The 55,953-nt window shown below is 71.3% G+C and carries 51 protein-coding genes, 5 tRNA genes and 1 pseudogene (1 of these 57 only partly in view); 23 read left to right on the forward strand and 34 right to left on the reverse strand.

All coding sequences use genetic code 11. From position 1 onward, the window contains the following. Positions 1-220 precede the first annotated feature (220 nt). On the forward strand, positions 221-631 hold the full coding sequence (locus tag ACYVMZ_RS24175; protein ID WP_461083013.1) for a winged helix-turn-helix transcriptional regulator: 411 nt from the start codon (positions 221-223) through the stop codon (positions 629-631). Here the strand turns inward: ACYVMZ_RS24175 and mutM are convergent. The 8 genes from mutM to recG all read right to left on the reverse strand — a co-directional run bounded on the left by mutM (position 621) and on the right by recG (position 8,069). Continuing rightward, positions 621-1,481: a bifunctional DNA-formamidopyrimidine glycosylase/DNA-(apurinic or apyrimidinic site) lyase gene (gene mutM / locus ACYVMZ_RS24180; protein ID WP_461083015.1), complete on the reverse strand. Its 861-nt coding sequence runs from the start codon at positions 1,479-1,481 to the stop codon at positions 621-623. The two genes, ACYVMZ_RS24175 and mutM, sit on opposite strands and share 11 nt — an antisense overlap. A 117-nt stretch (positions 1,482-1,598) precedes the next feature. Then, a complete protein-coding gene (gene rnc / locus ACYVMZ_RS24185) occupies positions 1,599-2,426 on the reverse strand; it encodes a ribonuclease III (RefSeq protein WP_461083017.1) in 828 nt (275 codons plus the stop codon). 19 nt (positions 2,427-2,445) lie between these two features. Beyond that, complete coding sequence (gene rpmF, locus ACYVMZ_RS24190) at positions 2,446-2,619, reverse strand: 50S ribosomal protein L32 (RefSeq protein WP_007493396.1); 174 nt, start codon at positions 2,617-2,619, stop codon at positions 2,446-2,448. 2 nt (positions 2,620-2,621) lie between these two features. Next, positions 2,622-3,266 (reverse strand): YceD family protein, encoded by a 645-nt coding sequence (locus tag ACYVMZ_RS24195; RefSeq protein ID WP_461083020.1) that lies wholly within the window; start codon positions 3,264-3,266, stop codon positions 2,622-2,624. Positions 3,267-3,398: 132 nt separating this feature from the next. After that, entirely contained in the window at positions 3,399-4,484 is a 1,086-nt protein-coding gene (locus ACYVMZ_RS24200; RefSeq protein WP_461083022.1) for an ATP synthase F0 subunit B, read from the reverse strand. Positions 4,485-4,604: 120 nt separating this feature from the next. Continuing rightward, complete coding sequence (gene coaD / locus ACYVMZ_RS24205; RefSeq protein WP_461083024.1) at positions 4,605-5,084, reverse strand: pantetheine-phosphate adenylyltransferase; 480 nt, start codon at positions 5,082-5,084, stop codon at positions 4,605-4,607. 26 nt (positions 5,085-5,110) lie between these two features. Beyond that, positions 5,111-5,698 (reverse strand): 16S rRNA (guanine(966)-N(2))-methyltransferase RsmD, encoded by a 588-nt coding sequence (gene rsmD / locus ACYVMZ_RS24210; protein ID WP_461083026.1) that lies wholly within the window; start codon positions 5,696-5,698, stop codon positions 5,111-5,113. A 163-nt stretch (positions 5,699-5,861) separates the two neighbouring features. Beyond that, the gene (gene recG / locus ACYVMZ_RS24215; RefSeq protein WP_461083028.1) at positions 5,862-8,069 is read right to left on the reverse strand and encodes an ATP-dependent DNA helicase RecG; all 2,208 of its coding nucleotides are present in this window, start codon (positions 8,067-8,069) and stop codon (positions 5,862-5,864) included. A 189-nt stretch (positions 8,070-8,258) separates the two neighbouring features. Here recG and ACYVMZ_RS24220 point away from each other — a divergent pair, with 189 nt between their 5' ends. Next, on the forward strand, positions 8,259-10,142 hold the full coding sequence (locus ACYVMZ_RS24220; RefSeq protein ID WP_461083292.1) for an HSP90 family protein: 1,884 nt from the start codon (positions 8,259-8,261) through the stop codon (positions 10,140-10,142). Beyond that, positions 10,142-13,117, forward strand: a complete 2,976-nt coding sequence (locus tag ACYVMZ_RS24225) for a tetratricopeptide repeat protein (protein WP_461083030.1) — start codon at positions 10,142-10,144, stop codon at positions 13,115-13,117. Before ACYVMZ_RS24220 ends, ACYVMZ_RS24225 begins: the two co-directional genes overlap by 1 nt. A gap of 42 nt (positions 13,118-13,159) precedes the next feature. Here ACYVMZ_RS24225 and ACYVMZ_RS24230 read toward each other — a convergent pair whose 3' ends face one another. Continuing rightward, positions 13,160-15,523, reverse strand: a complete 2,364-nt coding sequence (locus ACYVMZ_RS24230; protein ID WP_461083032.1) for a DAK2 domain-containing protein — start codon at positions 15,521-15,523, stop codon at positions 13,160-13,162. A 270-nt stretch (positions 15,524-15,793) separates the two neighbouring features. On the opposite strand from ACYVMZ_RS24230, the gene rpmB reads away from it, so the two are divergent. Beyond that, the gene (rpmB, locus tag ACYVMZ_RS24235; RefSeq protein WP_003993230.1) at positions 15,794-15,979 is read left to right on the forward strand and encodes a 50S ribosomal protein L28; all 186 of its coding nucleotides are present in this window, start codon (positions 15,794-15,796) and stop codon (positions 15,977-15,979) included. A 161-nt stretch (positions 15,980-16,140) separates the two neighbouring features. On the opposite strand, the gene thiD is transcribed toward rpmB, so the two are convergent. Continuing rightward, a complete protein-coding gene (thiD, locus tag ACYVMZ_RS24240) occupies positions 16,141-16,947 on the reverse strand; it encodes a bifunctional hydroxymethylpyrimidine kinase/phosphomethylpyrimidine kinase (protein WP_461083034.1) in 807 nt (268 codons plus the stop codon). After that, positions 16,944-17,909: a thiamine-phosphate kinase gene (locus ACYVMZ_RS24245; RefSeq protein WP_461083036.1), complete on the reverse strand. Its 966-nt coding sequence runs from the start codon at positions 17,907-17,909 to the stop codon at positions 16,944-16,946. Before ACYVMZ_RS24245 ends, thiD begins: the two co-directional genes overlap by 4 nt. Before the next feature lie 206 nt (positions 17,910-18,115). On the opposite strand from ACYVMZ_RS24245, the gene ACYVMZ_RS24250 reads away from it, so the two are divergent. Together ACYVMZ_RS24250 and ACYVMZ_RS24255 are read left to right on the forward strand one after the other, a co-directional pair. Next, positions 18,116-18,349: an Lrp/AsnC family transcriptional regulator gene (locus ACYVMZ_RS24250; protein ID WP_003997603.1), complete on the forward strand. Its 234-nt coding sequence runs from the start codon at positions 18,116-18,118 to the stop codon at positions 18,347-18,349. Positions 18,350-18,369: 20 nt separating this feature from the next. Then, on the forward strand, positions 18,370-18,879 hold the full coding sequence (locus ACYVMZ_RS24255; protein WP_461083038.1) for a DUF3515 domain-containing protein: 510 nt from the start codon (positions 18,370-18,372) through the stop codon (positions 18,877-18,879). A gap of 12 nt (positions 18,880-18,891) precedes the next feature. Here the strand turns inward: ACYVMZ_RS24255 and ACYVMZ_RS24260 are convergent, their stop codons facing one another. From ACYVMZ_RS24260 to ACYVMZ_RS24270, 3 genes are read right to left on the reverse strand one after another with little or no spacing between them, the layout of a single operon-like run. Further along, entirely contained in the window at positions 18,892-20,049 is a 1,158-nt protein-coding gene (locus ACYVMZ_RS24260; RefSeq protein ID WP_461083040.1) for a D-alanine--D-alanine ligase family protein, read from the reverse strand. Positions 20,050-20,108: 59 nt separating this feature from the next. Next, complete coding sequence (locus ACYVMZ_RS24265) at positions 20,109-21,119, reverse strand: NAD(P)H-dependent glycerol-3-phosphate dehydrogenase (protein WP_461083042.1); 1,011 nt, start codon at positions 21,117-21,119, stop codon at positions 20,109-20,111. Next, a complete protein-coding gene (locus tag ACYVMZ_RS24270) occupies positions 21,116-21,892 on the reverse strand; it encodes a lysophospholipid acyltransferase family protein (protein ID WP_461083044.1) in 777 nt (258 codons plus the stop codon). The genes ACYVMZ_RS24265 and ACYVMZ_RS24270 overlap by 4 nt, the downstream gene beginning before the upstream one ends. Positions 21,893-22,061: 169 nt before the next feature. Between ACYVMZ_RS24270 and cofC the strand changes: the two genes are divergently transcribed. Both cofC and ACYVMZ_RS24280 read left to right on the forward strand, forming a co-directional pair. Continuing rightward, a complete protein-coding gene (gene cofC, locus ACYVMZ_RS24275) occupies positions 22,062-22,700 on the forward strand; it encodes a 2-phospho-L-lactate guanylyltransferase (protein WP_461083046.1) in 639 nt (212 codons plus the stop codon). Between the two features lie 9 nt (positions 22,701-22,709). Then, positions 22,710-22,913, forward strand: a complete 204-nt coding sequence (locus tag ACYVMZ_RS24280; protein WP_461083048.1) for a hypothetical protein — start codon at positions 22,710-22,712, stop codon at positions 22,911-22,913. Between the two features lie 90 nt (positions 22,914-23,003). Here ACYVMZ_RS24280 and ACYVMZ_RS24285 read toward each other — a convergent pair whose 3' ends face one another. The 4 genes from ACYVMZ_RS24285 to leuC form a co-directional block, all read right to left on the reverse strand. After that, on the reverse strand, positions 23,004-23,627 hold the full coding sequence (locus ACYVMZ_RS24285; RefSeq protein ID WP_461083050.1) for an HU family DNA-binding protein: 624 nt from the start codon (positions 23,625-23,627) through the stop codon (positions 23,004-23,006). Between the two features lie 136 nt (positions 23,628-23,763). Next, complete coding sequence (locus tag ACYVMZ_RS24290) at positions 23,764-23,994, reverse strand: SCO5555 family protein (protein WP_461083052.1); 231 nt, start codon at positions 23,992-23,994, stop codon at positions 23,764-23,766. Between the two features lie 266 nt (positions 23,995-24,260). Then, a complete protein-coding gene (leuD, locus tag ACYVMZ_RS24295; protein WP_461083054.1) occupies positions 24,261-24,854 on the reverse strand; it encodes a 3-isopropylmalate dehydratase small subunit in 594 nt (197 codons plus the stop codon). Between the two features lie 6 nt (positions 24,855-24,860). Then, a complete protein-coding gene (gene leuC, locus ACYVMZ_RS24300) occupies positions 24,861-26,291 on the reverse strand; it encodes a 3-isopropylmalate dehydratase large subunit (protein ID WP_461083056.1) in 1,431 nt (476 codons plus the stop codon). Between the two features lie 198 nt (positions 26,292-26,489). On the opposite strand from leuC, the gene ndgR reads away from it, so the two are divergent. Continuing rightward, positions 26,490-27,206, forward strand: a complete 717-nt coding sequence (gene ndgR, locus ACYVMZ_RS24305; RefSeq protein ID WP_023546516.1) for an IclR family transcriptional regulator NdgR — start codon at positions 26,490-26,492, stop codon at positions 27,204-27,206. 89 nt (positions 27,207-27,295) lie between these two features. Here the strand turns inward: ndgR and ACYVMZ_RS24310 are convergent, their stop codons facing one another. Continuing rightward, on the reverse strand, positions 27,296-27,781 hold the full coding sequence (locus ACYVMZ_RS24310; RefSeq protein ID WP_461083058.1) for a DUF4188 domain-containing protein: 486 nt from the start codon (positions 27,779-27,781) through the stop codon (positions 27,296-27,298). A 109-nt stretch (positions 27,782-27,890) separates the two neighbouring features. Between ACYVMZ_RS24310 and ACYVMZ_RS24315 the strand changes: the two genes are divergently transcribed. Beyond that, positions 27,891-28,538: a MerR family transcriptional regulator gene (locus ACYVMZ_RS24315; RefSeq protein WP_461083060.1), complete on the forward strand. Its 648-nt coding sequence runs from the start codon at positions 27,891-27,893 to the stop codon at positions 28,536-28,538. A gap of 70 nt (positions 28,539-28,608) precedes the next feature. Here the strand turns inward: ACYVMZ_RS24315 and ACYVMZ_RS24320 are convergent. From ACYVMZ_RS24320 to ACYVMZ_RS24345, 6 genes are all read right to left on the reverse strand, one after another. Continuing rightward, a tRNA-Glu gene (locus ACYVMZ_RS24320) sits at positions 28,609-28,681 on the reverse strand. Positions 28,682-28,709: 28 nt separating this feature from the next. Further along, a tRNA-Gln gene (locus tag ACYVMZ_RS24325) sits at positions 28,710-28,781 on the reverse strand. Between the two features lie 21 nt (positions 28,782-28,802). Further along, positions 28,803-28,875: transfer RNA gene (locus ACYVMZ_RS24330), tRNA-Glu, on the reverse strand. Between the two features lie 29 nt (positions 28,876-28,904). After that, positions 28,905-28,977 (reverse strand) — tRNA-Glu (locus ACYVMZ_RS24335). Positions 28,978-29,017: 40 nt separating this feature from the next. Then, positions 29,018-29,089, reverse strand: a tRNA-Gln gene (locus ACYVMZ_RS24340). 93 nt (positions 29,090-29,182) lie between these two features. Further along, positions 29,183-29,914, reverse strand: a complete 732-nt coding sequence (locus ACYVMZ_RS24345; protein WP_461083062.1) for an HAD family hydrolase — start codon at positions 29,912-29,914, stop codon at positions 29,183-29,185. A gap of 73 nt (positions 29,915-29,987) precedes the next feature. On the opposite strand from ACYVMZ_RS24345, the gene ACYVMZ_RS24350 reads away from it, so the two are divergent. Further along, positions 29,988-30,128, forward strand: a complete 141-nt coding sequence (locus ACYVMZ_RS24350; protein ID WP_461083064.1) for a hypothetical protein — start codon at positions 29,988-29,990, stop codon at positions 30,126-30,128. 69 nt (positions 30,129-30,197) lie between these two features. Here the strand turns inward: ACYVMZ_RS24350 and gltX are convergent, their stop codons facing one another. The 3 genes from gltX to ACYVMZ_RS24365 form a co-directional block, all read right to left on the reverse strand. Then, positions 30,198-31,721: a glutamate--tRNA ligase gene (gltX, locus tag ACYVMZ_RS24355; protein ID WP_461083066.1), complete on the reverse strand. Its 1,524-nt coding sequence runs from the start codon at positions 31,719-31,721 to the stop codon at positions 30,198-30,200. Beyond that, the gene (locus tag ACYVMZ_RS24360) at positions 31,714-32,490 is read right to left on the reverse strand and encodes a fumarylacetoacetate hydrolase family protein (protein WP_461083068.1); all 777 of its coding nucleotides are present in this window, start codon (positions 32,488-32,490) and stop codon (positions 31,714-31,716) included. The genes gltX and ACYVMZ_RS24360 overlap by 8 nt, the downstream gene beginning before the upstream one ends. Before the next feature lie 173 nt (positions 32,491-32,663). Then, positions 32,664-32,852: a hypothetical protein gene (locus ACYVMZ_RS24365; protein ID WP_461083307.1), complete on the reverse strand. Its 189-nt coding sequence runs from the start codon at positions 32,850-32,852 to the stop codon at positions 32,664-32,666. 602 nt (positions 32,853-33,454) lie between these two features. Between ACYVMZ_RS24365 and ACYVMZ_RS24370 the strand changes: the two genes are divergently transcribed. The 8 genes from ACYVMZ_RS24370 to ACYVMZ_RS24405 all read left to right on the forward strand — a co-directional run bounded on the left by ACYVMZ_RS24370 (position 33,455) and on the right by ACYVMZ_RS24405 (position 43,983). Beyond that, entirely contained in the window at positions 33,455-37,210 is a 3,756-nt protein-coding gene (locus ACYVMZ_RS24370) for a sensor histidine kinase (protein WP_461083070.1), read from the forward strand. Positions 37,211-37,219: 9 nt separating this feature from the next. Then, a complete protein-coding gene (locus ACYVMZ_RS24375; RefSeq protein ID WP_365671366.1) occupies positions 37,220-37,633 on the forward strand; it encodes a roadblock/LC7 domain-containing protein in 414 nt (137 codons plus the stop codon). Between the two features lie 112 nt (positions 37,634-37,745). Continuing rightward, positions 37,746-38,141 (forward strand): DUF742 domain-containing protein, encoded by a 396-nt coding sequence (locus ACYVMZ_RS24380; protein ID WP_461083072.1) that lies wholly within the window; start codon positions 37,746-37,748, stop codon positions 38,139-38,141. Further along, entirely contained in the window at positions 38,122-38,697 is a 576-nt protein-coding gene (locus ACYVMZ_RS24385) for a GTP-binding protein (protein WP_461083074.1), read from the forward strand. The genes ACYVMZ_RS24380 and ACYVMZ_RS24385 overlap by 20 nt, the downstream gene beginning before the upstream one ends. 387 nt (positions 38,698-39,084) lie before the next feature. Then, complete coding sequence (locus ACYVMZ_RS24390) at positions 39,085-42,330, forward strand: sensor histidine kinase (protein WP_461083076.1); 3,246 nt, start codon at positions 39,085-39,087, stop codon at positions 42,328-42,330. Positions 42,331-42,340: 10 nt separating this feature from the next. After that, positions 42,341-42,754, forward strand: a complete 414-nt coding sequence (locus ACYVMZ_RS24395; RefSeq protein ID WP_004983065.1) for a roadblock/LC7 domain-containing protein — start codon at positions 42,341-42,343, stop codon at positions 42,752-42,754. A 94-nt stretch (positions 42,755-42,848) separates the two neighbouring features. Continuing rightward, the gene (locus ACYVMZ_RS24400; RefSeq protein WP_461083078.1) at positions 42,849-43,421 is read left to right on the forward strand and encodes a DUF742 domain-containing protein; all 573 of its coding nucleotides are present in this window, start codon (positions 42,849-42,851) and stop codon (positions 43,419-43,421) included. Next, positions 43,402-43,983: a GTP-binding protein gene (locus ACYVMZ_RS24405; protein ID WP_114255509.1), complete on the forward strand. Its 582-nt coding sequence runs from the start codon at positions 43,402-43,404 to the stop codon at positions 43,981-43,983. The genes ACYVMZ_RS24400 and ACYVMZ_RS24405 overlap by 20 nt, the downstream gene beginning before the upstream one ends. A gap of 122 nt (positions 43,984-44,105) precedes the next feature. On the opposite strand, the gene ACYVMZ_RS24410 is transcribed toward ACYVMZ_RS24405, so the two are convergent. From ACYVMZ_RS24410 to ACYVMZ_RS24425, 4 genes and pseudogenes are all read right to left on the reverse strand, one after another. After that, positions 44,106-44,300 (reverse strand): acyl-CoA carboxylase subunit epsilon, encoded by a 195-nt coding sequence (locus tag ACYVMZ_RS24410; RefSeq protein ID WP_461083081.1) that lies wholly within the window; start codon positions 44,298-44,300, stop codon positions 44,106-44,108. A 57-nt stretch (positions 44,301-44,357) separates the two neighbouring features. Continuing rightward, on the reverse strand, positions 44,358-45,977 hold the full coding sequence (locus ACYVMZ_RS24415) for an acyl-CoA carboxylase subunit beta (RefSeq protein WP_461083083.1): 1,620 nt from the start codon (positions 45,975-45,977) through the stop codon (positions 44,358-44,360). Positions 45,978-46,134: 157 nt separating this feature from the next. Further along, positions 46,135-46,362: pseudogene (locus tag ACYVMZ_RS24420) on the reverse strand (hypothetical protein); the annotation flags it as partial. A gap of 82 nt (positions 46,363-46,444) precedes the next feature. Then, positions 46,445-47,299 carry an SDR family NAD(P)-dependent oxidoreductase gene (locus tag ACYVMZ_RS24425; protein WP_461083085.1) on the reverse strand — a complete coding sequence of 285 codons (855 nt, stop codon included), beginning with the start codon at positions 47,297-47,299 and terminating at the stop codon, positions 46,445-46,447. 521 nt (positions 47,300-47,820) lie between these two features. On the opposite strand from ACYVMZ_RS24425, the gene hpnR reads away from it, so the two are divergent. Further along, positions 47,821-49,320, forward strand: coding sequence for a hopanoid C-3 methylase HpnR (gene hpnR / locus ACYVMZ_RS24430; protein ID WP_461083087.1), 1,500 nt, complete (start codon positions 47,821-47,823; stop codon positions 49,318-49,320). A 15-nt stretch (positions 49,321-49,335) separates the two neighbouring features. Beyond that, complete coding sequence (locus ACYVMZ_RS24435) at positions 49,336-50,232, forward strand: DMT family transporter (RefSeq protein ID WP_461083089.1); 897 nt, start codon at positions 49,336-49,338, stop codon at positions 50,230-50,232. A 36-nt stretch (positions 50,233-50,268) separates the two neighbouring features. On the opposite strand, the gene ACYVMZ_RS24440 is transcribed toward ACYVMZ_RS24435, so the two are convergent. After that, complete coding sequence (locus ACYVMZ_RS24440; protein WP_461083091.1) at positions 50,269-51,558, reverse strand: glycosyltransferase; 1,290 nt, start codon at positions 51,556-51,558, stop codon at positions 50,269-50,271. Positions 51,559-51,695: 137 nt separating this feature from the next. Between ACYVMZ_RS24440 and ACYVMZ_RS24445 the strand changes: the two genes are divergently transcribed. Then, the gene (locus tag ACYVMZ_RS24445) at positions 51,696-52,253 is read left to right on the forward strand and encodes a YceI family protein (protein WP_461083093.1); all 558 of its coding nucleotides are present in this window, start codon (positions 51,696-51,698) and stop codon (positions 52,251-52,253) included. Positions 52,254-52,349: 96 nt separating this feature from the next. Here ACYVMZ_RS24445 and ACYVMZ_RS24450 read toward each other — a convergent pair whose 3' ends face one another. Continuing rightward, complete coding sequence (locus tag ACYVMZ_RS24450) at positions 52,350-52,940, reverse strand: YdeI/OmpD-associated family protein (protein WP_461083095.1); 591 nt, start codon at positions 52,938-52,940, stop codon at positions 52,350-52,352. 285 nt (positions 52,941-53,225) lie between these two features. Between ACYVMZ_RS24450 and ACYVMZ_RS24455 the strand changes: the two genes are divergently transcribed. Next, positions 53,226-55,953 carry the 5' portion of a YfhO family protein gene (locus ACYVMZ_RS24455; protein WP_461083097.1) on the forward strand. Its footprint extends 95 nt past the window's final position, so the window shows 2,728 of its 2,823 coding nt (coding positions 1-2,728); it begins with the start codon at positions 53,226-53,228; its stop codon lies off the right edge, out of view.

Raw genomic sequence — 55,953 nt, forward strand, 5'->3', positions numbered from 1 at the left:
AACTGAAGACCGCGCTCGAGGACTGGATCAAGACCTGGAACGAGCAGGCCAGACCCTTCAAGTGGACCAAAACCGCAGACCAGATCATCGACCGCATATGCCGCTACTGCGACAGGATCTCCGGACCGGGACACTAGCGGGCCCTCGGCGGCCCGGGCGGGCGCTAACTTGCAGTTAGTGCAATCTGTCGGTTAGCGCTGCGCTGGCGTACGCTTGAGGTATGACGACCACGCAGGAGCGCACGGCGGAGCAGGACCTTCCGTACAACGTGTTCGCCAAGGCCTGCCCCTCGCGCGGCACGCTGGAGCACGTCACGGGCCGCTGGGGCGGACTCACGCTCGGCGCCCTGTACGAGGGCTCGCTGCGGTTCAACGAGCTGCGCCGCCGGGTCGACGGCGTGAGCGAGAAGATGCTGTCCCAGACGCTGCACGCGCTGGAGCGCGACGGTCTGGTGCACCGTGAGGCGCAGCCGACCAACCCGCCGCGCGTGGACTACGAGCTGACCCCGCTGGGGCGCGGGGTGGCGGAGCGGCTGCTCGGGCTCATCCACTTCGTGGAGGGCAGCATGGACGAGGTCCTGGCGGCACGCGAGCGCTACGACGCCCGGCGGGCGCAGGAGCTCAGGGGCTGATGCGCGGCGGGCGCTGGCACTTCGGGCAGAAGTAGCTGGACCGGTTCATCCAGGGCCGCCGCCGCATGGGCGTGCCGCAGCGCCGGCACGGCAGCCCCTCCCGGCCGTACGCGTCGAGCGACCGGTCGAAGTAGCCCGACTCGCCGTTGACGTTGACGTACAGGCTGTCGAAGCTGGTGCCGCCGACGGCGAGGGCGGCGTTCATCACGTCCCGTATGTGGCCGAGGAGTTGGGTGGTGCGCGGGCGCGTGAAGGTGGAGGTGGGGCGTTCGTAGTGGAGGCGGGCGCGCCACAGCGCCTCGTCCGCGTAGATGTTGCCGACGCCGCTGATCAGCGACTGGTCGAGCAGGGCCCGTTTGATGGTGCTGCGCCGGCGGCGCAGGGCCTGGTGGAAGGCCTCGTCGTCGAAGAGCGGGTCCAGCGGGTCGCGGGCGATGTGCGCGATGACGTCGGGCAGGCCCTCGGGGCTGGTGTCGTGCAGCGACAGGCCGCCGAAGGTGCGCTGGTCGACGAAACGGAGCTCGGTACCGAGGTCGTCCGTGAACCGCACGCGGATCCTGAGGTGCTTCTCGTCGGGCGCCTCGTGCGGCTGCACGAGCAGCTGGCCGCTCATGCCGAGGTGGGCCAGGATCGCCTGCCCGGAGTCCTCCAGGGGCAGCCACAGGTACTTGCCGCGCCGGACGGGCGGGCCGATGCGGTGGCCCTTGAGGCGGTGCGCGAAGTCGTCGGCACCGGCGAGATGCCGGCGCACCGCACGCGGGTGCAGTACCTCGGCCTCGGCGACGGTCCGGTGGGCGACCCACCGTTCCAGGCCGCGCCGTACGACCTCGACCTCGGGCAACTCGGGCATGGGCTCCCCCGGAGACGGACCGGTGAGGACCGGTGTACGAGCCGAGCGCCCGCCCCCGGGCAGGGGCGGGCGCTCGGGTGCGCTGTTCTTCGTCAGTGCGGCTCAGTGCGCTGTTCGTCAGGCGGAGGCCGACGGAGCGTCCGTGCTCCCGTCGACGGGCTCGACGGCCACGGCTTCCACGGCCGCGGCCTTGGCGCGCTCGTCCGCCGCGGCCCGGATGGACCGCCAGGCGGACTCGGCGGCCTGCTGCTCCGCCTCCTTCTTGCTGCGGCCGGTGCCGGTGCCGTACGAGACGCCTCCGACGCGGGCGGCAGCAGTGAAGGTCTTCTCGTGGTCGGGACCGGTCTCCGTGACCAGGTACTCGGGGACGCCGAGCCCTTCGGTCGCGGTGAGCTCCTGGAGGGACGTCTTCCAGTCCAGGCCGGCCCCGAGGTTGGAGGACTTCTCGATCAACGGGTCGAACAGGCGGTGCACCAGCTCCGCCGCCGAGTCCAGGCCCTGGTCGAGATAGACCGCGCCGATCACCGCTTCCAGGGTGTCGGCGAGGATGGACGCCTTGTCCCGCCCGCCCGTGCCCTCTTCACCGCGGCCGAGCCGGATGAAGGAGCCCAGGTCGAGACTGCGGCCCACCTCCGCGAGCGCACGCGAGTTCACCACCGCGGCCCGCAGCTTGGCCAGCTGGCCCTCGGGCAGGTCGGGGTGGGTGCGGTACAGCGTGTCCGTGACGACGAGGCCGAGGACGGAGTCCCCGAGGAACTCCAGGCGCTCGTTGGTCGGCAGACCGCCGTTCTCGTATGCGTACGACCGGTGGGTCAGTGCTCGCACCAGAAGGGCGGACTCGACCTTATAGCCGAGCCGCCCTTCCAGAAGCGTGTGGGACGAGGCCTGGTTGTCCGCCGGTCCACCCCCGTTTGTGCGGGAGGTTTGCTTCTTTGGCGTGGACACAGTGCCTCTCACCAGCCGCTCAGACCTCGAGGACCTGGCGCTTGTTGTAGGTGCCGCACGACGGGCACGCGATGTGCTGCAGCTTGGGCTCGTGGCAGCGCTCGCACGCAACCAGGGTGGGGACCGCAGCCTTCCACTGCGACCGGCGGTGGCGCGTGTTGCTGCGCGACATCTTCCGCTTCGGAACAGCCACGGCTACTTCTCCTGCTTCTCGTCGACGCCCGCTTCGGCGCCGCTCGTGTCGTCCTTGTCGCCGGCCTTCATGGTGTCGGCGAGTCCCTGCAAAGCCGCCCAACGGATGTCGACGGCATCGTGGTGGTGGTCCGGGTCGTCCGCCAGCCGTGCTCCGCACTCGGTGCACAGACCTGGGCAGTCTTCCTGGCACACCGGCTGCATCGGCAGTGCGAGCACCACCGCATCGCGCAGCACGGGTTCGAGGTCGAACAGGCCGTCCTCGATGAAGAGCCTGTCCTCGTCTTCCTCGGCGTCGTCGGCCGGCTCCGCCTTGGGGCGGCCCCGGTCGTCGGCGTCAGGGTACGAGAACATCTCCTGGAAGTCCGCTTCGAGTTGCTGCTCGAGCGGCTCCAGACACCTTACGCACTCCCCCTCGGCCGTGGCACGGGCGGTGCCTGTGACGAGCACCCCTTCCATGACCGACTCGAGGCGGAGTTCGAGCTCCACCGGGGCGCCTTCCGGCACTCCGATGACGTCCTTGAGACCGAAGTCCTTGGGAGCGTCGACCGTGCGGGTCAGGCGCTGCAGCGCACCAGGCCGCCGACCCAGCTCGTGCGTGTCGAACACGAGGGGGTTGCGGTGGTCGAGGCGGGCGTTCAGAGCCATTCCTGCTTTCGATCTTCTGAGCTGAGGGACGCCGCCCTTCGGTGTTCCCGGGCAGCGTTGATCGCGGACGTACGCGCGACCGAAGAGCCAGGATACTGGACCTTTCGCCGACGGCCCAATCCGGCCCGTGGGCTACTGGCCCCGGCCCTGTTCGTAGGCCCGCAGCTGCTCGGCACTGATCATGCTGGTGTCGAAGAGGCTGGTCTCGTCCAGCGTCTGGGGCTGGGTGTAGCCCTGCTGGGGCTGAGGGGGCTCCTGGGCCTGGTTCGGGTCGTACGGGGCCTGCTGGCCGTCGTAGCCCTGGTAGGGGGCACCTCCCGCCGGAGCGAAGCCGGAGGTGGGGGAGTACGGGTCGGCCTGATAGCCGTAGGGGTCCTGCCGACCGCCGTACTGCTGCTGGTAGCCGCCGTACGGGTCGGGCTGCTGCTGGTAGCCGTAGGAGGCGTGCGCCGGCTGCTGGTCGTACTGCGGCTGCGGGGGCTGCTGCTCGGCGGGCTGTTCGGCCATGGCCGCGAGGTCGGCGAGGTAGTCGGCGTCGCTGGAGTGCTGGACGGTGGAGGTGTCGGCGGCCAGGGCGCCGAGGTCGTCGGTGGCGATGCGGCCGTGCAGCTTCTGGCGGCCCCGGCCGACGGCGTCCAGGGTCTTGGCGAGGACCGCCTCGAAGGCGCCGAGCTTGGCGTCGACGTACTCGTCGGCGGTGCGGCGCAGGGTCTGCGGGTCGTGGCTGCGCTCGGGGGCGTCCTCGTCCTCGTAGCCGTTCTCGTCGGTACCGGGGCCGGTGCCGAGGAGCTTCTCGCGGCCGCGGCCCACCGAGCCGAGGGTTTTGGTGAGGACGACCTCGAAGTTGGCGAGCTTCGAGTCGACGTAGTCGTCGGCCTCGGCGCGGATCTCCTCGGCCTCCTTGCGGGCCTCGGCGAGGATCCGGTCGGCCTCGGCCTGGGAGCGGCGGGCGACCTCGGTGTCGGAGATCAGGGAGCCGCGCTCGGCGTGCGCGTTCTTGATGATCCGCTCGGCCTCCTGGCGGGCCTGCTCGACCAGCTGCTCGCGGTCGCCGATGAGTTCCTGGGCCTGGGCGAGGGAGTCGGGCAGCGCGGCCCGCAGCTCCTCGAGCATCGAGAGCAGTTCGGCGCGGTTGACCACGCACGAGGCCGACATCGGCATCGACCGGGCGCCGGAGACCATCGTGACGATCTCGTCGAGCTTCTTCTGCACGTCCACCTGTGCTCGCCACTCTCTACAGCTGGGTTGGAGACGGACGGGACGACTGTACGGCCCTGGAGTGTCCGCCGGACACCGGGTGAGGGATTGTCAGACCAGCGTGGCTCGGCGCGGGCGGTGTCAGTCCCTCTTCAGCTTCCTGGCGAGGGCGTCCAGCACCGCCGACGGCACCAGGTGGGAGATGTCCCCGCCCCAGTTGGCGACCTCCTTGACGAGGGAGGACGACAGGAAGCTGTAGGTGGGGTTGGTGGGGATGAAGAGGGTCTCGACGCCCGAGAGGCCGTTGTTCATCTGGGCCATCTGCAGCTCGTAGTCGAAGTCGCTGACCGCGCGCAGGCCCTTGACGATGGCCGGGATGTCGCGCTGCTTGCAGAAGTCGACGAGGAGGCCGTGGAAGGACTCGACGCGCACGTTCTCGTACTCGGCGGTGACCTCGCGGATCAGGTCCATCCGCTCGTCGATCTCGAACAGGCCTTTCTTGGACTGGTTGATCATCACCGCGACGTAGACCTCGTCGTACAGCCTGGAGGCGCGGGCGATGATGTCGAGGTGTCCGTTGGTGATCGGGTCGAACGACCCGGGACAGACGGCGCGGCGCACTTGTGATCCCTCGCTCTCCGGTCCGGTCATCGTGCGTCTTCGCACGTAGAGGCGGCGCGACCGTACCAAAACGTTCCCTCGCCGTAGCGACGGGCCCGAATCGCCTCGAAACCCTCCGGCCACCGGAATTCGCCGCCTCTGGTGCTGCGCTCCACGGTGACGAGGGCTTCCTCCGCTAGCCACCCCTCCGAGAGGAGTGTGAGCAGAATCTCGCGAAGATCGTCGTCCGAGACGGCGTACGGGGGGTCGAGGAAGACGAGGTCGTACGGCTCTGCCGGCGGCGCTGTACGGATGATCTGTTCCGTTTTGCCCGACCTGACCTCGGCGCCGGGCAGGCCGAGGGCCTTCACGTTCTCCCGGACGGTGCGGACGGCTCGGGCGTCGGCCTCCACGAGCAGGGTGTGGCCCGCGCCGCGGGACAGGGCCTCCAGGCCGACGGCGCCGGAGCCGGCGTACAGGTCGAGGACGCGCTCGCCGTCCAGGGGGCCGCCGAGCAGGGACTGCCAGGTGGAGAACAGGCCCTCGCGGGCGCGGTCGGAGGTGGGTCGGGTCCCGTGCCCGGGCGGGACGGCCAGGCGGCGTCCGCCGGCTTCGCCGGCGATCACGCGGGTCATTTTGGGTCCTTGTTCGTGGGTGTGGTTATGGGTTCAGTTTGGCAGGCGGGGGTGGGTGGTGCCTTTTCGTCGTGGGCGGCCGCGGGTTGCGTGTGGTCGCCCGCGCCCACGCGGCGGAGCCGCATACCGGCACAGCCCCGCGCCCCTTCGAGGGCGTTGCTCCTCAGCCCTTTTCCAGGTACTGCTCCCTCTCCTCGTCCAGTAGGGCGTCCAGTGCCGTGCGCAGGGCGGGGAGGTTTTCCAGGTCCGGGTCGGCGGTGACGATTCTGGTGGCCTCCTCGCGGGCCTCGGTGATGATCTCCTCGTCTTCGATGACGGCGAGCATCCGCAAGGAGGAGCGGGTGCCGGACTGGGCCTGGCCGAGGACGTCGCCCTCGCGGCGCTGTTCGAGGTCGACGCGGGAGAGTTCGAAGCCGTCGAGGGTCGAGGCGACGGCGTTGAGGCGCTGGCGGGCCGCGCTGGCCTCGGGCATCTCGGTGACCAGCAGGCACAGGCCGGGCGCCGAGCCACGGCCGACGCGGCCGCGCAGCTGGTGGAGCTGGGAGACGCCGAAGCGGTCGGCGTCCATGATCACCATGACGGTGGCATTGGGGACGTTGACGCCGACCTCGATGACGGTCGTGGCGACCAGGACATCGGTCTCGCCGGCGGCGAAGCGGCGCATGACCGCGTCCTTGTCGTCGGGCTGCATACGGCCGTGCAGGACCTCGACCTTCAGGCCCTGGAGGGGGCCTTTGGCGAGCTGCTCGGCCACGTCGAGGACGGCCAGCGGCGGGCGCTTGTCCGCATCGTCCTCGGGGGACTTCTTCTTTTTCGCGGCCTTGGGGTCGTCCTCCTCGTCGCCGATGCGGGGGCAGACGACGTACGCCTGATGTCCGTTGGCGACCTCCTCGCGCACCCGCTCCCAGGCACGGGTGAGGAAGTGGGGCTTGTCGGCGGCGGGGACGACATGGCTGGCGATCGGGGAACGCCCCGCCGGGAGCTGGTCGAGGACCGAGGTCTCCAGGTCGCCGAAGACGGTCATCGCGACCGTGCGCGGGATGGGTGTGGCCGTCATGACGAGCAGATGCGGCGGCTGCTTGCCCTTGCCGCGCAGGGCGTCGCGCTGTTCCACGCCGAAGCGGTGCTGCTCGTCGACCACGACGAATCCCAGGTCGTGGAACTGCACCTTGTCCTCGATCAGCGCGTGCGTGCCGATGACGATCCCGGCCTCGCCGGTGGCCAGGTCGAGCAGCGCCTGGCGGCGGGCGGCGGCTCCCATGGATCCGGTGAGCAGTACGACCTTGGTGGCGTGCTCGGACCCGCCGAGCATGCCGCCCTCGGCCAGTTCTCCCATCATCTCCACGATCGACCGGTGGTGCTGCTGGGCGAGCACTTCGGTGGGCGCGAGCATCGCGGCCTGACCGCCGGCGTCGACGACGGCGAGCATGGCGCGCAGGGCCACCATCGTCTTCCCACTGCCCACCTCTCCCTGGAGCAGCCGGTGCATCGGGTGCTCGGTCGCGAGGTCGTCGAAGATCTCCTGGGAGACCTTCTGCTGGCCCTCGGTGAGGGTGAAGGGCAGGCGGGCGTCGAAGGCCGCGAGGAGGCCGTCCGGCCTGGGCTTCCTCGGGACTGCCGGGAGCTGGGCGTCGGCGTGACGGCGGCGGGCGAGGGCGACCTGGAGGACGAAGGCCTCGTCCCACTTCAGGCGGGCCCGGGCATCGGCGATGTCCGCCTTGGTGTGCGGGCGGTGGATCTTCAGGAGGGCCTCGGGGAGGGAGACGAGGCCCCGGCCCTCGCGCAGGGCGGGCGGAAGCGGGTCGACGGCCTCCTGGGCGCTGGGCAGGACCGTCTGGAGGGCCTTGCCGATCTTCCAGGACTCCAGTTTGGCGGTCGCGGGGTAGATGGGGATCAGGGCGCCTGCCCAGGTCTCGACGGTCTCGTCGGAGTCACCCCGTAGCAACTCGTAGGCCGGGTGGGCGAGTTGGAGGCGGCGGTTGAAGACGGAGACCTTGCCCGCGAACATCGCGCGCGTGCCCGGCAGGAGCTCCTTGTGGGGCTTGTGCACGCCGTGGCCGAAGAAGACCAGTTGGAGCCGGCCGCTGCCGTCCGTGATGGTGACTTCCAGGCGCTGGCCCTTGCCGCGCGGCGCCTTGGACGAGGCGAAGGTGTGCAGGCGGGCGTCGGCGACCTGGGCGACCACCGTGACGTGCTCGTCCATGGGCAGGTCGGCGAGGTGCGTGAGCTGGCCGCGCTCCTCGTACCTGCGCGGGTAGTGGTGCAGGAGGTCGCCGACGGTGTGCAGGCCGAGATGCTCGGCCATCACCTTCGCGGTGGCGGGGCCGAGCACCTTCTTCAGTGGTTCTTCCAGTGCGGGCACGAGATCCATTGCACACCACGGCACTGACAATGCCGAAGAGCCGGCCGTGGACGTCGCCGTATACGTCCCGGAAACCCCTGGTCAGACGGCTCGTTCGGGCCTTAGGATGACGCGCTCCCGGCCCTCCCCCGCGGTCACCGCCTCACCGGGACCGCCCGACCCCGCGCCGTCGCGAGTCCCCCCACCGGCGCCGTGACGATGGACTCCCAGACCTCACAGTCATCCCAGAACCCTCCCTCATCCCACTCACCTCATATGTTCCAGGTCGACCTGCGTGGTCTGGTGGACCTGCTCTCCCACCACCTCTACTCCAGTCCGAAGGTGTACCTGCGCGAGCTGCTGCAGAACGCCGTGGACGCCATCACCGCCAGACGCGCGGAGCAGCCCGACGCCCCGGCGCGCGTGCGGCTGTACGCGTACACCGGGGAAGCCGCCGCCCTGCGGGTGGAGGACACCGGCGTGGGGCTCACCGAGGCGGACGTGCACAACCTGCTCGCCACCATCGGGCGCAGCTCCAAGCGCGCCGAGGGCCTGCAGGAGGCCCGCTCCGACTTCCTCGGGCAGTTCGGCATCGGTCTGCTGGCCTGTTTCGTGGTCGCCGAGCGGATCCGGGTCGTCAGCCGCAGCGCCCGTACGCCCGACGCGCCGCCCGTGGAGTGGACGGCGTGCGACGACGGTTCGTACACCGTGCGGACGCTGCCGGACGCGGCCCGGCCCGAACCGGGCACCACCGTTCACCTGGTGGCGCGCGCGGGTGCCGCCGAGTGGCTGGAGGGCACGCGCGTGCTGGCGCTGGCGCGGGACTTCGGCTCGCTGCTGCCGTACGACGTGCGGGTGGGCGACGAGGCGGTCACGGACCTGCCCGCGCCCTGGGACCGCACGTACCCGAGCCCGGCCACCCGCAGGGTGGCGCTCGCCCGGCACTGCCATGACCTGTTCGGCTTCACTCCGCTGGACACGATCGAGCTGTCCGTGCCGGTGGCCGGCATACGCGGCGTGGCGTACGTCCTGCCGTCGGCGGTCAGCCCGGCGCAGCGCGCGGGGCACCGCGTGCACCTGAAGGGCATGCTGCTGACCGAGCGGGCCGAACAGCTGCTGCCCGACTGGGCGTTCTTCGTGCGCTGTGTGATCGACACCGACAGCCTGCGGCCCACCGCCTCACGCGAGTCGCTGTACGAGGACGAGACGCTGGCCGCCGTACGGGAGGCGCTGGGCGAAAGGATTCGCGCCTGGCTGACCGGGCTGGCGGCCGGGGATCCGGAGCGGCTGGCCGCCTTCCTGTCGGTGCACCATCTGGGCGTGAAGTCGCTCGCGCGGCACGACCGGGAGATGCTGCGCACGATGCTGCCGTGGCTGCCCTTCGAGACGACCGACGGGCGGCTGTCCCTGGAGGAGTTCGCGCAGCGCCACCCGGTGGTGCACTTCACGCGGACCGTGGAGGAGTACCGGCAGGTCGCGCCGATCGCGTCCGCGCAGGGCATCGGCGTGATCAACGGCGGCTACACGTACGACAGCGAGCTGGTCGAGGCGCTGCCCTCGGTGCGGCCGGGCACGGTGGTCGCCGAGCTGGACGCGGACACCGTGACCGCGCACCTGGACGCGGTCGACCCGGCCGAGGAGCTGGCCCTGTCGGGCTTCCTGGCGGCCGCGCGGGCCAAACTCGACCCGCTGGGCTGTGACGTCGTCCTGCGGGCCTTCCACCCGCTGTCCGTGCCCGCGCTGCACCTGGACGACCGGGAGGCCCGGCACGAGCAGGCCCGCGCTCAGGCCGAGGCGCAGGCCGACGACCTGTGGGCCGGCATCCTCGGCTCGCTGCGCGGCAGCGCGCCCCGCGCGCGTCTGGTGCTCAACCACCTCAACCCGCTGGTCCGCAGGATCAGCGCACTGCGGGACCCGGAGCTGATCGGCACCGCCACGGAGTCCCTGTACGGGCAGGCGCTGCTGATGGCGCAGCGCCCGCTCAGGCCCGCCGACTCGGCGCTGCTGAACCGGGCGTTCATCGGCCTGCTCGAGTGGGCCACACACGGCGAATCCGACGCGACGGGGAACGCCGCGGGAGACACTGCGGGGGGCGGTCACTGATGACGGAGATCACGGACTTCGACTCTCTCCGCCAGGCGATGGCGGAGAACTCCGAGCAGCCGGAGGGACCGGCCCGCAACGCGCGCGCGGAGCAACTGCTCGCCGAGGCCGAGAAGCTGAACATCCCGCTCGCCGTGATCGAGGCGCTCGGACACCAGCTGAAGGTCTACAACTACAGCTCCGAGAAGGACAAGATGTTCGTCCCGTTCGCGCGGCTGCTGCGCATGTGGGACGAACACCCCGAGGACTTCGACGAGTACGAGACCCACTCGCTGCACTGGGTCTTCAAGTGGATGTCGGCGGGCATGCTCGGCCAGCCGCACATCCCGCTCGCCTCCATCGAGAAGTGGCTCGGCGAGATGGAGCACCGCTACCGGCTCGCCGGGCACTCCGAACGGGCGGTGCGCAGCGCCGAGTTCAGCGTGGCCGCGCACGTCGGGGACGTCGAGCGGGCCGAACGGGCGTACGCCGCCTGGCTCGCCGCCGAGCGCGACACCATGGCCGACTGCCACGCCTGCGAGCTGCACGGGCAGGGCTGGTGGCAGGCGGAGCGGGGCCGGGACGCCGAGGCGCTCGAGCTGTGGCGGCCGGTCCTGGAGGGCGAGTTCACCTGCGCCCACGAGCCGCACACCGCCCTCGCGTCCTCCCTGGTGCCGCTGCTGCGGCTGGGCCGCCTGGACGAGGCGCGCGCCAACCATCTGCGGGGCTTCAGGCTCGTACGGGCCATGGAGAGCATGCGCGGCGCGTACGCCGACCACGTGGAGTTCTGCGCGCTGACCGGGAACGAGGCCCGGGGCCTGGAGCTGCTGGCCGAGCGACCGGCGTACTTCACGAACGACGGTCATCCGCGCAGCAAACTGGACTTCCTGTGCGTGGTGGCCCTCCTCATGGACCGCCTGACCGGGCTCGGCCTGGGCGAGCAGCGGGTGCCCGGTCCGGCCGGCCGGGCGTGGACCGCGCGCGAACTCGCCACGCACGCGCGTGCGGAGGCCCTCGCCCTCGCGGCACGCTTCGACGAGCGCAACGGCACCTCGCACGTCAGCGCACGGGCACGCGCGCGTATGGACCAGCGGCCCCTGGTGGAACGGCTGCCGTTGGGGGTGCGGTCGGCGGCGCGGCCGGTGCCGGCCGCGCAGGTGGCTCCCCCGGTGGCCACGCCCACGGAGGAAACGGATCTGCCGGCGCTGCTCGCCGAGGCGCGGCGGCTGTCGGACACGCTCCAGCCCCATGCCGTGGAGGCCTGGGCGGCGGTCGCGCGAGCCGCCGAGGACGCCGCGGGCGTCGAGCTGGACGCGCGCGACCGCGCGGAGATCGCCGACCACGAGGCGATGGGCCTCGGCCCCGAGGGCGCCGAGCTCTTCGAGCGGGCCGCCGAGCTGTACGCGGAGGCGGGCGACCCCGGCGAGGCGTTGGCGGCACGCACGCGTGCGGCCTACGTACGCGCTTTCGCGGGCGATGTGGACGCGGCACTGGCCGCCGTCGCCGAGCCCTACGACGCGGTCCTCGCGCTGTACGCCGAGGGCGGCACGGAGATCCGGCAGACGGCGGCCGTGCTGATGGGGCGCGCGCGGATTCTGATGCGGCGGGTGCACGAGGCGGACGGCACCGTGGCGGAGGGGCCTGCGGCGGACGGGGTCCTGGCCGACGCCGAGGCCGCCGCGCGGGAGGTGCTCGCGCTCGTCGAGGGGCGGGCCGGGGAGGACGTACGGCTCGCCTCGCGGGCCGCGGAGGCGCGGGCGATGCTCGCGGAGGTGGCGGGCCGCACCGGGGACCTGGAGGCGGCGGCGGGGCTGTTCGCGCGGGCCGCGGCGGAGTACGTCGAGGCGGGGCTGCCGTGGTTCGCGGTGGAGTACGAGGCCCGGCTCGCCTCCCTCGCCCACCATCTCGGCGACGTGGCCGAGACGGAGCGGGCGCTGCGGGCCGCCCTGGAGCACGGCGGAGCGCACGTGGAGCCGACCGGACGGGCTCAGCTGCACCTCCAGCTCGCCGAGGTGCTCGGCGGCCGGGGTGAGCTCCAGGAGGCCGCCGGGCACGCCCTGGAGGCGGCCCACTGGGCCGACGAGGCCGGTGAGGGGGCGGCACTGGGCGCCTGGGCTCGCCACCAGCTCGGCGGGTTCCTGCTGCGGCAGGGGCGGTGGGCCGAGGCCGCCGAGGTGCTGGAGTCGGTGCTGCCCGAGCTGACGGCCGAGACGCACGACGACGGTGCGATCGTCCAGACGCAGTGGTGGCTCGGCGACTGCCTGAGCGAACTCGGCGAGCACCGGGCGGCGGCCGAGCGGCGCCTGCAGGCCGCCGAGATCGCCCGGAACTGGTCCGAGCAGCAGGACCACGCGACCCTCGCCCATCTCGCCGGGGAGTCCCTCGGGCACGCGGGCCTGCCCGCCGAGGCCGAGCAGGCCTACGCGCGCGCGGGCGACCTGTGGCGCGAGCTCGGCGACGTCCACGGCCTGGTCCGCTCCCTGCGCGCCCGCGCATGGCTCGTGCTGCGTCTGGAGGACGGCCGGGCCCGGGCGCGCGGCCTGATGGCGGACGCGGTGCGCGAGTGCGAGGCGGCGCTGGAGACGGCGGCCGGCGAGGAGTCCCGGCAGCGGCTCGTCGCCGAACTCGGCCACACCCACCGGCAGTTCGGCGACCTGCTCGCCCGGTCCGCCGCCGAGACCGCCGAGGAGCGCGGCCCGGACCGGCCCCTGTTCGAGGAGGCCCTGTCGCAGGTGGTGCGGGCCGTCGAGGTGTTCGCCTCGCTCGGGGACGCGGCTCTGCACAGCCGTACCGGCGCGGAGCTCGCCGCGGGCTGGCTGGCGGCCGACCTGGGCCGCCCGGCCGAGGCGGCGGCACGCGCGCGTGCGGTGCTGGCGGCGTACGAGGCGTACGACGGTGCCGACGGCGGCGAGGAGGCGGTGCAGGCCCGGCGGGCGGAGGCGGAGCAGATGCTGGGGCTCGTGGCGCAGGAGGCCGGCCAGGGGCCGGGGTCCTGACCGGAGTTGTCCTGACCTGGTTGTCCTGACCGGACCGGGGTGCTACTCGACCCCGATGAGCAGCAGCGCCCCCTGCCGTCCGCCCCGGTAGACCACCGTGTCGACGGCGAGGTACCCCTCACGGACCCTGGCCTCCAGCCGCTCGGCGACGGAGTCGGGGGCCTCGTCGCCGAGGACCAGGGTGACCATCTCGCCGCCGGCCGCGAGCATGCGGTCCAGGACGGTCTCGGCGGTGGCGGTGACGTCCGAGCCGATCACGGCCACGTCGCCGTCGATGAGGCCGAGGACGTCACCGGCCTGGCAGATGCCGGCCATGGTCCACGACTGGCGTTCGGCGATGGTGACCTCGGCGTAGCGGGTCGCGCCCGCCGCCGAGGTCATCGACACGACGTCCTCGTCGAAGCGGCGCTCCGGCTCGTGCACGGCGAGCGCCGCGATCCCCTGGACCGCGGAACGGGTCGGGATGAGGGCCACGCGGACGCCCTCGGCGCGGGCCTGCTCCGCCGCCGCGGCGGCGGTGTGGCGCAGCTCCGCGTCATTGGGCAGCAGCACGACTTCGCGCGCGTGGGCCCGCCGTACGGCCTGTACGAGCTCCCCGCTCGCGGGCGGCTCCCCGGGGCGGGCGAGCACGGTCGTCGCGCCGGCTTCGGTGTACAGCCCGGCCAGGCCCTCGCCGGGCACGACGGCCACGACGGCGCGCTGAGCGCGTTCCCGGGGCGGTCGCTCACCGCGGGTGGTGTGCACGTCGCCGACGCCGAAGTGCGTGATCCGGATCCGGTACGGCCGCCCGGCCTCGACGCCCGCCTCCACGGCGGCGCCCGCGTCGTCGACATGCACATGGACGTTCCACAGCCCGTCGCCACCGACCACGACCAGCGAGTCCCCGAGGACGTCGAGCCGCTCCCGCAACCGCGCGACGGCGGCGTCCTCGGCCTCCAGGAGGTAGATCACCTCGAACGCGGGGCCACCCTGCTCCGGGCCACCCGCGCCGTCAGCGCACTCGCCGAGCTCACCGACGGCCGCCGCGGGGTCTTCGACGGCCGTCCCGTCCATGCGCGCCGCCGCTGCCAAGGCGGGCTCCGCAGGCGCATCCGGGTCCACTGCCGAACCGTGCCGCACGGGCGTGTGCGCGTCGACCGCCGAGGCGGGCTGCACGCACGCGTGTGCGTCCACTGGGTCCACTGCCGAACCAGGCTGCACACACGCGTGCGCCTCGACCAACGAACCGGGCTGCACGCACGCGTGCGCGTCCACTGCCGAACCGGCCCCTGTGCACGCGTCCGGATCCCCTGCCGAGCCGGGCTCCACGCTCGCGTACGGATCCCCTGCCGAGCCGGGCTCCACGCGCGCGTACGCCACCCCTTCTGAGCCGGGCTGCACGCACGCGTGCGGGGCAGCTGCCGTATCGGACTCCGTGCGCGCGAGCGGCTCCGCTGCCGGACGACCGGGCTCCTGGCCCGCGTTCAGGCCCGTGCCCGGGCCCGCTACAGAGCCGACCTTCATGCGCGCGTCCGGATCCCCTCCCGAACCGGCCTGCACATGCCCGTGCGCCGCCCCCGCCACGCCAGAATCCACCCCTGCCTGCGCAGCCTCTCCGGCGTCGGAGTGCACCCGCGACCGAGGGACCGCTGCAGAGCCGGACCCCACCCCCGGGTGCGCTGCCGCGGAGACCACCGCCCTGGGCTTCTCCCCCGTGAACGTCTCCACCAACGCCGCCAGCACCGCCACCAGGCCCCGGCCGCCCGCGTCGACCACCCCGGCCCGTTGCAGGACGGCCAGCTGGCCCGGAGTCGCGGCGAGGGCCCGGCAGGCCCCCTCGTAGGCCGCCCGCGCGACCGACCCGCAGTCGCCCTCGGCATCACCGGCCGCGTCGGCGGCGGCGTCGGCGGCGGCCGAGGCGACCGTCAGGACCGTGCCCTCGACGGGGTGGGCCACGGCCTGACGGGCGGAGTCGGCGGCGTGCCGCAGGGCGAGCTGCAGGCCCTGTCCGTCGGCGTGCGCGGTCTCCCCGTCGGCGGCGAGCACCTGCGCCATGCCGCGCAGCAGCTGCGCCAGGATCGTCCCGGAGTTCCCGCGCGCGCCGATCAGCGCCCCGTGCGCCATCGCTCGCGCTGCGTCGGCGAACGTGGGCCTCTCAGGACCCCCGGCCCCGCCGGCTCCTTCCCCACCACGGGAGCCGCCGGGCCCCACACCGGACCCCACCTCGTGCCCCGCGAACACCGCCTCCACCGCCGTGACCGCCGACTCCACGGTCAGATACAGGTTCGTGCCGGTGTCCCCGTCCGCCACCGGATAGACGTTGATCGCGTCGATCTCCTCACGCGCCCGCCCCAGCGCCTCCAGCGCGAGACCGCACCAGGTGCGCACCGCGAGAGCATCGAAGAACGTCTGCGGCACCTGCGCCACCTGCGCCTCCCTGAGCTGCTGGACGTGGCAGGCAGCGTAGACCCCGGGTGGGTGCCGACCCGCAGAGGGCCGGGGACGGGCCCCTGAGCTGCCATGGTAGTTTCGTTGTACGGGCGCAGCCGTTGTATGCTGCTCCGGTTGCCCGATCCTGATCGGGCCATTCCCCCTGGCAGCGCCACTCAGATCTCGGACCGCTCGCAAGAGCCTAAGATCTCGATCCCGGCATGCCGGGATTAACCGTAAGTGCATCTGAAGTCTTTGGAGTGACCCGTGGCTGCCAACTGCGACGTCTGCGGCAAGGGGCCGGGCTTCGGCAACAACATCTCGCACTCGCACCGCCGTACGTCCCGCCGCTGGAACCCGAACATCCAGCGTGTGCGTACCGTGGTGGGCGGGACGCCGAAGCGCGTGAACGCTTGCACCTCGTGCATCAAGGCCGGCAAGGTCTCGCGCTGACGCTCAGCTAGCGCGCGGCCACAGCTGGTTCGCTGCATTGAGCCGGTCCACCCCCGGGTGGACCGGCTTTTTGCCGTACCCGTACCGTGCCCGTACGCGTACCGCCCGTACGCGTACCGGTAGCCGGTCCCAGGAGTCGGCCCGGCCCCTAGGATTGGCCCCTAAGAGTCGGCCCGGAACCGCCACCCATGATCCACCGGCCCGATCCCCCCGCCGAGCGCGAACCCGGCCGCGATCGCCCCGGTGACGTACTCCTTCGCCACCGCCACCGCCTCCGGCACCGACTGCCCCTTCGCGAGCTGTGACGCGATCGCCGAGGCCAGCGTGCAGCCCGTGCCGTGCGTGTGCCGGTTGTCATGCCGCGGCGCCCGCAGCCAGTGCTCCTCGGAGCCGTCCGTGAGCAGGTCCACGGCGTCCCCGGACAGGTGGCCGCCCTTGATCAGCACCCAGCGCGTCCCGTACGCCAGCACCGCCGCGGCGGCCGCGCGCATCCCGGCGTCCGACTCGACCCGGACCCCCGTCAGTTGCGCCACCTCGTCGAGGTTCGGAGTGGCGACCGTCGCGGCCGGCAGCAGCTTCGTGCGTACGGAGTCCAGCGCGGAGGCCGCGAGCAGCGGATCCCCGTGCTTGGACACCCCCACCGGGTCGACGACCGTCGGCGCGTCCGTCCCCGCGATCAACTCGGCGACCGCCTCGACGAGTTCGGCGGAGGCGAGCATCCCGGTCTTGACCGCCTGGACGCCGATGTCGTCGACGACGCTGCGGTACTGGCCCCGCACCGCCTCCACCGGCAGCTCCCAAGCGCCCTGCACGCCGAGCGAGTTCTGCGCGGTCACCGCCGTGATCACGCTCATGCCGTGCACGCCGAGCGCGAGCATCGTCTTCAGGTCGGCCTGGATCCCGGCCCCGCCTCCGGAGTCGGAGCCCGCGACCGTCAGCACCCTCGGCGGAACACCCACGGCGCTCATGACTCGATGTCCCCGAAGTGGTCCCAGCCACCCTGGCTCGTCCAGGGAGCCCCGTCGACCGTCACCTGCGGCAGCGCCGACGGGTTGAGGACCTCGCCGATGACCTTCCAGCGGGCGGGCAGCTTCACGTCCGGCGGGAAGGTCGCCACGATCGCGTGGTCCTCTCCCCCGGTCAGCACCCACTGCATGGGGTCGACGCCGACGGCCTGCCCGATGTCGTTCATCTGGGACGGGATGTCGATCGCGCCCGAGCGGATGTCGATCCGCACCTTGCTGGCCTCGGCGATGTGCCCGAGGTCCGCGATCAGCCCGTCGCTCACGTCGCACATCGCCGTCGCGCCGAGCGCGGCCGCGGCCGGTCCCGCGTGATACGGCGGCTCGGGGCGCCGGTGGGCCTCGACGAACGCCCGCGGTGAGCGGAAGCCGCGCGACAGCACCGCGTACCCGGCGGCCGACCAGCCCAGCCAGCCCGTCACGGCCACGAGGTCGCCCGGCTGCGCGCCCGCCCGCGTCACGGGCTCCTGGTTGCGCAGATCGCCCAGTGCCGTGATCGCCACCGTGATCGTGTCGCCGCGCACCACGTCCCCGCCCACCACGGCGGCACCCGCGACCTGGCACTCGTCGCGCAGGCCGTCCATCAGCTCGCTCGGCCAGGTCACCGGCAGTTCGGCGGGCACGACCAGGCCGAGCAGCAGCGCGGTCGGCACGGCGCCCATCGCGGCGATGTCGGCCAGGTTCTGCGCGGCCGCCTTGCGGCCCACGTCGTAGGCCGTCGACCAGTCCCGGCGGAAGTGCCGGCCCTCCAGCAGGATGTCGGTGCTGGCCACGACCCTGCGGTCGGGCGCGGCCACCACCGCGGCGTCGTCGCCGGGGCCGACCCGGACCGCCGGGGTGGTGGTGAGACGGGAGGTGAGCTCCCTGATGAGCCCGAACTCCCCGAGCTCACCAACAGTGCCCTTCATTGCCCTTTCTCCCCTTCTGTCCCTGTCCGTGCCCGGTCGCGAGTCCCCAGTGTCCTCGCTACGGTCGAAGTGACCGTCGACTTCTGCCGTGCCCGCACCCCGGCGCGCAAGACCTGATCCCCGCGGGTCTCCCCGCGGCGAGCGGCGACGCGATACCGTGGCGTTCCTTTTCCCCACATGATCCTCGTGGCCGCCCTGGAGGTTCCGTGGTACAGGCGTACATCCTGATCCAGACGGAGGTCGGCAAGGCGTCGACCGTCGCCGAGACGATCAGCAAGATCCCTGGGGTGATCCAGGCCGAGGACGTGACAGGACCGTACGACGTCATCGTGCGGGCCCAGGCCGACACCGTCGACGACCTGGGCCGCATGGTGGTCGCCAAGGTCCAGCAGGTGGACGGCATCACCCGTACCCTGACCTGCCCGGTCGTCCATCTGTAGCCCCCGTCTACCCTGTGCCGGTGAACTCTTCGCGTCACCGGCACCGCCTCGTCCTCGCCCTGCCCGGGATCGTCCTGCTGATCACCGCCGCGGGCTGCTCCTCAGCAGACGACAGCGCGTCGGCGGCGGTTCCCAGCCCTGACGCGAAGGTCACGAAGCTGTGCCAGAACCTGGACAAGGTACTGCCGGCGAAGGTGGACGGTGAGAGCCGCGACGATCCCGAGCCCGCGTCCGCGCTGACCGCGGGCTGGGGCAGCCCGGCGATCATACTTCGGTGCGGTGTCGTGCAACCGCCGAAGATGACCGACCCCAAGGTGGCCGACGGCCACGACCCGGACGCGGTGGCCGGCGGGGTGAACGGCGTCGACTGGCTGATGGAGAAGCAGGGCGACGGCGCCTACCGCTTCACCACGGCCAACCGCGAGGCGTACGTCGAGGTGCAGGTGCCCAAGGGGCACGACAGCTCCGGCGTGCTGATCGACCTGGCCCCGGCCGTCAAGAAGGCGATCCCCGAAGGGATCGCCGACTAGACGGTACGGCCGTCACCGCAAACCGGTGGACCGCCGCAGCGCCGCCTGCACCAGCCGGTCCACCAGCTCCGGGTAGCTCACCCCGCTGGCCTGCCACATCTGCGGGTACATCGAGATGGGCGTGAAGCCGGGCATCGTGTTGATCTCGTTGATCACGAACTCACCGTCCTCGGTGAGGAAGAAGTCCGCACGGACGAGCCCCTCGCAGGAGGCCGCCTCGAACGCCTCCACCGCCAGCTTCCGCACCTCGGCGGTCTGCTCGTCGGTCAGCGGGGCGGGCACGATGCCGGGGGTGGAGTCGATGTACTTCGCCTCGAAGTCGTAGTAGGCGTGCGCCTCGGGCGACGGGATCTCGGCGGGTACGGAGGCCCGCGGGCCGTCCTCGAACTCCAGCACGCCGCACTCGATCTCGCGGCCGCGCAGCGCCGCCTCCACGAGGATCTTCGGGTCGTGCCGCCGCGCCTCGGCGATCGCCTCGTCGAGGCCGGACAGGTCCTCGACCTTGGTGATGCCGATCGACGAGCCCGCGCGCGCGGGCTTCACGAACAGCGGCCAGCCGTGCTCGCCGGCGAAGTCGATGATCTTCTTGCGGGCGGCGGACTCGTCACGCTCCCACTCGCGCGGCCGGATCACCACGTACGGGCCCACCTTCAGCCCGAACGAGGCGAACACCCGCTTCATGTACTCCTTGTCCTGGCCGACGGCCGAGGAGAGCACCCCCGAGCCCACGTACGGGACGCCGGAGAGCTCCAGGAGGCCCTGGAGGGTGCCGTCCTCGCCGTACGGGCCGTGCAGCACCGGGAAGACCACGTCGACCTCGCCGAGCGCCTTGGGCACCGAACCCGGCTCGCTGTAGACGACTTCGCGGTTGGCGGGGTCGACGGGGAGCACCACGCCGCCCTCCTGCGACTCGGCGAGCTCCTCCACGCTGGGCGTACGCCGGTCGGTGATCGCCATGCGTTCGGGCTCGTCGGCCGTGAGCGCCCAACGGCCGTCCCGGGTGATGCCGATCGGCAGGACGTCGTACTTCGTCCGGTCGATGGCCCGCAGGACGGCACCGGCGGTGACCACGGAGATCCCGTGTTCGGAGCTGCGACCGCCGAACACGACGGCCACGCGCGGGTTGCGGGGCGGCTGCTCGGGGCTCTGGGGGAGGTTCTCGGTGCTCATATCGCGATGAGAGTACCCGTTGGTAGGGCGCCGAGACAGCGTCCGCCGGCCGGTGTTGCTCAGCGTCGTTCGGGCTTCGCGCTGCGCGACATCAGCTCCTTGAGGGCGACCACCGGAGGCTTGCCCTCGTGCACGATGCCGACGACCGTCTCCGTGATCGGCATGTCGACGCCGTGCCGGCGGGCCAGATCCAGCACCGACTCGCAGGACTTGACGCCCTCGGCGGTCTGCTTGGTGACCGCGATGGTCTCCTCCAGGGTCATGCCCTTGCCGAGGTTGGTGCCGAAGGTGTGGTTGCGGGACAGCGGCGAGGAGCAGGTGGCCACCAGGTCGCCCAGGCCCGCGAGTCCGGAGAAGGTCAGCGGGTCGGCGCCGAGGGCCATGCCCAGCCGGGTCGTTTCGGCGAGTCCGCGGGTGATGAGCGAGCCCTTGGCGTTGTCGCCGAGGCCCATGCCGTCCGCGATGCCGACGGCGAGGCCGATGACGTTCTTGACCGCTCCGCCGAGCTCGCAGCCCACGACGTCGGTGTTGGTGTACGGGCGGAAGTACGGCGTGTGGCAGGCGGCCTGGAGCCGCTGGGCGACGGCATCGTCGGTGCAGGCGACCACGGCGGCGGCCGGCATGCGGGCGGCGATCTCGCGGGCCAGGTTGGGGCCGGTGACCACGGCGATCCGGTCCTGGCCGACCTTGGCGACGTCGTCGATGACCTCGCTCATCCGCATCGCGGAGCCGAGTTCGATGCCCTTCATCAGCGACACCAGGACGGTGCCGGGGGCGAGCAGCGGCGTCCACTCGGCGAGGTTGCCGCGCAGCGTCTGCGAGGGCACCGACAGGACCGTGAAGTCGGCGTCGGCGGCGGCCTCGGCGGGGTCCGTGGTGGCCCGCATGTGCTCCGGGAGCTCGACGCCCGGGAAGTAGTCGGGATTGGTCCGGGTGGAGTTGATGGCGTCCGCGACCTGGGCGCGACGCGCCCACAGGGTGACCTCGCACCCGGCGTCGGCGAGCACCATGCCGAAGGCCGTGCCCCACGAACCGGCGCTGAAGACCGCCGCCTTGACCGGCTTGCTCACTTGCCCAGCCCCTCTTCCTGCACGCGCCTGCCCTGCGTCTGCGCCTGCGTCCGGCGCCGCTGCTCGACCCGCTCCCGGCGCGGGTCGTAGGGCGTCTCGGGCGCCTTCTCGCCCCGGATCTGCTCCAGCTGGCGGGTGATGGCCGCCATGATGACCTCGGTCGCCTCCTTCAGCAGCTCCGGGGTCATCTCCTTGTCGTAGAAACGCGTGAGGTCCACCGGCGGACCCGCCAGGACGTGGTGGGTCTTGCGCGGGAAGAGGTTCGGCTTCCTGGCGTACGGCGGCAGCAGCTCGTTGGCGCCCCACTGGGCGACGGGGATCACCGGGCACTTGGTCTGCAGGGCGACGCGCGCGGCACCGGTCTTGCCGGTCATGGGCCAGCCGTTGGGGTCGCGGGTGAGGGTGCCCTCCGGGTAGAAGGCGACGCACTCGCCGCGCTCCACGGCGTCGATCGCGGCCCGGAAGGCGCTCAGCGCGTCCGTGCTCTCGCGGTAGACGGGGATCTGCCCGGTGCCGCGCATCGCGGCGGCGACGAAGCCCTTCGTGAAAAGCGCGCTCTTCGCGAGGAATCGTGGGACGCGGCCGGTGTTGTACTGAAAGTGCGCGTAGGCGAAGGGATCGATGTGCGAATTGTGGTTCACCACGGTGATAAATCCACCCTCGGCCGGAATGTGCTCCATTCCGCGCCAGTCCCGCTTGAGCAGAACCACCAGCGGCGGTTTGCAGATCACCGCGGCGAAGCGGTACCAGAAGCCGATTCTGCGGCGGGGCACGCGGACACCTTCCTCTAGACCTGGAACCGAGGACCTGGAACGGGGGGGCCAGGGCCGCACAAGTGTCGCCCCAGGCCGCCGGTCTGTCGAGAACACCGTACGCCCCGGCACCGTCACCGCCCGATGCCCCGGGTGACAATGACCGCGACAAGAGAGGGACGGAACGCTCGTGCTGTGGACCCTGGTCGTACCCCTGAAACCCCTGGCGCTGGCCAAGAGCAGGCTCTCGGACACCGCGGACGACGGGCTGCGGCCGGGCCTCGCGCTCGCCTTCGCCCAGGACACGGTGGCGGCCGCGCTGGCATGCCCGGCGGTGAAGGATGTGGCGGTCGTCACGGACGATCAGCTGGCCGGCCACGAGCTGGGCGCGCTGGGCGCGTGGATCGTCCCCGACGAACCGGCGAGCGGCCTGAACGCCGCTCTCGCCCACGCGGCGGCGGTCGTACGGGCCGCACGTCCCGAAAGCCCGGTGGCGGCGCTGAACGCCGATCTTCCGGCGCTGCGCCCGCTGGAATTGTCCCGGGTACTGGATGCGGCGGCGGAATTCCCGCGCGCTTTTCTCCCGGACGCGGCCGCAATCGGTACGACCCTGCTGGCCACGGCCCCGGGCGAGGAATTGCGCCCCGCTTTCGGCACCGATTCCCGGGCCCGCCACCGCGCCTCCGGAGCCGCGGAACTGCGCCTCGCCGCGGTGGATTCCGTACGCCAGGACGTGGACACCGGCGACGACCTGCGCGCCGCACTCGCCCTGGGCGTGGGCCCCCACACGGCCGCGGCCGCCGCGCGGTTGCTGATACCCGGGCAGTAGGCTGCCGCCATGCAGGCGACCGCGTACACGTACGACCCCGAAACCCGCAGCGGGCAGGTGCTGCTGGACGACGGCACCCCGGTGCCCTTCGACGCGGCGGCGTTCGACGCGGGAGGTCTTCGGCTGCTCAGGCCGGGGCAGCGGGTGCGGATCGAGACGGAGGGGCCGACGGACAGCCTCCGGATCACTCTCGTGACGCTCCAGACACTCTGATCACTTCCTGATCAGTGCCTTCGGACACGCCGCGGGCCGGACTCCGTCACGGAGTCCGGCCCGGCGTTGTGAGTGCCCTGCGGCCTGCCCTTACTTCTTGCGGGCGGTGGTCTTCTTGGCGGTGCTGCGCGCCGTCGACTTCTTCGCGGGGGCCTTCTTGGCCGTCGCCTTCTTGGCCGGGGCCTTCTTGGCGGTGGTCTTCTTCGCGGCGGTGGTCTTGGCGGTCGCCGTGGTCTTCTTGGCGGGCGCCTTCTTCGCCGTGGTCTTCTTGGCGGCGGCCGTGGTGGTCTTCTTGGCCGGCGCCTTCTTGGCGGTGGTCTTCTTCGCCGCCGCCTTGGTGGTCTTCTTCGCGGCCGCCTTCTTGACCGTGGCGGCCGCGCCGCCGGTCAGGCTGCCCTTGGGCGCCTTCTTAACCGCGATGTCGCCCTTCGGGAGCTTCTTCGAGCCGCTGACCAGGTCCTTGAAGCCCTGGCCCGCACGGAAGCGCGGGACGGAGGTCTTCTTGACCCGAACCCGCTCGCCCGTCTGCGGGTTGCGGGCGTAGCGGGCCGGACGGTCGACCTTCTCGAAGGAACCGAAGCCGGTGACCGAAACCCGGTCACCCGCGACCACCGCGCGGACGATGGCGTCCAGTACCGCGTCGACAGCATCGGCGGCCTGCTGGCGGCCACCCATCTTGTCGGCAATCGCTTCTACGAGCTGCGCCTTGTTCACGTCTTCCCCTTCGGAGACATTGCCAGAACGAAAGTGTTCAAGCTTTTTCGCACGTTAGGCAGATATATACCGCAAATCAAACACGAAACGGGCTAGTCACCCGTGCGCCGCAACGAACTCGACGGTCTCGACTGGTTCAGCGGTCCTCGGCGGGGAAACGCCCCTCGTCGAGGTCCACGGTGAACCGCTCCAGACGCCTTGCCGCATCGGCGAGATCGTGCTTGGCCACGGCCGTAATGACCAGCAGCTTCCGGGTCAGCGCCATCCGTACGCCCTCCGGGACTTGCAGTGCGCGCACCCTGGAGTGCGCTTCCTTGAGCTGGACCGCGACCGCCGCATAGAGCTCGAGTTGGCCGTCGTGTTCCATGCACAGATTGTGCCATCTGGGGCGAGTTGTCGCCTGCGCAGGGTGCAACTGCCGCCTCAAACGGCCTTCCGAGCACCGGCAAAGGCCACGGCTGCACAGCTCGCGTACCCCAACAACCACCGTCGTAACGTGGGAAGTTGAGGACGCTCCGCGCGGCACGCGCGGCCGTTCGGGCGCAGACATGGCTGTACCCCCGATCGGGCTGATCGGGGGTACAGCGGGGGTCTTGAGGTGGCCGAAAGTCGTCTTGCTCTACCGGCTTCGGATCACACCTGGAGGGTCCGCGGCTTGAACGACGGACGCTTCGCCTCGTACGCGGCGATGTCCTCCTCGTTCTGCAGCGTGATCGAGATGTCGTCCAGACCGTTCAGCAGCCGCCAGCGGGCGTTCTCGTCCAGCTCGAAGGAGGCGGTGATGCCCTCGGCGCGCACCTCGCGGGCGACCAGGTCGACGGTGATCTCGGCCTGCGGGTCCTTCTCGGTGATCTCCCACAGCGCGTCCACGATCTTCTGCTCCAGAACCACCGTGAGCAGGCCGTTCTTGAGCGAGTTGCCGCGGAAGATGTCCGCGAAGCGGGAGGAGATCACGGTCTTGAAGCCGTAGTTCTGCAGCGCCCAGACGGCGTGCTCGCGGGAGGAGCCGGTGCCGAAGTCGGGGCCGGCGACCAGGACGGTCGCGCCCTGCCGCTCGGGCTGGTTGAGGATGAACGACGGGTCCTTGCGCCAGGCCTCGAACAGCCCGTCCTCGAACCCGTCCCGCGTGACCTTCTTGAGCCAGTGGGCGGGGATGATCTGGTCCGTGTCGACGTTGCTGCGGCGCAGCGGGACGGCCCGGCCGGTGTGCGTGGTGAATGCTTCCATGACTGATCAGACTCCAGCGGGCGTGGATACGTCGGCGTCGGACAGGTCGGCCGGGGAGGCCAGATGGCCCAGCACGGCTGTGGCGGCTGCGACCTGCGGGGACACGAGGTGCGTACGGCCGCCCTTGCCCTGCCGGCCCTCGAAGTTGCGGTTGGAGGTGGACGCGGAGCGCTCGCCCGGGGCCAGCTGGTCGGGGTTCATGCCCAGACACATCGAGCAGCCCGCGTGCCGCCACTCGGCGCCGGCCTCCTTGAAGACCACGTCGAGGCCCTCGGAGACGGCCTGCAGACCCACCCGCGCGGAGCCCGGGACGACCAGCATCCGTACGCCGTCGGCGACTTTGCGGCCCTGGAGGATCTCGGCGGCGGCGCGCAGGTCCTCGATGCGGCCGTTGGTGCAGGAGCCTACGAAGACGGTGTCCACCTTGATGGAGCGCAGCGGCTGCCCGGCCTCCAACCCCATGTATTCCAGGGCCTTTTCGGCGGCGAGGCGCTCCGAAGCGTCTTCGTACGAAGCGGGGTCGGGGACGGACGCGGAAAGCGGCGCACCCTGGCCGGGGTTGGTGCCCCAGGTGACGAACGGCGACAGCTCGGCGGCCTCGATGACCACCTCGGCGTCGAACTCGGCGTCCTCGTCCGTCTTCAGCGTCTTCCAGTACGCGACGGCCGCGTCCCAGTCCTCGCCCTCGGGGGCGTGCGGGCGGCCCTTGAGGTACTCGAAGGTGGTCTCGTCGGGGGCGATCATGCCCGCGCGGGCGCCGGCCTCGATCGACATGTTGCAGATGGTCATCCGGGCCTCCATCGAGAGCTTCTCGATGGCCTCGCCGCGGTACTCCAGGACGTAGCCCTGGCCGCCGCCCGTGCCGATCTTCGCGATGATCGCCAGGATCAGGTCCTTGGCCGTGACACCCTCGGGCAGTTCGCCGTTGACCGTGATCGCCATGGTCTTCGGGCGGGCCATCGGCAGCGTCTGGGTGGCCAGCACGTGCTCGACCTGGGAGGTGCCGATGCCGAACGCCAGCGCGCCGAAGGCACCGTGCGTGGAGGTGTGCGAGTCGCCGCAGACGACGGTCATGCCGGGCTGGGTCAGACCCAGCTGCGGGCCGACGACGTGGACGACACCCTGCTCGACGTCGCCCAGCGGGTGCAGGCGCACGCCGAAGTCGGCGCAGTTCTTGCGCAGCGTCTCCAGCTGGACCCGGGAGACCGGGTCGGCGATCGGCTTGTCGATGTCGAGGGTCGGGGTGTTGTGGTCCTCGGTCGCGATGGTCAGGTCGAGGCGGCGGACCTGCCGGCCGCTCTTGCGGAGGCCGTCGAAGGCCTGCGGGCTGGTCACCTCGTGCAGCAGGTGCAGATCGATGAAGAGGAGGTCGGGCTCGCCCTCGGCGCGCCGGACGACATGGTCGTCCCAGACCTTCTCCGCGAGTGTCCTACCCATCGCTTTCCCTCCGGCCGGCGAAGACGTGCGCCGACCCAACTAGAGATCTTGAGGAGGCAGGGCCCGCACCCCTGGTTTCCGGGCACCCGCCGCCAGGCCCTTACGTCACGGGCCGCTGTGACTTCGTGTCTTCCAGGGTGGCGCGTTCCACGGAAAATTGAACTTGCGTTTCACAGAGTGAGACGCAAGTATCGTTGCATGGACAACAGTAGCGGCGTCGGCGTTCTGGACAAGGCGGCCCTCGTCCTGAGCGCTCTGGAGTCCGGTCCGGCCACCCTCGCGGGCCTGGTCGGCGCCACCGGACTGGCACGACCCACGGCCCACCGCCTGGCCGTGGCCCTGGAACACCACCGCATGGTGGCGCGCGACATGCAGGGCCGGTTCATCCTCGGCCCTCGCCTGGCAGAACTGGCCGCGGCCGCGGGTGAGGACCGCCTCCTCGCCACCGCCGGCCCGGTGCTCACCCACCTCCGTGACGTCACGGGCGAGAGCGCGCAGCTGTACCGCCGCCAGGGCGACATGCGCATCTGCGTCGCCGCGGCGGAGCGCCTGTCCGGCCTTCGGGACACGGTCCCGGTCGGCTCGACGCTCACGATGAAGGCCGGATCGTCGGCCCAGATCCTGCTCGCCTGGGAGGAGCCCGAGCGGCTGCACCGCGGCCTGCAGGGCGCCCGCTTCACGGCGACGGCCCTGTCGGGCGTACGGCGCCGCGGCTGGGCCCAGTCGATCGGGGAGCGGGAGCCGGGCGTCGCGTCCGTCTCCGCCCCCGTACGCGGCCCCTCGAACCGTGTCGTGGCCGCCGTCTCGGTCTCCGGCCCCATCGAGCGCCTGACCCGCCACCCGGGCCGTATGCACGCCCAGGCCGTGATCGACGCGGCCGCCCGTCTCTCGGAGGCCCTGCGCCGCTCCGGCTGATCCGTCCGCCGGTACGTCAAGGGAAGGGCCGGCCTCAACGCCGCGGCAGGCCCTCCCCCGGCAAGGACGTCGACGAGCAGCGGACGCGCTCAGGAGACCCGGAGCCGGTCGGCCGCCCGCTCGCCCCGGCGGCCGACCGGCACGACCCCGGTGGCCTCGCCCAGGCCGAACTCGGGCATGTTCATGTAGATCGACTCGTAGGACCCGGCCGGCACGACGTACGTCTCGTGCCAGAAGCCGACCTTGCCCCTGCCCTCGCGCAGCCGCCGATTGAAGGCGGCCCAGGCGGGGCGGTGCCTCTTGTCCGGCGCAGACGCGTAGGCGAGGAGCTTCTCCTTCGACTCCCAGTACTGCACCACGTACAGCACGCGCGGCCAGCCCGTCAGGATCTGGTGGCCGAGCAGTCCGCCGCCCTTCTCGCGTGACAGCTCCGCGATCATCGGGCCCATGGCCCGGGCCACCGGCACCCAACTGCGCAGTGCGGTGAAGCTGTTGATGCGCATCCCGATGAGGAAGACGACCACGTCGTCCACGTGCGCGGCGGTCATACGTCCTTCGATCGGCTTGGCACTCATGGCGTCCCCCGCTCCTCGTGTTTCCGACCGCATTGGATAGCAACACTATCCATGCTTGGATAGTGACACTCTCCAATGTCGGGCGCAAGAGGACTGGGGTGCGGAGCGGATGCGGCTGGCGGAGCTGAGCGAGCGCAGCGGGGTGTCCACGGCGACGATCAAGTACTACCTGCGCGAAGGCCTGCTGCATCCCGGACGCCGGGTCACGGCCACGCAGTCCGAGTACGACGAGGGGCACCTGCGACGGCTGCGCCTGGTGAGGGCAATGATTCAAGTGGGACGGATTTCGGTGAACTCGGCCAGGGAGGTGCTCGCCGCCCTGCAGGACGAGACGCTGGACCGGAACGAGCGCCTGGGCACCGCTGTCTGGGCCCTGCCGCACGGCCTGGCGCCGGACCCGGACGACCCGGCCACCGAGGTGGCCAGGCGCATCGCCGACGAGCTCATGGACCGGCTCGGCTGGAGCTGCGGCGACAGGTCCGCGGAGGCGACCTCGCCCGCGTACGGGATGCTGGTGACCGCGATCACCACGCTGTCCCGGCTCGGTTACCCGTGCTCCGCCGGTGACTTGGAGCCGTACGCCCGCGCGATGGAACGGATCGCCGTCACCGACCTGGACGTTGTAGAGCGCTACGGGACACCGGACGAGCAGGTGGAGGCCGCGGTGGCGCTGACCGTGCTGTACGAGCCGGTGCTGCTCAGCCTGCGCCGGCTCGCGGAGGCGGAGGAGTCGCGGCGGCGGTTCGGCCGGAAGTGACCGGTACACAAGACCTGTACGACCGTACACAAGCGGAAGGACCCTCCCGAGGGAGGGTCCTTCCTGTGCGTACCCCCGACCGGATTCGAACCGGCGCTACCGCCTTGAGAGGGCGGCGTGCTAGGCCGCTACACAACGGGGGCGTGGACTCTGCGTTTCCGCAGGTCCGAGCTGGTCTACCTGGACTCGAACCAAGACTAACTGAACCAGAATCAGTCGTGCTGCCAATTACACCATAGACCAATGATGGTTTAGACCAGTCAGTACCCCCGACCGGATTCGAACCGGCGCTACTGCCTTGAGAGGGCAGCGTGCTAGGCCGCTACACAACGGGGGCCCTAGCAGTCCCGAGATGATCGGAACCAGTACCCCCGACCGGATTCGAACCGGCGCTACTGCCTTGAGAGGGCAGCGTGCTAGGCCGCTACACAACGGGGGCTTGCGGATGGAATCCGCGGGTTGCAGATAAGCTCTGCGAGCTGGCCTACCTGGACTCGAACCAAGACTAACGGAACCAGAATCCGTCGTGCTGCCAATTACACCATAGGCCACTGGAACGCAAGCCCCAGAGGGGATCTTGTTCTAGTTCTGCGCTTGGGGGGTTCCGGCCTTCCGGCCCGCTCCCCGGCGGCGCAGGAAGAACATTACCTGAAGGTGGACGGGGCTCCAAAACGAGTATCCGAGCCGAGCAGGGTGGGCAGTTCGGCGAGGGACGCGATGCGGTGCGGCCCGGTCGGGGGCTCGACGGTGGCGTACGCGCCGCCGCGGTCGATCCAGACCGACAGCAGCCCGGCGTCGGCGGCGCCGCGGCCGTCGATCTCCGGGTGGTCGCCGACGTACGCGACCTCGCGCGGGGCGAGGCCGAGTGCGTCACAGGCCGCCAGGAACGCCCCGGCCTCGGGCTTGGAGATGCCGAGCTCGGCGGCGCACAGGATGGCCTCGAAGCGGTCGTGGACGCCGAGGACGCGCAGCTTGCGGTCCTGGACGGTGAGGCTGGAGTTGGACAGCACGGCGTGCCGGTGGCTGGCGGCGAGGGCGTCCAGGACGGGCAGGACGTCCGGGAAGAGGGCCCAGGCGGCCTCGTAGTGGGCGATGTACCGCTCGAACCAGGCGTCGGCCTCGGCGTCGCTCAGCTCCTCGCCCAGGAACACCCGTACGCGGTCGCGCCGCTGGTCCTGGAAGGAGACCTCTCCGGCCGAGAACCGGGCCCACTGCTGGTCGGTGACCTCCCGCCAGCGCCTGATGGCCTGCTCGACGCTCTCGTAGGTGTCCAGCGTTCCCTCGGCGGCCAGATGGGCGCCCATGCCGACGCGGTCCGCGGACGTGTAGTCGAAGAGGGTGTCGTCGACGTCCCAGACCACGGCGCAGATGCACATGATCCGACGGTAGCGGGCGCCCCGTGCTCTCGTCCGTCGGTTTCCGGAGCCCGGCGACGTCGGATGCCGTGACTTGACGAGCGTCTGCGCAAGGCGTACATGGCTCCCGGCGTGGTTCTCGAGCTCCATGGTGGCCGGCGCGATCATGGTCGTTGTCGTCCTGGAGATCTTCGACGAGAGCCACTACCTGGTCGACGAGACCGGCGCTGTCTGACCATGCCGAAGGGGCGGCAGCCGGTGATCCGGTTGCCGCCCCTCACGCGCGCGTGCGTGCGATCGCCCTTTACGCCGCCAGCTTCGCCAGGGCCGCGTCGATGCGGGCCAGCGTCTTGTCCTTGCCCAGGATCTCCAGGGACTCGAACAGCGGCAGGCCGACCGTGCGGCCGGTGACGGCGACGCGGACGGGGGCCTGCGCCTTGCCGAGCTTGAGGCCGTGGGCCTCGCCGGCGGCCAGAACGGCCTCCTTGAGGGACTCGGCGGAGGTCCAGTCGGCCGCCTCGAGCTTCTCGCGGGCCGTGCGCAGCAGGGCGTCGGAGCCCTCCTTCATGGCCTTGTTCCAGGAGGCCTCGTCCTCGGCCGGCTCCGGCAGGAACAGGAAGTCGACGTTGTCCGTGATCTCCGAGAGCACCTTCAGGCGGGTCTGGGCGTGCGGGGCGATCGCCTGCCACTTGGCCTCGTCGAAGGCCTCCGGCGCCCAGGGGGCGAACGGCGGCTGGAGCCACGGGCGGCAGCGCTCGGTGAAGTCCTTCACATCCAGCAGGCGGATGTGGTCGCCGTTGATCGCCTCGCACTTCTTCAGGTCGAAGCGCGCCGGGTTGGGGTTCACCTCCGCGATGTCGAAGGCCTGGACCATCTCGTCCATCGTGAAGACGTCCCGGTCGGCCGAGAGCGACCAGCCAAGGAGGGAGAGGTAGTTGAGCAGGCCCTCCGGGAGGAAGCCGCGCTCCCGGTAGAGGTTCAGGCTCGACTGCGGGTCGCGCTTGGAGAGCTTCTTGTTGCCCTCGCCCATCACATACGGCAGGTGGCCGAACTCCGGGATGCGCTGGGCGATGCCGAGTTCCATCAGCGCCTTGTACAGGGCGATCTGACGGGGCGTCGAGGAGAGCAGGTCCTCGCCGCGCAGGACGTGGGTGATCTCCATCAGGGCGTCGTCGACCGGGTTCACGAGCGTGTAGAGAGGGGCTCCGTTGGCTCGTACGATCCCGTAGTCCGGGACGTTCTCGGGCGTGAACGTCAGCTCGCCGCGGACCAGGTCCGTGAAGGTGATCGTCTCGTCGGGCATGCGGAAGCGGACGATCGGGGTGCGGCCCTCGGCCTCGTAGCGCTCGATCTGCTCGGTGGTCAGCTCGCGGCAGTGGCCGTCGTAGCCGGAGGGCTTTCCGGCGGCGCGGGCGGCCTCGCGGCGGGTGTCCAGCTCCTCCTGGGAGCAGTAGCAGCGGTAGGCGTAGCCGCCGTCGAGGAGCTTCTGGGCGACGTCCTTGTAGAGGTCCATGCGCTGAGACTGGCGGTACGGCGCGTGGGGGCCGCCGACCTCGGGGCCCTCGTCCCAGTCGAAGCCGAGCCAGCGCATCGAGTCGAGCAGCTGCTCGTAGGACTCCTCGGAGTCGCGGGCCGCGTCGGTGTCCTCGATACGGAAGACCAGGGTGCCGCCGTGGTGCCGCGCGAACGCCCAGTTGAACAGGGCGGTGCGGACCAGACCCACGTGGGGGTTACCGGTGGGCGAGGGGCAGAAACGGACGCGTACGGGGGATGGGGGTACCCCCTGCTCGAGCGAAGCCGAGAGCTTGGGGGAGGGTGCGCTAGCCACGCTTGACAACCTTGTTGGTGAGAGTGCCGATGCCTTCGATGGTGACGGCGACCTCGTCGCCGACGTTGAGGGGGCCGACCCCTGCCGGGGTGCCCGTGAGGATCACGTCGCCGGGGAGCAGCGTCATGGCCTCGGAGATGTTGACGATCAGGTCCTCGATGGGGTGGATCATCTCGCTGGTGCGGCCCAGCTGGCGCTGCTGCCCGTTGACCGTGAGCTGGATGGTCAGGTCGGAGGGGTCCAGGTCGGTCTCCACCCAGGGGCCGAGGGGGCAGGAGCTGTCGAAGCCCTTGGCCCGGGCCCACTGCTTCTCGCGCTTCTGGACGTCGCGGGCGGTGATGTCGTTGGCGCAGGTGTAGCCGAAGATCACGTCCTTGACGCGCTCGCGCGGGACCTCGCGGCACATCCGGCCGATCACCACGGCCAGCTCGGCCTCGTGGTGCAGCTCCTCGGAGAAGGGCGGGTACTGGATCTCGTCGCCGGGGCCGATCACCGAGGTGGAGGGCTTGAAGAAGGCGAACGGGGCGTCGGGCACCGCGTTGCCCAGCTCCTTGGCGTGCTCGGCGTAGTTGCGGCCGAAGGCGACGACCTTGTTGGGGAGCACCGGCGGCAGCAGCCTGACCTTGCTCACCGGGACCTTCGTCCCCGAGAGCTCGAAGTCCGCGAACGGGATGCCCTTGATGATGTCCAGGACGAGTTCGTCCTGCTTGTCGCCCTCGATGGCGCCGAAGGCGACGTTCCCGTCGATGGAGAACCTGGCGATGCGCACGGGATGCTTGGCCCCTTGACTGAACTGGCTGGAGTCTGACGCTCCAGGCTAACGCGGGGCGGGGTCCGCGGCCTGCGCATAATGAAGGGCGCCCCCGCTGTCGGGGGCGCCCTCGAAGTCCGTACGCGGCCGTGTTGAGTGCTGCGGCGGCCGCCGCGCGTACTACCCCGTGACTACTGCGCGGCCATGGCCGCGACGGGGACCTCCTGGAGGACGGTGCGCTTGGGGTTGGCGGTCTGGGCGGGGAGCTCGACGGCGTGCTCCGGCTGTTCCGGCGTCTGCAGTTCGTCGGCGTCCTTCAGGTGGGCCAGCGTCGTGCGCCGCGGGTTGGCGATCTTGTGGAACATCGTCGTCGTCTTCACGGTTGTACGAGACCCTGTCGTGTCCGGGCGCCGGGAGGGTCCGGGGACCCCCGCGCGAGCGCGGGTTGTCGGTTTTGCCATCTCTGTAAAGCGTCAGGCTAAACATGCAATTCCCCGGCACCGGCCGGGGGAGGGCAAGATCCGCATGTGAGTTTGCTCACGAATCGACGGGCAAATCGGCCAATCCGGACGCGCGTTCCACCGCTACGAAACGGACATTGACCCTCCGAAGCCACCATTCCGCTCCTGATCATGGCGACTGGGACACCTCTCACCCCTGGGTGATTCGCTGGCATACGTCCGTTATGGACGAGATCACTTTCTACGTCCGGTGACTCATCCCTCACGGGGTGTCACGTATGTCACGGCCTGGACTACGGGCCTTGTTGGAGATCCTGTGCTGTGCTGGAATTCCACGGACCGCCGCAGGATCGAGCCGGCGCACAGGGGGCGCACAGAAGCGCCGAGTGGCGGCGAGAAGGGGGAGCCAGCGCCGGTCACTCACGACCACCACGGGGGCGTATTCAGGGCGCCCCTATGACGCCGACACCGTGCCCCGCCGTTCACGCGGTGGGGTGCCTGGTCCAGAGGTTGCGACGCTAGTGCAGGGACGTTTCAAGAGGGATGGCAGCGCTTCGGCGGAGCCGGAGCCGCACGGCGGGACCGACCGAGGTCCCTCACCCCAGCACGCCCAGAACCCGGGCCCGGCCGCTCCCGGCGACGGCGGTGAGCGCCCCGGGCGCCCCGGCGCGTCGGCACCCACGGGATCCGCGAGCCCGGCACCGGCCGTGAAGCCGCCGAAGGGCCCCTCCGGCCCCGGCTCGCGAATAGCCCTGCGCAACTGGCGCATCTCCACCCGTCTGGTGTCGCTGCTCGCGCTCCCGGTGGTCGCGGCCACCTCGCTGGGCGCGCTGCGCATCAACCAGTCCATGGACGACATCCAGCAGCTCGACAACATGAAGCTGCTGACGGACATGACCAAGCAGGCCACCGAACTGGCCGCCGCGCTCCAGGAGGAGCGCGACCAGTCGGCCGGTCCGCTGGCACACGGCTCCAAGGCCACCGACTTCACGGTCAAGGGCTACCGGGAGCGCACCGACCGGGCGCTGAACAACTTCCTCACCAGCTCCGAGGAGATCGACGACGCGGCCAAGGAGGGCAACCTCCGCGGTGTCCGCGACAGCATCGTCGGCCTGGCGCGCGACCTGAACGACCTCAGCGAGATCCGCAGCACCGCCTACAAGGCCGAGGACAACTCGACGCAGACGGTCGAGGCCTACCACCGTCTGATCACCAACCTGCTGGACCTCTCGCAGGACATGGCGGAGGCCACCAGCAACCCGGACATGATCCAGCGCACGCGCGCCCTGGCGGCCTTCTCCGCCGCCAAGGAGTACGCGTCGGTGCAGCGGGCGGTCCTCGCGGCGGCGCTGCCCGCCAACGACAGGTCCTCCGGCGACCTCTCCGAGAACGACCGGCTCTACGCCGAGTCGGCGCTGGAGAGCCAGAAGTCCGAGATCAACAGCTTCACCAACATCTACGGCGCCGGCGCCGAGGAGCTCCTCAAGCCCATCAACCAGGGCAACCCGACGATCAAGGCGACCGACACCTACGCCGGCCGCGCGCTGCGCAGCGAGGACGGCCTGGCCGGGCTGCAGAAGCGCTCCTACCAGGACTGGCTGGACGACAGCTCCACCAAGATCCAGCAGATGAAGAACATCGAGCACGGGCTGCTCGAGGACATGGAGCAGAAGGCCCGCGAGCTGCGCAGCGCCACCGAGCGCGACGCGATCATCTCCGGTGCGCTGATCCTGCTGGTGCTCGGTGTGTCGCTGGTCGGCGCCTTCGTCGTGGCCCGCTCCATGATCCGCTCGCTGCGCCGCCTGGAGGAGACCGCGACCAGGGTCGCCCAGGACCGGCTGCCCGAGCTGGTCAAGCAGCTGTCCGAGTCCGACCCGCAGGACGTCGACACGTCCGTGGAGTCGGTCGGTGTGCACTCCCGGGACGAGATCGGCCGGGTGGCCGCGGCCTTCGACGACGTGCACCGCGAGGCGGTCCGCCTCGCGGCCGAGCAGGCCCTGCTGCGGGGCAACGTCAACGCGATGTTCACCAACCTCTCGCGCCGCTCCCAGGGTCTGATCCAGCGCCAGCTGTCGCTGATCTCCGAGCTGGAGTCCCGCGAGGCCGACCCGGACCAGCTGTCCTCGCTGTTCAAGCTGGACCACCTCGCCACGCGTATGCGCCGTAACGGTGAGAACCTGCTGGTTCTCGCGGGCGAGGAGCCCGGCCGCCGGTGGACCCGCCCCGTGCCGCTGGTCGACGTGCTGCGTGCCGCCGCCTCCGAGGTGGAGCAGTACGAGCGCATCGAGCTGGCCTCCGTGCCGACCACCGAGGTAGCCGGCCGGGTCGTCAACGACCTCGTGCACCTGCTCGCCGAGCTGCTGGAGAACGCCACCTCGTTCTCCTCGCCGCAGACCAAGGTCAAGGTCACCGGTCACGCGCTGCCCGACGGCCGTGTGCTGATCGAGATCCACGACACCGGTATCGGTCTGTCGCCGGAGGACCTGGCCGCGATCAACGAGCGGCTCGCCTCGCCGCCCACCGTGGACGTGTCGGTCTCCCGCCGCATGGGTCTGTTCGTGGTCGGCCGTCTGTCGCAGCGGCACGGCATCCGCATCCAGCTACGCCCCTCCGACTCCGGTGGTACGACCGCGCTGGTCATGCTGCCCGTCGACGTCGCCCAGGGCGGCAAGAAGCCGCAGCCCAAGCCGGGTCAGCCGGTCGCCGGTGGCGGTCCCGCCGCCGCGCAGGCCCCCGCGGGCGTGGCCGCGGCCCGGCGCCAGGCCGCGGGCGGCCAGGCGGGCGGCGGTGCGCTCGGCGCCGGTGCGCCCGGCGGGGGCCGGCTCGGTGGCGGCCAGGGTCCGCGGGCCGCGCTGCCCGGGCGGGACGGAGGCGGCCGTCCGGGTGCGCCAGGTGGTGCGCGCGGGCCGCAGGGTCCGTCCGGCCAGCCGTCCACGTCGTTCGAGCAGGGCGCGCCCGGCCGCCCGTCCCCCAAGCTCCCCACTTCGTTCGAGCAGGGGGCACCCCCGTCCGCGGGCGGCGGCTTCGGTCAGGCGCCGGGCGCCCCGCAGGGCCTGCAGGCCGCGAACCCGAACGGGCCGCAGGGCCAGGACGCCCTCGCCGGTGGCCGGGGCAACGCCGAGCAGGGCCGTCGTCCGAAGCAGCCGCAGCTGCCGCCGCGCGGCGGTCCGCGGGCCGAGCTGCCGGGCGGCAACCCGCAGCCGCGCGTGCCGAGCTGGAGCGACGAGAACGCGCAGCCGTCGGTGCCGCGCGCCTCGCTGCCCGACGCCCCGCGCGGCCACGAGGAGCCGGACGTCTCCCAGACGGCCCCCATGCCGCGCGTCGACGACCGTCAGGGTCCGGGCTCCACCGCTGAGATCCCTCGGATCGACGACCGCCAGGGCCCCGCCGACTTCGGTGCCACCGGCCCGCAGAACCCGGGCCAGTTCGGCCGTCCCGGCGCGAACGCCCCCGAGAATCCGGGCCAGTTCGTCCGCCCGGACGTCTTCGGCGCTCCGACGGGCCAGAACAACAGCTCAACGACGGGCCAGTTCGCGACCCCGTCGGCGTACGACAACGGCTCCACCGGCCAGTTCCCCGCGCCCGGTCAGGACAACAGCTCGACCGGTCGGCACGCGCTGCCCAGCCGCCCCGGCCCGGCGGACCCCGCAGTCACGGGCGAGTTCGACCACGGGCAGGCCAACGGCGCGCGCGGCTTCGGCGCCCCGCGTCCGCCCGCTCCGCAGCAGCGGCCCGCCCGCCCGGAGCAGGACAACAGGGGTGCCGCGCAGCGGCCCGACGAGCGACGGCCGAGCGACGGTTGGGAACTGCCGCCGGCGTCCGGCCCCGGTGACGGGCGTACGCCGCTGTACGACACGCTGGAGACCAACTGGTTCCACGGCGGCGGCCGGCCGGAGGGACAGCAGAGCAACGGCTCGGCTGCCCCGGCGCCGCAGCAGCCGCAGGCCCCCACGGGCCCGCAGCGGTCGGCCTCGACTTCTTCCACCGCTTGGCGCAGCTCGCCCAACGACGAGCTCGTCCGGCAGGCCGAGCGCGTCCGCCAGCCGGCCGCGGGCGGCGTCACCACCTCCGGTCTGCCGCGCCGCGTACCCCGGGCGAACCTCGTCCCGGGCACGGCTCAGCAGCAGCCTCACCAGAGCGGTCCGCAGGTCTCGCGCGCGCCAGACGACGTGCGTGGCCGGCTGACCAATCTCCGTCGGGGTATCGCACAGGGTCGTCAGGCCGGGTCCACCCAGACCGGCAGCTTCCCACGGCCCACTCACCAGCAGGAGCGTTAGTTGAGCCCGATGAGCCAGGCGGCACAGAACCTCAACTGGTTGATCACCAACTTCGTGGACAACACCCCCGGGGTGTCCCACACCGTCGTCGTGTCCGCCGACGGTCTCCTCCTGGCGATGTCGGAGGGCTTTCCGCGCGACCGCGCCGACCAGCTCGCGGCCGTCGCCTCGGGGCTGACCTCGCTGACCGCCGGGGCGTCCCGGATCTTCGACGGGGGCACGGTGGCCCAGACGGTCGTGGAGATGGAACGGGGGTTCCTCTTCCTCATGTCCGTCTCGGACGGCTCGTCCCTGGCCGTCCTCGCGCACCCGGAATGCGACATCGGCCTCGTCGGCTACGAGATGGCGCTCCTGGTCGACCGCGCGGGCGCGGTGCTCACGCCCGACCTGCGCGCCGAGCTCCAGGGCAGTTTGCTCCACTGATCGGCCCCGGCACCACCCGCCTCACCAAACCACCGTCCGGCCGCCACAATCCCCCCACCGGCCCCGTCAGACGGCTTGACTGACCGACTTGCTGTCCCCGCCCGGAGGATTCATGACCCCGCCCACCACCTCTCATGATCCGTACGCGGAGCCGTACGAGGACGAGGGCGACCAGCCGTTGGTACGGCCGTACGCGATGACCGGCGGCCGGACGAGGCCGCGCTACCAGCTGGCCATCGAGGCACTGATCAGTACGACTGCGGACCCCGCGGCGCTCATGGGACTGCTCCCGGAGCACCAGCGGATCTGCCACCTGTGCCGCGAGGTCAAGTCGGTCGCCGAGGTCTCGGCGCTGCTCAACATGCCGCTGGGCGTGGCCAGGATCCTGGTCGCGGACCTGGCGGAGGCCGGCCTGGTGGCCATCCATCAGCCCGGCGGCGACGAGGCCACCGGCGCACCGGACGTGACACTGCTCGAGAGGGTGCTCAGTGGACTTCGCAAGCTCTGAAGCGGGGCGCTCCACCACGTCCGCGAAGATCGTGGTGGCGGGCGGCTTCGGCGTGGGCAAGACCACGTTCGTCGGCGCCGTCTCGGAGATCAACCCGCTGCGCACGGAGGCCGTCATGACGTCTGCTTCGGCGGGCATCGACGACCTCACCCACACCGGGGACAAGACGACCACGACGGTCGCCATGGACTTCGGTCGTATCACCCTGGACCAGGACCTGATCCTGTACCTGTTCGGCACCCCCGGCCAGGACCGCTTCTGGTTCATGTGGGACGACCTGGTGCGCGGCGCCATCGGCGCGGTCGTCCTCGTCGACACGAGGAGGCTCGCCGACTGCTTCCCCGCCGTCGACTACTTCGAGAACAGCGGCCTGCCGTTCGTCATCGCGCTGAACGGCTTCGACGGGCAGCAGCCCTACACACCGGACGAGGTGCGCGAAGCCCTGCAGATCGGCCCGGACACCCCGATCATCACCACCGACGCCCGGCACCGCTCCGAGGCGAAGAGTGCGCTGATCACGCTGGTCGAGCACGCGCTGATGGCACGGCTGCGGTAACACCCAAATCAGAAGCGTCATACGGCAGTTGTCGTAGATGTCCCGGAGCCGACTGTGTCCTTTGACACGGTCGGCCCCGGTGTTCATAACGTTTCGGCAGAGGAATCTGGTGGTACGGCCACGCGTCGCGCACACCCGGTCTCGCTGCGCGCACAATCACCCCGCCTTTTGGCGGGGCTCGCTCTTTATGACCGTTTTATCTGGGGCTTACAGGTGCGCGCTTCGGCGGTTTCCACTGTTTGGAAGAGCGCTGGTCGACGTGCTGGAATGCCTGAACTGCCCAATAGTCAAAGACGTACTCAGCAGTACTGCGTACTCGATGGTGTGTTGGGCTCTGAGACACTGCGGCACAACGAAGGTGCCGACCGCCGAGAGGTTGTTGGTCGAGTGAGGCGAAGCAAGAACAGTCCCGAGCCGTCGGCCCGGGGCAACTTCACCCCGCCGCCGCGCACAGCGGCGCCCGCCCCCGTGCCCGGTTCGGAGCCAACGGCCGCACCCGCCCCGAGCGGCGGCCGTCTCTCCCCGCGCAACTGGCGGGTGGCGACCAGACTCAACGCGATCCTGCTCATACCCGTGCTGGTCGGTCTCGTCATGGGCGGCTTCCAGGTGAAGAGCTCGATCGACACCTGGCAGGAGGCCGAGGACGCGGAGAACACCGCCCGTCTGGTGCGGGCCGCGCTGGCCTACGGCAACGAACTGCTCGTCGAGCGCGACATCACCGCCGCGCCCCTGCTCCAGGGCAAGGGCCAGAAGGACCCGACGGTCGTCGAGGCCCGCGCGAACACCGACAAGGCGGCCGACGCCTTCGACGAGGCCGTCCAGAACATGCCGGACCGGCCCAACCTGGTGCGGCGCCTGGAGCGCTTCCGTGAGGCGGAGCCGCAGCTGGCGCAGCTGCGCGCGGCCGCCTACACCAACAAGCTCAACGGTGTGGAGACCGAACAGGGCTACGTCGAGGTCGAGCACAGGCTGCTGGAGTTCGCCAACGAGCTCGGTCTGGGCACCGGCAACATCACGAGCTACGGCCGTACCGTCTACGCCATCTCGCTGACCAAGGGCGCGCTCTCCCTGCAGCGCTCCATCGGCATGCACATGCTGATCAAGCCCGGCCCCGACGCCGCGGACCTGGCCAGGCAGCGCGTCGCCCTCTCCTCGTACGCGTACCTGGAGGGCATCGCGATCCAGGAGTACCAGAGCGGCGGCACCGCAGAGGACATCGCCAAGCTGACGGCGGCCGAGAAGCAGATCAAGGCCGACGGCGCGAAGATGGCCCAGGAGGCCAGGGCCAAGGACCCGGACTACGTGCCGCCGCCCTCCAACCCCACCACGATGGTGACGAGGCTCGCCGCGCTGCCGTCCACGGACTCGGGCGAGCGCGCCGCCCTCGCCCAGCAGGGCATCACCGCGCAGAACTGGTGGGCGGTCAACACGCTCAAGTTCAACGCGTACAACAAGATCGAGACCGAGCTGGCCGACACCGCGGTGAACGAGGCCTCGGACATCGCCGACAGCGCCAAGCGCGACGCCATCATCACCGGTGCCGCCGTCGTGGTCGCCCTGCTCGCCGCGTTCATCCTGGCCGGCATGGTGGCCCGTCAGATGAGCCGCGCCATGCGCCAGCTGCGCAACGCCGCCTTCGGCATCGCCGAGCAGCGCCTGCCGATGCTGGTCGACCAGCTCTCCCGCACCGACCCCGGCCGCGTCGACACCCGCGTCGCCCCGATCCCGATCAACACCACCGACGAGATCGGCGAGGTCGCGCGCGCCTTCGACCAGGTCCACCGCGAGGCCGTCCGGCTCGCCTCCGAGCAGGCCCTGCTGCGGGGCAACATCAACGCGATCTTCACCAACCTCTCGCGCCGCAACCAGTCGCTGATCGAGGGCCAGCTGACCCTGATCACCGAGCTGGAGAACAACGAGGCCGACCCGGACCAGCTGGAGAACCTCTTCAAGCTGGACCACCTGGCCACGCGTATGCGCCGCAACGGCGAGAACCTCCTCGTCCTCGCCGGCGAGGAGCCCGGCCGCCGGTGGGACCAGCCGGTGCCGCTGATCGACGTGCTGCGCGCCGCCTCCTCCGAGGTGGAGCAGTACGAGCGCATCGAGCTGTCCGGCGTCCCCGAGTGCGAGATCCACGGCCGGGCCGTGACCGACCTCGTGCACCTGCTCGCCGAGCTGCTGGAGAACGCGACCACGTTCTCCTCGCCGCAGACCAAGGTCCGTGTCACCGCGACCCGGCTGCCCGACGGCCGCGTGATGATCGAGATCCACGACAAGGGCATCGGCCTGACGGCCGAGGACTTCGCGGACATCAACCACAAGCTGGCCAACCCGCCGACCGTGGACGCCGCGATCTCGCAGCGCATGGGCCTGTTCGTGGTCGGCCGGCTGTCCGACCGGCACGGCATCCGCGTCCAGCTGCGCCCCTCGGGCGAGCAGGCCGGTACGACCTCGCTGGTCATGCTCCCGGACGCCATCACCCACGGCGGTGGCGGCGAACAGCAGCCGGGCCACGACGAGTTCACCGTCTCGCAGATCATCCCCGAGCAGAACTTCCAGGGCGAGAACTTCAACCAGCTGCCCATGCGGACGGCCGCGGAGCTCGGCTTCGACGACAGCCGCTACGCCGACGTCCCCGACGACATACGTGAGCTCGACCCCGTCGGCCGCTCGCTGATGCGCGAGGAGCGCCGTGCGGCCCTGGAGGCCCAGGCGCAGAACCCGCAGCCCCAGCAGCACCCGCAGGAGGCCTCCGAGGCGTCCGGCTACGGCGACCAGTTCGCCGGGCCGCAGGGCTACGACCACGGCCAGGGCGGCTACCAGGAGCCCTCCCCCTCGTACGACGGGCAGCCGGCGTACGAGGAGCAGCAGCGGGCGCCGTACGCGGAGCGGCAGCAGCCGTCGTACGAGGAGCAGTACTACGCGCCGAACGGCGGCCTGCCGCAGAACGACGCCTTCTCCTCCAACGGCGGTTACCCCGAGCCCTCCTATGCGGAGCCGGCGCAGGAGGAGCACGCGTCGGCGGGCAGCGCCGCCCAGGAGACCTTCCCGGCCTTCGAGCAGCGCCGCCACCAGGACGACTGGCCGCAGCAGGACGGCTACCAGAACGGCTATCCGTCCGATTACGCTCCCGAAACGGAATCTGCGCAGGCCGCTGACGCGAGCGAGCAGGACCGCGTAGGCTTCGACCGTCCGGGACCGGCCCCCTCCGCAGGGCACGAGCTGACCGACGCCGGGCTTCCCCGTCGCGGAGCCACCGCGAGCGGCGTGAACGGCACGGGCGACGCGCGGCACGTGCGCCAGGAGCCGCCGGCCTCCACCCCGGACAGCAACGGCGACGGCGGCTGGCGCTCGGCGAACGACGAGCGCTGGCAGCAGGCCGCGCAGCTCCGGAAGCCCAAGGCGGGCGGGGTGACCTCCTCCGGCCTGCCGCGGCGGGTACCCAAGGCCAACCTGATCGAGGGTTCCGCCGAAAGCACCTCCCAGGGAGGCCCACAGGTCTCCCGCGCCCCGGAGGACGTCCGGGGCAGGCTGAGCAACCTGCGGCGCGGCGTCCAGCGGGGCCGCAACGCAGGCAGTGAAACGAACGGCCAGGGCTTCGGTCCTGACAGCACCTACAACCAGGAGCGTTAGTGTGAGCCCGATGAGCCAGGCGGCACAGAACCTGAACTGGTTGATCACCAACTTCGTGGACAACACCCCGGGGGTGTCCCACACGGTGGTGGTCTCCGCCGACGGACTCCTTCTGGCGATGTCCGAAGGCTTCCCCCGCGACCGCGCCGACCAGCTCGCGGCCGTCGCCTCCGGTCTGACGTCCCTGACGGCCGGGGCCTCCCGGATCTTCGAGGGCGGCAGCGTCAATCAGACGGTTGTGGAGATGGAGCGGGGATTCCTCTTCATCATGTCCATCTCCGACGGTTCGTCGCTCGCGGTTCTCGCACACCCGGAGGCCGACATCGGTCTCATCGGGTACGAGATGGCCCTTCTGGTGGACCGAGCAGGTACCGTCCTGACACCGGACCTGCGTGCGGAGCTCCAGGGGAGCCTGCTCAACTAACAGACGGACGGTGCGTTTTGGCGTCCCGGGGCCGTAAGGTTTCGGGACGCGGCTCCACAGTGATGGGTGCCAGGCACAGTCGGAGGAGGAGAAAGTGGCAACACCCCCAGGCGGTTCACCTTCGGGCAACTGGTCGTACGGCCCTGCCCAGGGCCCGAACGACGGCTCGGCGAACCGGTACAACTTCCCCTCCGCACCGAGCCACCGGCAGCCGTACGCGCCGCAGGGCCCCGGCCCGTCGCCGTACGACCAGCCGCCGGCACCGCGCATCCAGCCCGTGCAGCCGCAGCGCCGCACCCCAGAGCCGACGCCCGCGGGGGCGTCGAACAACCCGTTGGTGCGTCCGTACGCCATGACCGGCGGCCGGACTCGCCCGCGCTACCAGCTCGCCATCGAGGCGCTGGTGCACACCACCGCGCAGCCGCATCAGATGCAGGGCCAGTTGCCCGAGCATCAGCGGATCTGCAACCTCTGCCGGGAAATCAAGTCGGTAGCCGAGATCTCGGCGCTGCTCACGATCCCTCTCGGCGTGGCCAGGATCCTCGTCGCCGACTTGGCGGAGGCGGGACTGGTCGCCATCCATCAGCCCGGCGGCGACGAGAACGCCGGTGGCCAGCCAGACGTGACACTGCTCGAAAGGGTGCTCAGTGGACTTCGCAAGCTCTAGCGGCGGTCCTTCCCGCTCCACCACCTCCGCGAAGATCGTGGTGGCGGGCGGCTTCGGCGTGGGCAAGACCACGTTCGTCGGCGCCGTCTCGGAGATCAACCCGCTGCGCACGGAGGCCGTCATGACGTCTGCTTCGGCGGGCATCGACGACCTCACCCACACCGGGGACAAGACGACCACGACGGTCGCCATGGACTTCGGTCGTATCACCCTGGACCAGGACCTGATCCTGTACCTGTTCGGCACCCCCGGCCAGGACCGCTTCTGGTTCATGTGGGACGACCTGGTGCGCGGCGCCATCGGCGCGGTCGTCCTCGTCGACACGAGGAGGCTCGCCGACTGCTTCCCCGCCGTCGACTACTTCGAGAACAGCGGCCTGCCGTTCGTCATCGCGCTGAACGGCTTCGACGGGCAGCAGCCCTACACACCGGACGAGGTGCGCGAAGCCCTGCAGATCGGCCCGGACACCCCGATCATCACCACCGACGCCCGGCACCGGGCGGATGCGAAGTCGACGCTGATCACGCTGGTGGAGCACGCGCTGATGGCGCGCCTTCGCTAGCCGTTCGCTGCGGGACAGCCCCCGGCGGCCACTGGGCTGCCGGGGGCTGTCGTGTGCCATTCGGGGCGCCGACGCGAAGAAGGCCCCTCCTTGGCGGAGGGGCCTTCTTCGCGTCGGTGGGGTCAGCGCCAGCTGTGCGGTGCCCGGAAGCCGGGCTCGCGCTCCAGGCGGCGCCAGCCGGCCTTGACGCGGCGGCGGTGGGTGGGGGTCGTCGTGGACGGCTGGGCGGCCGCGCGGGCCAGGAGGATGGCCGTGATGGCGGCGACTTCCTCGGGCTCGGCGTGGCCCTTCTCGACGCGGATGTCAGGGTGGTCCATGAGTGTCAGTCTCCGTGAGAGAGAGGTCCGCGGGGTTGCCGCGATGGGTCCGCCCGGTTACTGGGGCGGGTTGCCGTGCTTGCGGGAGGGCAGGTCGGCGTGCTTGGTCTGCAGCATGGCCAGGGACGTGATGAGCACCTCGCGGGTCTCCGCCGGGTCGATGACGTCGTCGACCAGGCCGCGCTCGGCCGCGTAGTACGGGTGCATCAGCTCGGACTTGTACTCCTTGACCATCTTCTGCCGCATCGCCTCGGGGTCCTCCGCATCGGCGATCTGACGGCGGAAGATGACGTTGGCCGCGCCTTCCGCGCCCATCACGGCGATCTCGTTCGTCGGCCAGGCGAAGGTGAGGTCCGCGCCGATGGACTGGCTGTCCATGACGATGTAGGCGCCGCCGTACGCCTTGCGCAGGATCAGGGAGATCCGGGGGACGGTGGCGTTGCAGTAGGCGTACAGGAGCTTCGCGCCGTGGCGGATGATGCCGCCGTGCTCCTGGTCGACGCCGGGGAGGAACCCGGGGACGTCCAGGAACGTGACGATCGGGATGTTGAAGGCGTCGCACATCTGGACGAAGCGTGCGGCCTTCTCCGACGCCTCGATGTCCAGGACGCCGGCCAGGACCTGCGGCTGGTTGGCGACGATGCCGACGACCTGGCCGTCCATCCGCGCCAGCGCGCAGATGATGTTGCGCGCCCAGCGCTCGTGGACCTCGAGGTACTCGCCGTCGTCGACGATCTCCTCGATGACCTTGGCCATGTCGTACGGGCGGTTGCCGTCCGCCGGGACCAGGTCCAGCAGCACGTCGCTGCGGCGGTCGGCCGGGTCCGCGCACTCCACCCGCGGCGGGTTCTCGCGGTTGTTCTGCGGGAGGAGGGACAGGAGGTACCGGACCTCCGCGATGCACGTCTCCTCGTCGTCGTAGGCGAAGTGGCAGACGCCCGAGGTCTCCGCGTGGACGTCCGCGCCGCCGAGGCCGTTCTGGGTGATCTCCTCACCCGTCACCGCCTTGACCACGTCCGGGCCGGTGATGAACATCTGCGAGGTCTCGCGGACCATGAACACGAAGTCCGTCAGGGCCGGGCTGTACGCCGCGCCGCCCGCGCACGGGCCCAGCATGACGCTGATCTGCGGGATGACGCCGGACGCCTTGGTGTTGCGCTGGAAGATGCCGCCGTAGCCGGCGAGTGCGACCACGCCCTCCTGGATGCGGGCGCCCGCGCCGTCGTTGAGCGACACCAGCGGCGCTCCGGCCGCGATGGCCATGTCCATGATCTTGTGGATCTTCTTGGCGTGGGCCTCGCCCAGCGCGCCGCCGAAGATCCGGAAGTCGTGGGCGTAGACGAAGACCGTACGGCCCTCCACCGTGCCCCAGCCGGTGATCACACCGTCGGTGTACGGCTTCTTGGACTCCAGGCCGAATCCGGTGGCCCGGTGCCGGCGCAGCTGCTCGACCTCCCGGAAGGAACCCGGGTCGAGCAGGAGCTCGATGCGCTCCCGCGCGGTCAGCTTGCCCTTGGCGTGCTGCGCCTGGGTCGCCTTCTCGCTCGGGCCGGCCAGTGCCTGCGCACGGATCTCGTGCAGTTCGGCCACGCGTCCGCGCGCATCGGTCGGCTCGCCCGGGATCTCGCCCGGGGTCTCGCCCTGTGCCTCACCCAGCGCCTCATCCAAAACGGTCATGTAGCGACCTTACGAAGCCCACCAAGGAATGCGAGCCGTCGACTCCTCACAGTCTCCGGGGTGTTTTCCTGGTACCACTGAACAGAACCTCAGCCGCATGCAGCCGTTCTGACTGCTCAGAGGGCCTGTGGCTTGTAGGGGTCGTACAAAGCCGTCGGCTGAGAGTCACCTCACATTCGGGGGTGGCGGATGCCATCTCCGGAGTGACACGGACACTCGGTCGGCGGCCTGTGGACAGGACGTCGGCCGTCTCGTCGGCACGTGGTGCGAAGCGGACCGGCCGGTCCCAGGTGATGTCCAGCGGTTCGCCCGTTCGGGGTGGTTCGCTCACGCAGAGGGTAGCGGTACGGCCCCGGCGGCGGACCAGCACGCTCGCGCCGGATGAGCCGCTGTCCGTGGATGTGGTCGTCGCGCATCACGTGCCGGTCGTCGTTCTTGAGGTAACCGCGGCTGAAAAGGTGGCGGTGTCAGCCGAAGCGGTCCAGGAGCCGTCGGTACACCCGGGGTGCGAGGCCGCGCACCCGGCCCGGCAGGGTCAGCCAGCCGGGCACGTACACGTCGTCCCGGTCGTGCCGTACGGCGTCCCAGACCACGCCGGCGACGCGGGCGGCCGACGTGGGGCGTGGGTGGGAGCGCCGGTAGGGCACGCCCCGCCGGGTGAAGAAGGCCGTGTCGACCGGGCCGGGCACGACAAGCGTCACGCCCACTCCCGTTCCGCGCAGTTCCTGCCGGAGTGCCTCTGCGAACGCGATGATCCCGGCCTTGGCGGCGGAGTACACCGCCTCCTCCCGTACGCCCACGCAGCCCGCCACCGAGCCGAGGAGCACCACCCGGCCGTGGCCGGCCGCCAGCATGGACGGCAGGACCTCCTTGACGAGGTGGAGTGTGGCGTTGAGGTCCAGGGCCAGCACGCGGTCGATGTCGGTGTGCGGCATGGTGACGAAGGGCCCCGCCCAGCCGATGCCCGCCCCGGCGACCAGGACGTCGATCCGGCCGGTGGCGCGCAGCGCGGACTCGGCCAGCAGGCGTGGGCCGTCCGGGGCGGCGAGGTCGGCGGGCAGCAGGACGGCCGACGTGCCGGCGGCGGTCTCCTCCAGGCGGCGCCGGTCCCGGCCGCTGAGCAGGAGCTGCCAGCCGTCCTCGGCGAAGCGCCGCGCCGTGGCGGCACCGATGCCGGAGGACGCCCCGGTGACGAGGACCACGCGCCGGTCCGTCCGCCGGGCCGGGCCGTACTCCCGCGCCGGGGAGGGGGCGGCGTCCACGAGACGCCGTGCGGCGCCCGCCGGGGGGTCGTAGGTGGAGCCGGGGCCGGTGTGTGTCACGAGTCGGTCTCCCTGCGCTGTCGGTCCGCCGTGGTCTCTTTTCGGGGTCTCTTTGGGGTCTCTTCGGGGGTCTCTTCGGGGGTGGGATCTCTTTGGGGGTGGGATCCGCGGTGTCGTCCGCCGCGGTGCGGATCCTGCGGGTGCGGGTCTTCGTGGGTGCGGATCGTGAATGCGATGCGGGTCGTGATTGCCGATGCGGGTCGTGAATGCGGATCGTCGGTTGTGTGCGGATCCTCCTCATGCGGATCCTCGTCTTCCAGGACACCGCGCCCCCGCTCCCCCGCGCCAGTCCTGCGGCCGTTCGCCGGAACCGGGCTCACCCGAACCGACGCGCGCCGTTCCCGCGCCGGACTGCGGGGCAGCCGCCGTGCCGGTCCGGTGGCGGACGCGGCAGGACCACTCCTGCGTGCCGCGCGGTGCCGCCAGGCGGCGGTATGGGCGGGCGCGGCCGGGGGTGCCGGGATACGAAGGGATCACCCCTCCGTATCCGGTTCCGTCCGGCTCCCCGTGGCGAGGTGACCATGCGCGTGCTGCTCGTCCACCCCAGCGCCCTGATGTACTCCGAGATCTTCCTGCGGCTCGAGCCGCTGGGCCTCGAGCGGGTCGCCGGTGCCGCCCGCGAGGCCGGTCACGAGGTCCGGGTCGTGGACCTGCAGGTGCTCGGCCGTGACCGGCTGCGGAGCGAGGTGCGGACCTTCCGGCCGGAAGCCCTCGGTGTCTCCCTGAACTACCTGGCGAACATCCCGGAGGCGATCGAGCTGGCCGCGCGGGTGAAGCAGGCGGTGCCGGGCTGCTTCGTGTTCTTCGGCGGGCACAGCGTGTCCTTCGTCGCCGAGGAGGTGCTGGAGCAGGCGCAGGGGGCGGTGGACGCGGTGGTGCGCGGCGAGGGCGAACCCGCGGTCGGGCCCCTGCTGGAAGCGGTCCGCGACGGAGGGGTCGAGGACGTGCCCGGGGTCGTGACGGCCGCCGGGCGGGGCCCCGCGCCGCTGATGCTGCACGGCATCGACAGCCCGCTGCCCGCCCGTGACCTGATGCGCAGCCGACGCCGCTACTTCATCGGCGAGCTGGACCCGTGCGCCTCCATCGAGTTCACCCGCGGGTGTCCGTGGGACTGCTCGTTCTGCTCCGCGTGGACGTTCTACGGCCGCAGCTACCGCAAGGCGTCGCCCGAGGCGGCCGCCGAGGACCTGGCGAACATCCGCGAGCCGAACGTGTTCATCGTCGACGACGTGGCCTTCATCCGGCCGGAGCACGGGGACGCCATCGCCGCTGAGGTGGAGCGCCGCCGCATCCGCAAGCACTACTACCTGGAGACCCGCAGCGACGTCCTGCTGCGCCATCCGGAGGTCTTCGAACGGTGGGCGCGGCTGGGGCTGCGCTACATGTTCCTCGGCATGGAGGCCATCGACGCGGAGGGCCTCGACCTGTACCGCAAGCGGGTCAGTCCCGACGAGAACTTCCAGGCGCTTCAGACGGCCCGCAAGCTCGGCATCGAGGTCGCCATCAATCTCATCGTCGACCCGGCCTGGGACGAGGAACAGTTCCGTGTGGTGCGGGAGTTCGCACTGGCGGTGCCGGAGATCGTGCACTTCACCGTGATGACGCCGTACCCGGGGACGGAGATCTGGCACACCGAGTCGCGGCGCCTGACCACCCGCGACTACCGCCTCTTCGACATCCAGCACGCGGTCGTCCCCACGACCCTTCCGCTGGAGCGCTTCTACGAGGAACTGGTGCGCACCCAGGCCGTCATCAACCGCAAGCACCTGGGTCTGCGCACGGCCTTCGGCGCGGCGCGCGTCCTGGCCCGCAACCTGCTGCGCGGCCAGACGAACTTCGCCCGCATGCTGTGGAAGTTCAACCAGGTCTACAACCCGCGTCGGCAACTCGCCGACCACGCCCGGCCCGTCCGCTACGAACTGCCCCTGCCGCGGCACCTCGACGTCGGCGACCGGCGTCAGCTGTACGTGCACACGCGGGGCGCGACACAGGGCGCGCCGAACCGTCGGACGGCCGACTGACGCGCCGTACCCGGCATGGCGATCGCCGTCCTCGCCTCGCTGGCCGCCGGTGTCTGCTTCGCCGTCGCCGGGCTGTTGCAGCAGTGGGCCGCGAGCACGCGCCCGGACACGGAGGCGCTGTCGCCGCGCCTGCTGCGCCACCTGGTGCGGGACCCGCTGTGGCGGTACGGCATCGGGCTGGCCGTGCTGGCGTACGGGTTCCAGTCGCTGGCCCTCGCGTTCGGCCCGCTGAGCCTCGTACAGCCGCTGATCGTCGCCGAACTGGTCTTCGCCGTCCCGCTGTCGGCGCGGCTGCACCGCATGCGACTGGGCCGCCGCGAGTGGTTCGGCACCCTCGCGGTGGCCGCCGGCCTGGCCCTCGCGCTGGCCTCCGCCCGCCCGCACGGCGGCCGCCCCGAGGCGGTCGGCATGCTGTCCTGGCTCCTGGTCCTGGGCGCGACCGCCGTCCTGGTCTGCTGCACGCTGGCCGCGGCCCGCCATCTGTCCGGACCCTGGCGGGCGTCGACGACGGCCCTGGCGGCCGGGGCGGTCATGGGCACCCAGTCCGTCCTGCTGGCCGCGACGGTGGACCGACTCCGGCACGGGCCGCTCGCGGCGTTCACCGCCTGGCAGACGTACGCCCTGGTCGTCGCGAGCGTGGGCGGCCTGCTGCTCATCCAGAGCGCCTTCCAGCGGGGGCCGCTGGCCGCGAGCATGACGGTGCTCGACGCGATGGAGCCGGTGGTGGCGGTCACCGTGGGCACGGCCGTCTTCGGCGAGGTGATCCACACGGGCTGGCTGGTCACGGGCATCACGGTCACCGGGCTGGTGCTGGTGGTGGCCGGGATCGTGAGCCTGGACTCGTCGCCGGTGATCGGTGCGATGTATGGGCGGAGCAGGGGTGGGGGGCGGTTGGCCGGGGAGGCACGGTGAGCCGGGGGTGGTGGGGCGTCCAGGGTCGCCCCTGTCTCAGGCCGCGCCCGCGCTGTCGCGCCGCCGTGTGGGGGCATGTGCCGTCCATACGGGCAGCAGGTCCTCGGCCAGGACCCGGTCCCAGGAGGGGTGAATGTCCCTGGCAGTCAGCGCCGCCCGCCGCCGGACGGCCTCCCGCAGGCCCGGCCGGTCGAGCAGCGTGCCCAGGGCGTCCGCCCAGGCCCGGGGATCGTCCTGGGGTACGACGACACCGTCGTGGCCGGGCGCGGTGAGCCACCGTGTGGTGCGGGCGCCTTCGGGCAGTACGACCGCGAGGCCGCTCGCCATGGCCTCGGCGACGACGTTGCCGCAGGTCTCCGTGCGGGACGGGAAGGCGAAGAGGTCACAGCCGGCGTACACCTGGGCCAGCCGGTGCTGCGGGAGCTGACCGAGCAGGGTGACGTCCGGGCCGAGGGTCCGGCGTACGGAGGCCGCCTCCGCGCCCGAGCCCGCCATGACGGCGTGCACGGCCCGGCCGCCGTCACGCAGCAGCCGCAGGCTCTCGGTCAGCAGAGGCACGCCTTTGGTGGCGTCCAGCCGTCCGGCGAACAGCACCAGTGGGCGGTCCGCAGGAAGGCCGTACTCCCGGGTGAGCCGGGCGCGGGCGGTGGCGTCGGGGCGGAAGAGGTCGTGGTCGATGCCGCGGCGCAGGAGGCGGACGCGGTGCGGGCCGAGCGTGCGGGCGAGTTCGACGCGGCCCTCCGGGGTCGGCACCAGCACCCGTTCGCAGCTGTCCAGCAGCCGGTCCCGGCGTCGGCGCAGCCAGGTCTCGGCCCGGTCCGCGAGGAACGCGCCCGCCGCCGGGTGGGAGCCGGGCAGCCACCGGTCGGCCAGGTAGCGGGCGTAGACGGAGGCCAGGAGCGGGACGTCGGTGTGGACCGAGCCCACCAGGCGCGGCACGGGAGCGGCGGCCCGGCGGGCTCTGCCGCGGGCGAGGCGGACGGCGGTGGTGGCGTAGGCGAAACCGTGCGTGAGGTGCCAGACGTCGTGGCGGGGCAGCAGTGCGGCGAGGCGTGGGTGGTAGGGGGCGAGGTCGGAGACGTCCTCGGCGCCGTGGGCGGATATGAAGGCGGCCGTGCTGAGGACCGGGCGGAGCATGACGAACCGTACGTGGGGCGCAAGGGTCTCGACGTGTTCCCGTTCCCCGAGGAAGTAGACGGTGAGGTCGAGGGCCGGCGGCCGTCCGGTGAGGCGGGCCGCGCTCTGCGCGAAGCGCTCCCAGCACGTGACATGGCCGCCTGACGTGCCGTTTCGCAGCAGCTCGACCAGGACCGCGACCGAGGACATGATCACCGGGTACCACCCGGGACGGTGATCCAATCGCGACACACCCCCGATAATGTTGAACATTGAACGGAATAGGTCTACGGTAAATCGTGTTGATGTAGTTGAATCTTCAACGTACCCGCTACAGGAGGCACACCATGACCACGAACGCCAACCTGGCCGCACTGACCGGCGACTACACGATCGACCCCGCGCACACCACGATCGGCTTCACCGCCCGCCACGCCATGGTCACCAACGTCAAGGGCAAGTTCCTCGACTTCTCCGGCGCGCTGCACCTCGACGGCACCGACCCGTCCCGGTCCACGGCGTCCATCGACGTCAAGATGGACAGCATCGACACGGGCAACGCCGACCGCGACGGTCACCTCAAGAGCGCCGACTTCTTCAAGACCGACGAGTTCCCGGCGATGACCTTCCGCTCGACCAAGGCGGAGGCCCTCGGCGGCGACGACTACCGCATCACCGGCGACCTCTCGATCCTCGGCGTCACCAAGCCGATCACCATCGACCTCGAGTTCAACGGCGCCGCGAAGGACCCCTTCGGCAACGAGCGGGTCGGTTTCGAGGGCAAGGCGACGATCCTGCGCTCCGAGTGGGGCCTGACCTGGAACGCGGCACTGGAGACGGGCGGCTTCCTGGTGTCCGACAAGATCAAGCTCAACTTCGACATCTCGGCGATCAAGAACGCCTGACGGCGCCGGCCCGCCGACGCCGCACCGTGAGCGCGCCCGTCTTCCACTCCCCCGTACCGGAAGGCGGGCGCTCGGCGTGCCCGCCGCACTGGATGCTCACCGGTCCTCCGGCCCCGCCCGCACCCCCGCCTCCAGCCGTGCGATCGCGGCCTTCACTTGGGCCGCCCGGCGCTCCGGGGTCCGGGCGCGGAGCATCCCCAGCATGACGAGGTACCGGTCCGTCCGGCCGAGCGCGTCGAACCGGGCCCTGGCCCGCGGGTTGCCCTCCAGCGCGGCCGCGAAGTCCTGAGGGACCGCGGCCTCCTTCTGCGACGCGTACGCCGCCTCCCACCGCCCGTCCGCCTTGGCGGCCTCGACCTCGGCGAGGCCCGCCGGCCGCATCCGCCCCGCGGCGGCCAGCTCCGCCACCCGGCGCACGTTGACCATCGACCAGAGGCTGCCCGGCCGGCGCGGGGTGATCCGCTGCAGGTAGGACGAGTCGTCGAGCGCCTTGCGCTGCCCGGTGATCCACCCGTGGCACAGCGCCACGTCATTGACGTCGGCGGCGCTGACGGAGGGGATGCCCGACCCCTTCTTGGCGACCCTGACCCACAGGCCGGGATGCGGGGCGGGGTGCCGGGACAGCCACGCGTCCAGGTCGGCCGCGGTCTCGAAGGCGAGGGGGCCCGTGCCGTCGGAGGTGTTCATGGGGACACCGTAGGGCTGCTTCAGGTCAGATCACGACCTATGTGCCGCGCCGGTTTCCGCACCGGAGGTATTCGGAATTCCCTGTTTCACTTTTCCGTGACGGCACAACCGTCTGGAAGCGCTTCCCGTCTAAGGTTGCGGAATCGACGAAGCAATTCCCCGGGGGCGTTCCACAATGGCTCTTTCACCCTTGTTCACGTTCTGTTCACCAAGCATTTCTCCAGTATTCCCCGGAAATCACAGGGCGCACGGAAACCCGCGGTGCCGCCCGGACAGGAACAGGGTGTGAAACCGATACCTCGTCCCGGGCCGAAGGCCACAGCCGCGCTGCTCGCCGCGTTTCTCACCGTCACGGCGTTCTGCGCCGCCGACGCCATGGCCCGCAGCCACCCCTTCGGCCCGCGCACCCGGAGCGTCAACGACCTGGGCAACCAGTACGTGCCGTTCCACGCGCACCTGTGGGACCTGTTGCACGGCAGGGCCGACGGCGGGCTCCTGGTCAACTGGCAGTCCGGGTTCGGCTCCAGTTTCCTGCCCGACGTCGGTACGTATCTCAGCAGCCCGTTCGCCCTGCTCGTGGCGGTGTTCCCACGGGACGAGATCGACCTCGCGGTGTATGTGATCACCGTGCTGAAGACGGCGTCGGCCGGTGCCGCCATGGCCTGGCTGCTGCTCACCCTGCGCCCGGGCCGCTCGTGGGCGGCGGGACTGCTGGGCGCCGCGTACGCGCTGTGCGGCTGGAGCGTGGCGGACGCCTCGTACAACCCGATGTGGGTCGACGGCCTCGTCGCCCTGCCCCTGCTGTGCCTGGTCGGTGAGTGGGTGACGGGCGGCCGGCGCCGGGTGCTCGGCGTCCTGGTCGTGGCGCTCGTCTGGATCGCCAACTTCTACACGGCGTACATGGCCACGCTCGGCGCCGCTCTGGTGCTGCTGCTCCGGCTGTTCCTCGCCGGCCCGCCGCGCCGGCAGGGGCTCGCGGCGGCGGGCCGTGCCGCGCTGACCGTGGCCCTCGGCGTGGGCCTGGCCGCACCCCTGGTGACGGTGGTGTACTTCGGCACCCGGCACGCCTACCCGGGCCGGGTCCGGCAGTTCGACCCGGTGGCGGCGGAGGATCTGCTGGCCCGGCTGCTGCCGACCACCTACAGCTTCGGTACGCCGGCCATGTACGTGGGCACCACCGCCCTGCTGCTCGCCCTCGCCCTGCCGTTCCACCGGGCGGTTCCGCGCCGGGTGCGCACGGGCTGGACGCTGCTGGTGGCCGGGGTGGCGCTGTCGCTGCAGTGGGGCCCGACCCACCTGGTGTGGCACGCCTTCGCCACCCCGCAGGGCAGTGCCTACCGCCAGACCTTCGTGCTGTGCGGGCTGCTGGTGATCGCCGCGTGGCACTCACTCTCGTACGGCCCGCCCGGCCTGCGCGCCCTGGGCGCGGCGGGCGCGCTGCTCGCGCTGATCACCGCGGTCGCGAGCGGTAGCGAACTGGTGCACCATCCCTTCACCCTGCCGCTTCTGCTGCTTTCCGCCGTGGGCGCGCTGGGCGGGCTGGCCGTGCTCGCCCTGCTCGGCCGCACGGACGACAGGTGTTCTGCCGCCGACGGTCCCGTCGTGGGCCCTTCTCTCGTTGGCCGTTCTCTCGTTGGCCGTTCTCTCGTTGGCCGTTCTGTCGTGGAACGTTCTGTCGTCGGCCGTTCTCTCGTTGGTCGTTCTCTCGTTGGTCGTTCTGTCGTCGGCCGTCCTCTCCGCCGTCCTGCCGTCGGCCGCCGCCGTACCGCGTCGGCCGCCCTGGCCGTGGCGCTGCTGCTCGGCACGCAGCTCGGCGAGGCCGCCGCCACCTCCGCGGCGGCGACCCGGATGCGGCTGACCCGGCTGGACGACTACGCGCCCTGGGGGGAACGACAGGAGCGGCAGGCGGAGGCGGTCGCGCGGGCCGACGGCTGGCCCCGCCACCGCACCGACCCGGGCCGGGAGCAGACCGTCGCCAACGACCCCCTGCTGGTGGGCGGGCAGGGCGCCCAGTACTACAGCAGCCTCACCTCCGACGTGCTCAGCCGGACGCTCACCGCCCTCGGGGGCGGCTGGACCTCGCGGGGCCGGAACGTGCAGAGCCTCGACAACGCCGTCACGGACGTGATCTTCTCCGTCGGTGCGCGGGTGCACTCCCCGCCGGACCCGCACCAGACCTGGAACCCGCGGGGCGGCGGCCCGGTGACCGTGTCCCGGCAGGACGTGCCGCCCCTGGTGACTGTGCGGCCGTCCGCCCCGGACCGCGCACGCGTCTCCGGCTTCGGGGTGTCGCCGTACCGCAATCAGGAACTGCTGCTGGGCTCCCGCGTCTACACCGTGCCCCGCATCACCGTGCGCACCGGCGCCGGGCAGCCCCCGGACCGCGTCGACGGCGCGCCGCCGGGCCTGCGCCTGCGTGCGGTGCCGTCCGGGTCCGCCGCCGGGCGCCCGGCGATCACGGCCCGCTGCCCGGCCGGCAGCGAGGTCTACCTGTGGGCGCCGCACTTCTCGGGCACCGCGCGGCTGGCCGGTGCCGCCTCCCGTGGCCCGACCGGCCGGTTCCGGTCCGACCCCGGGACCAAGATCGCCGCGATGCAGCGGCTCGGCGGGGTCCCGGCCTCCGGCCGCGTGCGCATCGAGCTGTCTCCCGACCGGACGAGCCGCGTCGCGGCGGAGGGCGCGGTCGGCTGTCTGGACACCGCCCGGCTGCGCGCCGCCGCCGGCCGGCTGACGTCCACCGGCGCGACCGAGGTCACCGTCTCCGACGGCACCCTCCGGGCCCAACTCCCGCCCGGCAGCACGGGAACGGCCGTGGTCGCCGCGCCCCGGATCGCCGGGTGGCGCTGTGCCATGGGCGACGGTGCCGCCGTACGCGCCGGGGAGCACTACGGGCTGATCGCCGTACCCCTCGACGGCTCCTCGACCAGCCTGACCTGCACGTTCCACCCGCCCGGTCTGCGCCTGGGCACCGCGGTGGGCGCCGCCTCACTGCTGGCCCTGATCGTGCTCGGCG

The organism is Streptomyces deserti, from assembly GCF_054782695.1.

Coding starts and splice junctions, on each gene's coding strand:
- ACYVMZ_RS24175 (WP_461083013.1), top strand. CDS start 221: ATGACGACCACGCAGGAGCGCACGGCGGAGCAGGACCTTCCGTACAAC.
- mutM (WP_461083015.1), bottom strand. CDS start 1,481: ATGCCCGAGTTGCCCGAGGTCGAGGTCGTACGGCGCGGCCTGGAACGG.
- ACYVMZ_RS24195 (WP_461083020.1), bottom strand. CDS start 3,266: ATGGCTCTGAACGCCCGCCTCGACCACCGCAACCCCCTCGTGTTCGAC.
- rsmD (WP_461083026.1), bottom strand. CDS start 5,698: ATGACCCGCGTGATCGCCGGCGAAGCCGGCGGACGCCGCCTGGCCGTC.
- recG (WP_461083028.1), bottom strand. CDS start 8,069: ATGGATCTCGTGCCCGCACTGGAAGAACCACTGAAGAAGGTGCTCGGC.
- ACYVMZ_RS24220 (WP_461083292.1), top strand. CDS start 8,259: ATGGACTCCCAGACCTCACAGTCATCCCAGAACCCTCCCTCATCCCAC.
- ACYVMZ_RS24225 (WP_461083030.1), top strand. CDS start 10,142: ATGACGGAGATCACGGACTTCGACTCTCTCCGCCAGGCGATGGCGGAG.
- thiD (WP_461083034.1), bottom strand. CDS start 16,947: ATGAGCGCCGTGGGTGTTCCGCCGAGGGTGCTGACGGTCGCGGGCTCC.
- ACYVMZ_RS24245 (WP_461083036.1), bottom strand. CDS start 17,909: ATGAAGGGCACTGTTGGTGAGCTCGGGGAGTTCGGGCTCATCAGGGAG.
- ACYVMZ_RS24260 (WP_461083040.1), bottom strand. CDS start 20,049: ATGAGCACCGAGAACCTCCCCCAGAGCCCCGAGCAGCCGCCCCGCAAC.
- ACYVMZ_RS24280 (WP_461083048.1), top strand. CDS start 22,710: ATGCAGGCGACCGCGTACACGTACGACCCCGAAACCCGCAGCGGGCAG.
- ACYVMZ_RS24290 (WP_461083052.1), bottom strand. CDS start 23,994: ATGGAACACGACGGCCAACTCGAGCTCTATGCGGCGGTCGCGGTCCAG.
- leuD (WP_461083054.1), bottom strand. CDS start 24,854: ATGGAAGCATTCACCACGCACACCGGCCGGGCCGTCCCGCTGCGCCGC.
- leuC (WP_461083056.1), bottom strand. CDS start 26,291: ATGGGTAGGACACTCGCGGAGAAGGTCTGGGACGACCATGTCGTCCGG.
- ndgR (WP_023546516.1), top strand. CDS start 26,490: ATGGACAACAGTAGCGGCGTCGGCGTTCTGGACAAGGCGGCCCTCGTC.
- ACYVMZ_RS24310 (WP_461083058.1), bottom strand. CDS start 27,781: ATGAGTGCCAAGCCGATCGAAGGACGTATGACCGCCGCGCACGTGGAC.
- ACYVMZ_RS24315 (WP_461083060.1), top strand. CDS start 27,891: ATGCGGCTGGCGGAGCTGAGCGAGCGCAGCGGGGTGTCCACGGCGACG.
- ACYVMZ_RS24345 (WP_461083062.1), bottom strand. CDS start 29,914: ATGTGCATCTGCGCCGTGGTCTGGGACGTCGACGACACCCTCTTCGAC.
- ACYVMZ_RS24375 (WP_365671366.1), top strand. CDS start 37,220: ATGAGCCAGGCGGCACAGAACCTCAACTGGTTGATCACCAACTTCGTG.
- ACYVMZ_RS24380 (WP_461083072.1), top strand. CDS start 37,746: ATGACCCCGCCCACCACCTCTCATGATCCGTACGCGGAGCCGTACGAG.
- ACYVMZ_RS24395 (WP_004983065.1), top strand. CDS start 42,341: ATGAGCCAGGCGGCACAGAACCTGAACTGGTTGATCACCAACTTCGTG.
- ACYVMZ_RS24410 (WP_461083081.1), bottom strand. CDS start 44,300: ATGGACCACCCTGACATCCGCGTCGAGAAGGGCCACGCCGAGCCCGAG.
- ACYVMZ_RS24415 (WP_461083083.1), bottom strand. CDS start 45,977: ATGACCGTTTTGGATGAGGCGCTGGGTGAGGCACAGGGCGAGACCCCG.
- hpnR (WP_461083087.1), top strand. CDS start 47,821: ATGCGCGTGCTGCTCGTCCACCCCAGCGCCCTGATGTACTCCGAGATC.
- ACYVMZ_RS24435 (WP_461083089.1), top strand. CDS start 49,336: ATGGCGATCGCCGTCCTCGCCTCGCTGGCCGCCGGTGTCTGCTTCGCC.
- ACYVMZ_RS24440 (WP_461083091.1), bottom strand. CDS start 51,558: ATGTCCTCGGTCGCGGTCCTGGTCGAGCTGCTGCGAAACGGCACGTCA.
- ACYVMZ_RS24445 (WP_461083093.1), top strand. CDS start 51,696: ATGACCACGAACGCCAACCTGGCCGCACTGACCGGCGACTACACGATC.
- ACYVMZ_RS24450 (WP_461083095.1), bottom strand. CDS start 52,940: ATGAACACCTCCGACGGCACGGGCCCCCTCGCCTTCGAGACCGCGGCC.